Source organism: Labilibaculum sp. K2S (assembly GCF_030372765.1).
Taxonomy (GTDB): domain Bacteria; phylum Bacteroidota; class Bacteroidia; order Bacteroidales; family Marinifilaceae; genus Labilibaculum.
In genome coordinates, this window is sequence record NZ_JAUCMW010000018.1 from 57,672 (window position 1) to 110,466 (window position 52,795).

A 52,795-nucleotide genomic window follows, 5' to 3' on the forward strand; every position below is an offset into this window, starting at 1 on the left:
CATCGGTATACAATACACCTCCAGTGATTGGCTGTAAAATTGACATTTTCAATAAACCTCCTAAAGAACCTCCTCCTTCTAATTTTGTTCCTAAAAAGCTTGAGCTAAACGTAAGGTTAATTCCTTTTCTCAACTCGTGGTTGATTTTAGCCCTGATTCCATTTCGGCTATAACCTGATTTATCAACCAAACCATCCTGACTGGTATAATTATAACTCAACATATATTGGGTTTTTTCACCACTACCGCTAATGTTCAGGTTATGATTTGTCATTTTCGCTGTGCCACCAAAAACAACATCCTGCCAATTGATACCAGGGACAGAACCATATTGACCTTGAATGCGATCATAAGCACCGGTATAAAAGTTTCCATCGGAAGTATTGCCGCCATAAACATTAGCCCAGTTATTAATTTGTCCGTTTAAAGTTTGAAATTCATATTGATACTCAACGTATTCTTGTGTATTCAACAGATTTAACTCAGAACCCAGCTTTTCAAAACTAACGTAAGCATTGTAATTAACTTCTGTTTTTCCTTTTTTACCAGATTTAGTAGTAATAATAACTACACCATTCGAACCTCTTGCTCCATATATAGCAGTTGCAGAAGCATCTTTCATTACATCAATCGATTCAATATCATTAATATCGATATTTTTCAACCCATCATCCATTTGGAAACCATCCACAATATATAATGGAGAAGAGCCTTGAGTAATAGATGTGCCACCTCTTACAACAATATTAATATCTGCTCCGGGAGCACCACTTTGAGTAATCACACTCACCCCAGCTATTTTTCCTGTAATGGCTTGCGCGGCAGTAGTCACCGGAACCTGAACAAGCTCCTTCCCTCCCACAGAACTTACAGCGCCGGTTAAATCTTTTTTTCTAGCCGTACCGTAACCAATAACAACAACTTCATCCAATTCAGAAATCTCTTCTTTTAATTGAATATTAATAGTGGTGGCATCATTAACTACAATCGTTTGTGTAATTAAGCCAACAAATGAAAAAATTATTTTTGAATCTTTACCAGCAACCGTTATAGAATAATTACCATCAATATCAGAAAGAGTTCCATTTGACGTCCCCTCCTCAATAATAGTCACGCCCGGTATGGTAGTAACTCCGTCTGTAACGTTTCCGGAAACAGTAATTTGAGAGATGGCATTAAAACTAAATCCATACAAGATGATAATTAAAACCAACCACCGTTTCACAATACGTGTTTTGTTTGTGTGCTTTTTCATAGAAATGCTATTTTATAAACTTATTTTAAGTGGATAAAAAATTATCTTTTTATTTATATCCATCAAAACTACGATCAGGAGTATCTGTATCAAATACACTATTGTCCAAATCACTATAATATTGTGCATACCAAACAGTACATGCCAATACAACACACTATAGATGTGCAACTTAAATAATAGATGTATTACTTATTGTACATCAATGGTTCAAACAGAAAAACAGGGTGAATAGGATGAATTAATGGAAGTATATCCATCAAAATGATAATAAATAAATCTATTTTTATCATCAATAGATTAGCTTAAATCCAAAACATGACTATTTTTACAAGCCTAATAAATATCAATCAGTGAAAACTCATTCAATCCAATTATCTTTATAATCGTATAATTAGAATCTGTTTGTAAAAACAATATTTACATTCCGTTTGTTACGATAAAAACCTTTCACCTGAACTTTATAAACAAAATCCAACTCGTGTCAATAAACACGAATAAAAGATCATACGTTTATGGAAGCGCGTAAATTGAAGATTTAGCCAAAAATGAAAACCAATCAACAATGAACATTAAATATTTTTTTCTTAGTTGCTTTTTATTTACCATTCTAAATGTGAGTGCTGAAAAATCTTTCAGGATACAAAATCTAACCACTAAAGATGGTTTATCACAAAACACCATTAGTTGCATTCTTCAGGATAAACAAGGATTTTTATGGTTTGGATCATTAAATGGTTTAAATAAGTACGATGGAGATGAGTTTACTGCTCTTCAACCAAGCTATAAACAGACCACCACATTATCCGACAGCAGAATAAAAAATATACACGAAGACAAATTTGGGTATCTATGGATACAAACCAATATAGATCATATAAATTGCTATAATCCTCAATCAGAAAGCTTTATTAGTCTTCATTCTTCAAATAATCAATATTCAAATATTTACTTTGCTCAATCAGGAGATGTTTGGCTTTGGGGAAATAAAAACGATTATATCAAGCTTACTCACACCCCAAAAGGACTAGAATCCGAGTCCTTTGGAAATAATTCATTAGGCTCTGGTACGGTTAATTTTATTTCAGAAGTGAAATCCGGAGAAATATGGATTGGGACACACAACAAACTATTCTGCTTTAAAGACAAGCAATTGAAGCTACTCATTGAAAACTCTAATTTTCATTCTATTATTGAAAATGGTGCTTTTGTTTATATTTTTACCGATAACAACAAAATGTACAAAATAGATAAAGAATCGCATAAAATAACCAATGAGGTAAGCCTTCATTTTCCTATCCACAATTCGCTGCACAACACAGCACTTCTTTCCTTAAACAATATACTCATCACCACCCAAGAGGAAAGCTATGTTTTGAATACGCAAACGTTACAAATCCACTTGGCAAATTCACTTTTTCAAGGTCAATCGCTTAAAAATGCCTTTACCCAAATGGATAACAAAAATCATATCTGGGTTTATAACAAAAGCGGCGTTATTTGGCAATACAATTCTGAGCAACATCGCTTTAAGCCTTTTGAGTTAATTCCACCATCCATTATTTCCAATATCGACATGGAGCGTTATTCAATTTATCACGATTCAAAAGATATGATTTGGATATCAACCTATGGAAATGGTTTGTTCGCTATTCAACAAAAAAACAATGAAATATTTCATTTAAAACATCATAAAAATGAGTTTGATGGACTTCGAACAAATTTTTTACTATCCATTACTGAAGACCGCAGTGGAAATATCTGGTTAGGAACAGAATATGCCGGGATATCAAAAATAAATTTAATTGAAAACAAGTATCAATCATTTTATCCCGGACACAAATCATCAAGTGATGAGGATAATATAGTGAGGCTAATTTATGAAGATGAAAAAGAGAATGTTTGGTTGGGCACCAAAAGCGGACAATTATATATCTACGACAAATTTTTTTCGTTGATAGCCAAGCATCAGATTAAAGGCGGAATGCCTTATATCCTTGCAACAGATACGAAAGGAAATAAATGGATCGGAACAAAAGGAAAGGGATTATTAATATTTGATAATAACTGCTTTACAAGCTATAAGACTTACAAGAAAGAGCTTATTAATTTGGATTTGCAGGCGGATAAAATATATGCCATCTGCAAAGACTCTAAAGGAAGAATGTGGCTGGGAACATTTGGATTTGGCCTTCTTTTAGCCAAAGAGCACAATGGCACATTGGAACTAATCGATTTTCCGGAGTTAAGAAAGAAACAAACCAGAATCCGAACCATTATTCAGGATAAAAACGGTCAAATGTGGCTGGGTGGAAATAATGGCTTACTTACCTTTGATCCTGATTCCATACTACAGGATCAATCAAAATTTAGTCATTATCAGTTTAACAACAGAGATGATGCTTCACTAAGCAATAATGAAGTAAAAACAATATTTGAAGACAGCAAAGGTACTTTATGGATCGGCACATCAGGAGGTGGCTTAAATAAAATTATCAAAAGAGAAAATAAGCATTTACAATTTGAGCATTTTACAACAAAACAAGGACTCGTAAATGATATCATACAAGGCATTCAGGAAGATGAAAACCACAACCTGTGGATTAGTACCGAAAGTGGTATCTCGTTATTCTTTCCTGAAGAAAATCATTTCGAAAATTATTCATTGTCATCCAAATGGGAAGGAGATCTATTTTGTGAATCAGCCATTTGTAAAAACAAAAACGGAGCAATCTATTTAGGTAGTTATGATGGTTTTTATACCCTTCAGCCTGACAGTATCAAAAATCATTCAAACTCAGAACCAATTATTCTTACCGAACTTTTTATTAACGGGACTAAAATCTTGCCTGAAGGTAAAACATCTCCCTTATCCCAATCCATATCTTCAACCAAAGAAATCAATCTTAAGCACAATCAACATTCCTTCACCATTCAATTTGCGATATTAAATTATCAGAATACGAACAGATACACCTACATACTGGATGGCTTTGAAACGCAATGGAACCCATCAACTCAGCACAACCAGGCAACCTACCGAAACATACCGCCTGGTAAATATATATTTAGGGTAAAAGGAAGTAACCACATGGGGATGTGGGGTGAAAATGAAACAAAACTTTTGATTACCATCGAACAACCCATTTGGCGTTCAACTAAAGCCATCATATTCTATTTTATTTTGGTGATTGTTATTGGAGCAATTGCTCTCAAAATAAACAGAAAAATATACCATTTGAATGCAGCTATTCAATTCGAACATCAATTAAGCGAATACAAAATTCGGTTCATTACAAATATTTCGCATGAATTTCGTACGCCTTTAACCATTATTCGAAGCACAATTGAAAATTTAATGGTACAAAAAGATATGGCGGAAAGTATCAAAAAACACTTGCTCTTCCTCGATAAAAGCTCAAGAAGACTATTAAGACTGACCAACCAATTTCTTGAATACAGGAAGATCCAGAACGAGCAGGCTAAACTTGAATGCGAACCAACTGACGTTGTCGCTTTTTTTGAAGATATTTTTTCCACCTTTGAAGAACTGGCCGAAAGAAAAATGTTGTCTTTTGATTTTGTATCCAATCTTCCCTCATTTGTTATGCAATTGGATAAAGAGAAGATGGAAAAAGTAGCCTACAACTTATTATCCAATGCATTTAAATTCGTTAACAGGAAAGGGAAAATAAGTTTCCTTCTCAATATTAATCAAGAGTTAAATACCTTTAGCATTAGTGTTTCGGATAACGGCAAAGGAGTACCAAAAAAAGAGCAGGGATTGTTGTTTACACGATTTAAACAGATTTCACCATCCGAATCTGGCATTGGTATCGGTTTAAATTTATCCTACGAAATAATAAAACTACATGATGGCAACATTCAATACACCGAAACTCCAGGTGGAGGAGCAACTTTTATTGCATCTATACCAATTATAGGTAATACCGAAACAAAAGTAATCCACCATCAGCAACAGGTTTTGCAGCCAACCAATCCTGAAATAATAGAATTGGAAAGCAGTTCCTTAATTACTTTGTCAGAAAAAGAATTAGAGCGGTATAAGAATTTTAAAGTATTAGTGATTGAAGATGATCCTGATGTTTCCGATTATTTAAATGACTTTTTGCAACAATATTTTAAAGTGATTGTTGCTGTAAACGGTCTTGATGGAATAAACAAATGTAGTCTGGTGAATCCTCAATTAATTATTTGTGATGCGATGATGCCTAAAATGGATGGTTTTCAGGTTATTAAACGAATAAAATCCGATTTTCAAACCTGTCATATTCCCATTGTGATGTTAACAGCTTATGTTAGTTCTCCTTACCAACTTAAGGGAATTACAGCTGGAGCTGATGCCTATATCACGAAACCTTTTAACTCTCAGTATTTGATCATGCGTATGGTGAAATTATTAGAGCAAAGACATACCTTGCAGCAAAAATACGCCATGGAACCTGGCGTAAGCTCCTTACCAAATTTTGCTGTTAATAAGGACAATGAATTTATAAAAGAACTGAATTTGATCATAAAACAAAACATTTCTAATACAGATTTTTCAATTAATGAATTTCATGAGAAAATGTCGATGGGAAGAACCATATTTTACAAAAAAGTAAAAGGTCTAACCGGTTTCACTCCTAATGATTACATCAGAGTTATTCGAATGAAAGAAGCCGCAAAATTATTAACTACCACTAAGCTTAATGTGTCGGAAGTTGCCTATAAAGTAGGAAGTAGTAATCCTTTTTATTTTAGTAAATGTTTTAAACAACAATTTGGGGTATCTCCTTCTGTCTATATTAAAAATGGAAGTGCTAAAAGTTAGTTTTAGAATAATAACAGAGCATAAACACAATTAATATTGAGCCAACAGAATATGCTTGACAATGCTATTTTGATGCTCTGTTTATATTAAACGTTCCACGGCAGTACCGAAAATAATTAGTAATTTTAACAGCTTATAATTTAAGATCTTTTATAGTAAAAAAACAGGATCCAATTTAGTTAAAGTGTAATTTTTAATCACAACATAATTTCATATGAAACGTCCATGCCAAAGCAATTTTGACACACAAGGGGATGATTATTCCAGCATGGTAAGTTCCATATAGCAAATAAAAACAAATTATAATCATATGAAATCACCAATCTTATCCATTGTACTATTTACAATGATCAGCGGTTCTACAATAGGACAAAACCTAACTGATGCCAGCTTATTTCTTAGAAGCGACTCTGTTTACACCAATATGATTCAGGAAGAATCCGGTGACTTATACAAAAAAATAGGACATCATGGACCTGCTGTTGAAAATGAATGGATGGCACTTCGCTTGTATTTTAATAATAAAGCTACTTCGATTGATGTTTACAACAAACAAAAAAAAGGTCTTGAATTAAAAAATGCCAAATGGTATCCTTCCGAAAAAGAACAGAAAAAAGGTATGGGTGCCGATTATTATAAAGTTGGTTCTACTGTAGGCCTTGGAGGTGTTCGCCTTTGGGATGGAGAAAATGTAGTGCTTTTAGCTCCTGTTTCGAATCGTATTGCCACCGTTAAAAAGGAAGCCACTTATTCTCAAATGGAAATGTTATCAAAAGATGTTCCATACAAAGGAAAAAAAATAGATGTATTGGTTCGGGTAACCGCTTACACCGGTATTCGGGAAATGAGAGTGGAGGCTTTTGCTTTTACAGATGAGGATGTTCAGTTTGTTACCGGAATTAACTACCACAAAGGACAAAAAGTTGAAAAAGCCGATAATTATATGATTGCATGGGGATATCATCCTGAGGATGTGGCTGCAGAAAAAATTGAGGTAGGATCGGCAATAATGATTAATCCAGATGATTATCAGGACAGAAAAGATGATGGAAAACAACAACTTTACATCTCGAAACCAACAAAATATTTAAGCACTTGGGTAACCTCCACTATTGAAAAAGATAAAAAAATGGGAACCTTTGAAAAATTCAAAGCATACGTAGTTAAAACTGCAAAATAAATTCTACAAGTAAGGGGCCGTAAAGCCCCTTATTTTTTTCCTTTTACAACAAAAAGATTGTTATTCCTTTTCAAGTATCGATTTTATCGTATCCGCCCAAATTTGATATCCTTTCTCGGTCGGATGACAATAATCCCCAGCCATTTCTTTTGTCAGAATTCCATCCTGCGTTACTAATCTCGGACCAATATCCACTAGTTTAATATTGTTTTTCTGTGCAAACTGTTCCAGTTTAATATTGATTTTATTAATTAACTGTCGTCTCGGATGATCAGGTTTTTCTTCCCTTGGAAAAACAGACATTAAGATGATTTTAGCTCCTGGAACTTTAGATCGAACTCGTGAGTATACGGCAGCAATCCCCTCCACAATTTCGTCAGCCGTATTTACCCGGGCATTAGATGTCTGACTGGTATTATTTGTACCTATATGAATGATTACAGTCCGGGGATGCAAGCCATCCAATTCTCCATGATCCAAACGCCACAAAACATTCTGCGTGCGATCCCAGCCAAATCCCAAATTTAAAACCCGGTATTTGCTAAACAGATTGTTCCATGAAATAGGACCATTGGATTTTCGTGCTCTGCCATCAGCGTGTTTTAAATCAGGTTTGCCTCCCCAAAAATGAGTGATCGAATTACCAATTAAAACAATTTCAGGATTGATTGAGTCTTTAATTGCCAGCACATCATTGTGTCTGTCCCACCAATTGTAACTGTCTTGTTCTAATTTTGAAACCGGCACAACTGCCGTGTTACTGTTAATTTCAGTATCCAATACCTTGTCGTTCATCAATTGCGACAACAATGGTTCCATTGATTGAGCCCACAATTTGGCTCCCAGAGGCGTAGGATGCAACCAGTCAGACATCAACTCATGTTTGATTGAACCATCCAAATTTAGAAACAGATGGTTTACATCACAATAGAATACATGCTTCTGGTCACTTAACTTAGAAATTAGATCAGCCGATCTGTCGAGAATGGCACGATGAGAAGTTGGATTGGGACCATCATAACTGCCAGGAAATGGTCTCAAAAGCACAATCCTGGTTTCAGGCAAACGGGATCTAATTTCTTTTACAATTGCTTCAATACCTCCTGCCACTTGCGATGCGGTATGCCGGGTAGGATAATGCTTTTCATCCACGTTGTTTGTACCTACTTCGAGTATAATCGCCTTAGGAGATTGTCCTTTAAGTATTCCCTTTTGAATATTCCATAAAATATTTTCGGTTCGATACCCGCTAAAACCAAGATTAATGGCATTTCTTGGAGCAAAAAACTGATTCCATACCTCTTGGTATTGTGTCTTTTCAAAATTGTTAATGATCGAATTGCCCATCAATATCAAATCATATTTATTGTGTGCTATCAATTTCAGCTTTTCAGCCAAACGCCCCTTATTATAGCCCTCGGTTGGTATTGTTGCTGGATTAGCATCCGTTTTAACCAATATTTTACCGGTTTCAAGAGAATTTTGAATAAAATGCTTCAATTGAAATTCTTCGGCTGTTGGATTGATATTTTTTCCCGCCAGGTAAATACTGTCTTTTACAACCTTCAACACGGCATGCCCATCATAACCAATCCATGTTTTATAATAATCGACGCTCCTTGTTTTGTTTTCTACTTGATCGTTTTCATTTACCAGCAAAAACAAATCAGATTCTGGATTTGTGGGAGGCATAATTGTTGGATATACAGTGCCAGTCATGCATTCATCCATATCGACTGGTGAAATAAGAATTAACTTTTCGGGTTGCTCGCCCTTATTCAATCTCTCGACTGCCTTTGCTGCAAGATTAGCTCCGGCAGAAAAACCAATAAGAACCTTTGGAAAACTACTAAGACCTAAATTTCCAAAATTATTTTTTAAATATTGATAAGCATTTAACACATCATTCTCAGCAAGGTTTTGAATGTTGGGTTTTGTCCCGATATGATAATCAAGTACTACAACATCATATGCCTTTTTAGTAAGGAAACGAGCCACTTTGATGCCTTCCTGTTTGGTATGTATGATACTAAAATCACCTCCCGGCACTACTAAAACTGTTCCGTTAGATATTTTTGAACGCGTCCGAAAAAGTCGGAGCATCGGCTTGTTCAAATGATGAATAATTCCATCCTTCTCAATTCTATTTACTTGTAAAATTTTTTCGCCTGATATCAATAGAAATTTAGAATTTTCTCTATTCTGCCCAACTTCCTGAGCCATAATCCCCTCTCCTATAAATAGAAGAACAGTCATTAAAATAAGAATACAAAAGCATGGAACAGAGCTATTTCTATATTTTTTCATTGGTGAATTATTTAGTTGTATTTGAGCGTTTTACAAAAAAACTCTGATCGAAGATCATGCGGTAGAAATGAATGTACTCCTTTTTTTTGGTATTCAAAATGAACAAACCACCTCTTCAAACATTCTTTGTTAAAGTATATTTGTCGAAATTAATTAAGTTCTTTTGTAGCAAGGCATCCCCACAGGAATAATTAAAGCACCTTATTTTTCTTTCGTAAATTTCACATGAATACTATCCGCAAATACACATCCTTTATAAAGAACCTGCAACTGAACTTTAATCGGTTGATCTGCCGAATAATCTTTCGCCTTTAGAGTAAGCGACCTGTCTGAATTTATCTCAGCCCCGTTTACTGTCCAAGTATACTCATCGTAATCGTAGCCGGCATCCAAAGTGTAAGTTTCCTGCGAACACGTAATTGTATCAAGAATAATTCGCTGAGCTTCATGGTAGCGGACATTCATGCCATTGGCTTTTCCATCCTTGGCTTTACCCGATTTAGAATGTGCTCCACGTTGAAGCTGGTATTCATTGTTCCAAAATTTCCCTAAATCAGATCCCAAATAAAAACCTGGTTGTGTAGGTTGGTTGTAGCTTATGTTTTGATCAGCCACGCTAAGTCGGTAGATATGATCACTCAGCAAGGTGTGAAAACGATAAGGAGTGCTGTAATTGGTCATGTACAAACGAAGTTCTTTGTTATCTTTTGTTCGCACCAGAATTTCTTCACGCCAATCTCCCACAATGTCGGCTTGAAGACAAGGATTCCCTTTTGTCCAGTTATTGCCGGTTAAGTCTTCACTAAACGGGATTGGTAAATTTATTACACCATCCCCAGTCCATTTTGTGATGCCAACAAATTCGCGGCCAGTAACACTCGATCCATCCAGCAATTCACGGTTTAAATCACCATCCCACCAAATGCCCATATTAATGGATGGAGTGTTTGCGGTAATAAATTTTCCATTGGCTGTATAAACGCCTCCTGAATGAGTCGTCCATAATTCACAGCCTTTAAATCGAGGATCAATATCAGCGGCCATGGCTCTTCCCACATCTTCGAAGGAAGGAATCCCCCAAATATACTCCCCCGTACAGGCATCACGTAATTCTGATCCGGCCTTGGTTGGAACATGTTCATGGCAATCCCAGATTTCGAGTCCCGGACGTTCGATATCGATATCTGTTAAATGCAAAGCATCACCATGCCCCAACAAAGTATTGTAGCCTCCGGTACCATCTGCATTAATCAAACAAGCTCCATAGGTAATTTCATCTTTACCATCTCCATTTACATCCCCAATACTTAAATTGTGATTTCCTTGTCCTTCAAAACTTTTGTATTTACCCTGATTATCGGTTGTGCTAAAATGCCAACGCCGTGTTAATTTTCCATCCCGGTAATCCCATGCTTCCAATACAGCTTTTTCGTAATAGCCCCTGCAAATAAGTATGCTCGGCCTCAATCCATCAAAATACCCAACTCCCCCTAAAAAACGATCTACCCGATTACCGGTTATATCACCAAAATCATTTGGAGCTCCTCTGCAAATGTAGTCAGCTCGAGCCAGCTCTTTCCCTGTTGCCCCTTCTATTACTGAAAAAAATTCGGGTCCGGTAATTATTTTGCCATAGGTTCGCGAGCTGGAATCCCGATCCACATAATCACTTACTCCATCATTATTTACGTCACCAATAACCTGACCGTCTCCAAATTGAGTTCCTTCAGCTGTTTTAACTGCAATCTCAGCCTTTCCATCCCCATCAAAATCGTATGCCATCATTTGAGTATAATGAGCACCTTGCCGGATATTAATTCCCAGATTAACACGCCATAAAAAAGTCCCGTCAAGTTTGTAAGCTTCGAGCAACGGGCCTCCGTTACACACGCCGTTGTGCGAATTATCATGACCGCTATTTTCACGTTTTAGTACAATGTCCAATTCTCCGTCTCCATCCAAATCGGCCACAGTTGCATCGTTGGGACTGTATTGCCATAAACTGTCGCCGGGAAATGCTTGTATTGGAATTGATAAGTATGGATGATCGGCCATTTGCGGACTTAGCACAAAAGAAGCAAGCATTCGCTGTGTTTTAGCATCTTTTAAAACATAGGTTGTTGAAGTTTTTGTATTTACCAAACTATCTTTTACAAAGGTACTTGCAACTATTGGAGTTGCATTAAGCTTACGCCCTTTTTCATTCTTATTGATGCGATAAAGGTCAAACTGAGTTCCGGCTTTATCTTTTGGAAGAAATCTCCAGCTTACCGCTACAATTCCATTTCCCTGATGAATGGCAACTAATCCTCTCCCCAAATTTTCCTTTTGAATAGATGGAGCATAATTTGGTCCTTTTACTATTTGGGAAGGTGTTTTTGTGCAACAGGATTGCAGCACACCACAAAGAATCAGAATAAGAATTTTATCTGCAAACGAACCTAATGAATTAAACATGTTGTATCAAATTATATCGCAACTGCTTACTAAAGGGCTGCAATGGTGTTTACGATTACTGAAATATCATTTTTAGTGAGCTTCGAATGGATTTTCTACCAAGTTGCCATCTACTCTTACGCGATCAACATCGCAATTTTCCACATCATCCAACACAAATAGGGGACGACCATCCTTTTGCTCAAAATAAAATCTGATATTCTCGAAAAATATGTTTTTAGCATGCCTCACATAAAAACCTGAGGCTGGAATTGTTCCAAACATCCAAGGTTCCGGATATGTTTTCTCACTTTCAGGAGGTACAATTTTTCCATCTTCTGCAGTATAAGCACCTTTAAAATGAATGTTGATATTAGAGAATGAGATTTCTTCAACCTGATGTCCGGGTACGCCACTAATAATATTTGAGAATTGTGAATCGGCATTGAACACATTCACATTGCTGATTTGAACTCTTTGCAATTTTCCAACGGGAGTGCCTTTCGGACTGCGCTGACGTGCCCCCAAGCGAATGAAAAACGGAGAATTGCCCACATTTCGCATGGTAATATTCGAAACCACCACATCTTCGAGCCAGCCACCGTCAACAGCTTCAATGGCCAAACCTCTGCTTCGTTCGAAAATACAATTGGTGATGACAATATTTTTAAAACCTCCACTCGATTCGGTTCCTAATTTTATGCGTCCCGTATTTGAACCATGATCGGGTGCTACTGCCTCATCGGTTTCCCACTTAGCAGTTAATACAGATCCTTTGTCGTAACCAGAAACAAAACAACCATTGATGCTTACATTCTCCGTATCTTTAAAATATCCCAAAGCATAGCTCGATTTTAAAACAATGGCATCGTCCCATGGGCAATTTACACTGCAATCTGAAATACGTACGTTTTTACAGCAATCAATATCAAAACCATCACGATTGGTATCTACTTTAAGATTGAGTACGTGCAAATTATCTACTCCTGTTGCCAAAATGGCAAAATGACCGCAGTTCAGCATCGCCACATCCTTCACAGTAATGTTATGACACTCCTTAAACGACAATGCTTTATTTCCAACTCCTGCCAGCCGGCTTTCTTCTCGTGTTAAACCTTGTCCGTTAATTAATCCATTGCCGCAAATCGTTATATCGTGCTCACCTATTGCCCAAAACAGCGAGTTTTTCCAGTGGCTATGTCCAAAATCCTGAAAAGGATTATCGGGATTTGGTTCTGCTTCGTCGTAGCCTTCATTTTCTTTTGGAAAAGTAGCTAAAACTGTAGCACCCGATTCAATTTGAATGGTAATATTACTTTGCAATCGTATGGAATAGCAGGCATATGTACCTGCAGGAACATAAATGGTTCCTCCTCCATTTTGAGTCGCCTCTTCAATAGCGCTGTTAATAGCGGGAGAATCAATGGTAACACCATCTCCCTTAGCTCCAAAATCTTTAATATTATAAGTTTCGGCCTTTAAAGAGATACCATATAGTAATGCAATAAGCAGGAATAATTGTCGCATATTTTTTGTTTTTAATCTGGTGTCGATTTCATCCATTCTGTTTCTTTATTTACCCTGTAGCTTCCCTCTTCAAAAAGCTTGGGAAGCATAAAATAATTGTAATCGGCCATTGGATTCAAGAAATAGAAACAAAAATAGTAATCCTGTTCATCCACCATTTTAAGATCAGCAGTCAACACTTGCGCCACTGTTTTCTTTCCGGATTTCAGCAGTTGAATTGGATTCTCCTGTTTGTTAGCATCTGTCAATTTTAGAATCGATCCAGCAGGTGTTAATCCTTCCAAAATTTTAAGCTTACGGCTGTTTCCATAATAAAGAGTAAATGAATTCCCCTCAACACTAAAAACATTCTGGTAACAATCTACAGGTAAAATGGCAGGAGACCATTTTTCAATCTCAACGTCCTTATTCGAAGCTCCTCCATAAGTCCATATCAAGTGTAAATCTTCAGGGATATTTTCACCTGTTAACTTCATTACTGCACCTTTGCTGTCAGCCAAAGGACGAATTAAAAATTCAATAGTACCCTTAGCTAATATCTCGTCTTTCAGAATGTATTTTATTTCCTTTTCAGATGATTTCAACTTCACACCTGCAAATTCAGAAAACCACTTGCTATTCCCTTCTGTTGAAACACCAATTCGTAAAGTTCCTGCTAATTTAGGTGCCAACAAAGACCAATCAGGATTTTGGGCTTTTACAAAGCCCAGACATAAGAAAGCCAATATAAAGACAACTGTTTTTTTCGACATCATAAGTTGTTTAGTTTCCGTCTGGTTTTTGAATTTCAGCAAAAGGAGTTGGATACCATTTAAAATTCTTGAAATCGTCAGGTGCCGCGGGATTAAAATCTTTTACATCATCTCTTAAATACTGTACCAAAGGCAAATGAATTTGTTTCATTCCATACACAACACATTTTGCAATTTGATCAGCACCAAAAGGATTAAAGTGAGTATTATCTTTCAAAGGCGTCTCTTGATTTGGAAACGTATTGGCCGGATAATGAACAAATGCATTCACTGAATTTTCTACACCCATGGCTTCATAAAGAGTTCGAGTATAAGAGTGCAAATCAATCAAAGAAACATTTTCTTCGGCTGCCAGTTTTCTCATCGCATCCGGGTAATCTCCATGAGTGTCAACAATTTCCCCCTCCTCATTAAAGCTTCTGCGTTGCGTTGGGGTAACAAAAACAGGATTTGCTCCTTTTTCCCGGGCAACAACAATAAAATCTTTTAATCGATCCCTAAAATTCAGATATGCTCCTTTGCCCTCTCCTCTTTCCTTCTGATCATTATGACCAAACTCTACAAATATGTAATCACCAGGCTTAACCTGCGTTAACAATTTCTCTAATCTTCCTCTGGCAATAAAACCACTTGTAGTTTCTCCGGATTCGGCATAATTAGCAAAACAAACCTGATCATTAAAAAAACGAGGTATGATCTGTCCCCAGGAACACCAAGGTTCGTTTTCCTGATCTACCACAGTTGAATCTCCACATAAGAAAACTGTTAGCACAGAATCGGTTGGTGTTATTTCAATAGATACAACCTGAGGAGACTCGCCGTTAAATTCAAAAGTCAGATTGCTATCCCAATTTAATTTGGTCTTTTCTCTTTCTTTGATTTTAACATTCCTTCCCGCTGTGATAATCGTATCTCTTTTATTGATATAGAAATAAACATCTTTAATTTCTCCTTTTTCTGTAGATATTCCATCAAAAAACAGTCTTCTTGACTCCCCTCTAATCACTGTATGTCCGGCACTATCTTCAGATCCGACTCTCACATGTACTTTATAATTTCCATCCGGAACATTTGTAAAAGTAACAAAACCGTTATCAGCTTTACTTAAAGGATCTATGATCTTAAATCCGGTGTCTTTTTCAGTGCACGAAAAGAATACAATGATTAAAACTGCGGCAATCAAGCAACCGGAAACCTTCCTGTTTACATCTCTAAAACTCATCTTAAAAAAGTATTATTTGCACTCTTGTAATTTATATACTTCTACCCCACCTAACAAAAAACAACCGATACCATAATCTTCAAAATCAGGCATACTATCATATTTTACCGGCTGACCGTCTTTAGGCTCTTTTCCAGTTCCCTGCACATAACCTAAAAATCCATTTTCATGAATGGCATCTTTCACAATAGCATTCCAGGCTTTTGCAACAACAGGCATGTATTTTTCCTTTGATAAGAATCCGTTATTGATTCCCCATGCCATACCATATACAAATAAAGAAGTCCCGGTCACCTCTTTTCCGCCATAATTTTCAGGATCGTGTAAACTCGCATTCCAAAATCCATCTTTTCTCTGACATTTTACCAATGCCTTTGTCATGGACATAAAATCATTCACATAATCCTTATAGTGCTTTTCGTCTTTCGGTATTTCACTTAAAACTCTTACCAAAGCAGCATATACCCATCCGTTGCCTCTTGACCAATAACAATTTTCACCGTTTGGTTCTTTATAAGGAGGAACAAAATCAGCATCGCGCCACCATAAACCATCTTCCTTGTTATAAAGACCTCCTCCAATATCATTTCTGCTGCAGGCATACATATCCCACATTTTATCAAAATACTTTGCATCATTCATTGTAGCACCATACTTCGCAAAAACCGGCATCCCCATTTGAATGGCATCTATCCATGTCCAATCATCCTTTTGCGGCGTATTCACCAACATGTCTAAATTTGCTTTTACCTTCCTAATTTGTTTAGGCTCTTTAGACAGTCGATACAAATCGATATAAGTTTGACCCGCACAATAATTATCCGCATTTCTGGTAGTTGTACCACTTCTAAACCCCCATTTATGAAAATCAGACCATTGATAAGTATAATCGTATAACTTTTCCTCGGGTAATATTGAATACAAGGCCATTAATCCTTCGTAATACACACCTCTTGTCCAAATATTGCTTGGCCTTTCCCGCCCCACATTCGATGGTGCTTTATAATCATTGTATTTTTCCATGAAATAATCATTCACTTTAATTATTTCTTTCAAAGTTTGTTCATGATCAATCAATTTTTGTCCCCAAACCGGAGAAAAATTCATTGATGTCGTAACAATTAGTAGTATAAACTGCAATAAATACATTCTGCTCAATAATCCCATTTCATATAGTGTTTTAGAAATTTTTCCTCCAAATGTATTACATAGCACATCCGCAAAAAAGGAAAATTATACACAAACCTAGAATATCATCCACAACAACAAAGCATTAAAATAAATACATGTTTTAGTACAATTTTCCATTTTCTATCGTGTGCGCACACCCTATTTTTACAACCATTGAAAAAGCTAGTTGGTAACTCAAGTTTCAATCTATGTTTAATCTATTAAAAAGTTTTTATGAACCTATTAAATCTAGTGTAGTATGAATTTATTTAAATCAAGAAGAAAACAATTTAAAGTGTTTTTCATAACACTTCTTACAGGTTGTTTTTTTATGGCTGGAAACGTCAACGTTTGCGCCCAAACACAAACGATTTCCGTTACAGGTAATGTTAAAGATCAATCAGGCATGTCTATTATTGGAGCCACGATTATTGAAAAAGGATCGGTAACAAATGGTACCATAACGGATATTGATGGAAACTACCAAATTAAAGTATCGAAAGATGCTGCTTTGGTTGCAAGCTTTATTGGCTATAAAAGTCAGGAACTACCTGTTGCAGGAAAGTCAGTGATTAATTTTGTGATCAGTGAGGAAACTACAAATCTTGATGAATTAATTGTAGTTGGTTACGGTGTACAAAAGAAGAGCGATGTAACAGGTGCTGTAACCAGGGTTAGTGCTGAAGATATTGTAGCAATGCCTGTTAAAGATGCTGTGCAAGCTATGCAGGGAAAAACTGCCGGGGTTGACATTACCTCAAACCAGAGACCAGGAGAGACTGGAAGTATTACAATTAGAGGTATCCGTTCTTTAAATGCCAGTCAGAGTCCATTGTATGTAGTAGATGGAATGGTTGTTCAAAGTGGAGGAATAGACAATATTAATCCTAACGATATTGAAAGTATTGATATTCTAAAGGATGCCTCTGCCACAGCTGTTTATGGATCCAGAGGTGCAAATGGTGTAGTATTGGTAACTACTAAAAAAGGAAAAACAGGTGAAGTAAGTTTTAATTACTCTGGTTCGGTTACCATCGAAAAAATGTACGACGTAACTGAGATGATGGATGCTGCTGAATGGTTGGATTATGCCCGACTAGCCAAATACAATATGGGTAGTTATGCATCTGCTACACCTTCTTATGCTGCTGATTTAGCTACCTGGGGGTCTGTTGGAGCTTCGTTCGCAAATATTGAAAAAGGATGGGTAAACGGAGTTTGGGATCCTAATAAAGTTGGAAATTACAATTGGGGTGACCAAGGTAAAAGAACTGCTGTTTCAACGGAACACACCATTAGTGCATCAGGTGGTACAGAAAAGTTCAAAGGATATGGCTCATTCGGATATTTACGTCAGGAAGGAACTCAACCCGATCAACTTTATCAACGATATACTGCTAAAACGAATTTTGAGGTATCTCCTACAGACTGGTTCAAGTTCGGAACAACTATGAATCTTAGCTATGGAGAACAAGACTATGGTTATAGCTTTACAAAATCAAGTACAGGTCCAGGGGATTACTATTCTGCTCTAAAATCCATGTTGCCATGGACGGTTCCTTATGATGAAAATGGCGATTATATTAGAAATCCTGCAGCAGGAGATGTTAATATTATTAATCCGATTAAAGAGTTGGATTATAACACCAATAACCGTCAAACTTTACGTGCAACCGGAAGTTTCTATTCTCAATTGGATTTTGGAAATATGTGGAAACCTTTAGATGGTTTAAGTTACCGAATTCAATTTGGCCCGGAATTTAAGTACTATCGTTTGGGTGTATTTAATGCTGCTGAAGGTATTAATGGAGATGGCAACAACGCGGCTAAATATAATACCAATAATACACGAGCCTATACATTAGACAATTTATTGTATTATAATAAAACCTTTGCAAACCTTCATAAAGTTGGTTTAACCGCAATGCAATCTTTCTCAAAGTATCATTATGAAAATGGAGATATGAAAGCAACAGATGTTGCTTCAACTTCCGAATTATGGTACAACCTTGCTTCAGGAGGTGATGCATATAGTCTTGGAACAGGCTTGGCAGAGAAACAAATGGAGTCGTATATGCTTAGAGGTAATTACACTTTTAACGATAAATACATGTTGACTGCATCTATGCGTTGGGATGGAGCATCTCAATTGGCTGAAGGCAATAAATGGGCGAGTTTCCCATCTTTGGCATTAGGCTGGCGTATTGATCAGGAAGATTTTATGAACAACGCTTCATGGATTGATGGATTAAAGGCCCGTTTTGGTTTTGGTATAACAGGTAACGCTGCAATCGATGCATATGATACTAAAGGTGCAGTAGCTTCTTTATACTACAATTGGGGTACTACCTCCTCTGATTTAGGATATGTAGCATCAGATCCTTCGGTTAAATATCCTCCAAAAATGGCGAACACTAATCTTAGTTGGGAAAAAACTGCCCAGTATAATGTAGGTGTAGACTATGTATTTTTTAACGGCCGATTAAGTGGTAGTATTGATGCATACAAAACAAAAACTTCCGATCTATTAATGATCATGTCAATACCAAGTTTAACTGGCTATACTTCAACCTGGGCAAACATTGGTGAAACAAAAGGTTCCGGTATTGATCTACAAATCAACACAGTCAACATAAAATCAGATGATTTTAACTGGGAAACCAGTATCACTTGGTCCAAAGATCAGAGTGAAATCTCAAAATTAAATAATGGTTTAACAGAAGTACCTAATAATGCATGGTTTGTAGGCGAAGACATAGGTGTTTATTACGACTATGTATATGATGGTATCTGGAAAACTTCCGAAGCTGCTGAAGCTGCAGTATATGGACGTAAACCAGGTCAGATAAAAATTAAAGACTTAAACAACGACGGTACTATTGACGCTAATGAGGATAGACAAATTGTTGGAAAAAAACGCCCGGATTGGTCTGGAGGTATGACTAATACGTTTAAATACAAAAATTTTGATTTATCATTCTTTGTATACTCTCGTTGGGGGAATACTTTCAGAAGCGGAAAAGAAACACTGGATGGTCGCTTTACAATGCGTAAAATTGATTATTGGATAGAAGGAATAAATGAAGATGCAGAATATTATTCTCCGGGATCAAATGGAGAAGCTGCTGATACTTATGCCAGTTCTATGAATTATCAAGACGGATCTTTTGTGAAAATGCGTAACATCAGTTTAGGTTATAACTTTACTCCTAAACAGTTAAAAAAACTTGGAATCAGCAAACTTAAAGTGTATGCTCAATGTATGAATCCATTTACAATCTATTCTAAATGTGATTATTTAGATACTGACCTTTCGGGGTACAATAACAACACAACATCTACTGGTTCATCAACCACTCTTAAAAGTTTCGTATTTGGTTTGAATCTTGGATTCTAATTTTAAAAAAGTTAATTATGAAAAAAAATAAAATATTATTACTGTTTGGGTTGATAAGTATCTTAACTTTTTCTGTATCATCCTGCAAAGATGATTTCTTGGATGAAGAACTTACAACGACCTATAGTACTCAGACATTTGAAACACAGGAAGGACTGGATCAGCTGGTTACCGGAACCTACCAAAAGCTAAAATTTAAATTCAACTATACATGGGGGATTAAGATGTTTAACGTAGGTGTAGATGAATTTACGGATGCAAATAACGCAATTCCTGACTTCAACTGTTATAGTACCGATTTAAGCTCAGAAGAGGGAGGAAACAACAAGCCTATGTGGCAAAATATGTATGCCGGTATTGAATCAGCAAACACAATTATTAAAAATATGCCTCTTTATTACGATAAAAAAAATGCAAACTATAACACTCGATTGGGTGAAGGTTATTTTTTACGTGGCTATTTTTATTTAACGCTGGTAACTCAGTATGGAGGTGTGCCGTTAAAATTACAACCCTCAACAGCTGTTGAAACTTATTTTACACGAGCTACAGAAGAAGAGTGTTTTGCACAAATCACTGCTGATTTTAAGTCTGCATATGATTTATTACCTGCAAGCCCAGAAGCAACCGGTCGTATCACACAATCCGCAGCAGCTCATTTTCTGGCAAAATCAAAATTAACACGAGCAAGCGAATTATATAGTTCATGGAACTCAAGCTACATAAGCGATGATCTAGATGATGTTATTAAATACGGAACAGAAGTTTATAATGCTCATCCTTTATGCACAAACTATGTGCAATTATGGGATTATCAAGCGGCTAACGGTGCCAACGAGAGTGTTTCTGAAGTCGTTTTGGCGGCTCAATTCTCTGACGATCAATCTACCTGGGGTAGATATGGAAATCAGATGCATCTTTATTATCCATCTGTTTATCAAGACATTTCAGGCACAAAAAGAGATATTTCAGGAGATAGAGAATTCTGTTATGCCCGAGCAACTAATTATACCATGGATGTGTTTGACCGTGTTAACGACTCACGCTTCTGGAAATCATTTATTACTACTTACGGATGCAACTCTACAGCAAATGCTCCTGTTTGGACTTCAGATAATGCCACTTTAGGACCTGTTGGAACTGTGAATGGAACAAAACGATTTGAAGGCGGAGATCTGGCCATTAAATACATTGTTAATAATGCTGGTGATACGAGATATAATCCTGTAACCAATGATGTAACCGGTGTTTTAAAAGATGGTGTTATGCAAAACACTCACACCTTTGTACGTTATTTCGATGGAGAAAATCAGGAATGGGTTGGACAACACGGTAATGAAGGATATTATGGCGTTCAGAAACGTTCTGTAGCCTTATCTAAATTTCGAGATGGTTACAGAGTCGCAATTGCATCTCAATTTGGAACCCGAGATGTCATTCTTGCCCGTTCTGCAGATGATGTTTTAATGGTTGCCGAAGCCTATATACGAAAAGGCGAATCGGAATATGCTAATGCCATTACCTGGATTAATAAATTAAGAGACCGGGCTGCATTTTTAGCTGGAGAAGACCGTTCTGTTCACGTTGATGGAGGACAAGCCTATAAGAACAATAGCTATTGTAACGGTAAAGGCGGAGGATATTCTTCTGATGGTGCTATTTATTACGATAAAAACACTTATTATGAATCAAATGGAGATTTGACAGAAACAACTGCTGCTACAATCAATGAAATGCATATCACTTCAGTAAGCGACATCTACAATTCTTCAGTAGATGCACCAATTTATACAAAGCTTGAATGTTCAAGCAACGCAGAAAAAATGATGTGTTTCTTATTGAATGAGAGAACTCGTGAACTTTGCGGAGAAACAGTACGTTGGGAAGATTTAGCCCGTACCAAAAGGCTTGAAGCCCGCTTTAAGGCATTTAATGATGGTTGGGTTAGAGGTAACTCTACGTTTAGTGCAAACAAACATTATTACCGACCAATTCCTCAATCTTTTCTTGATGCCATTACCAATGAAAATGGACAAGCATTAAGTTCAGAAGAAAAACAAGCTATGCAAAATCCAGGATACTAATAGATCCTAAACTATAAAATCACTAAACTGGTTCAAATCTGTTCCGGTTTAGTGATTTTTTTTTATTCTGATTATCCCAACAAAAATAAACTACCAGGCTCTTCCGAATAGTAATGTCCACTATATTAGGTACTGTATTGATGAATACATCTCCAAATATGGATGATTTGACATGAATACGGAAAAATATACATCTGTTACAATTTATTCATATCTACTTTTGATGTAAATAATAAAAGATAACAGCTTATAAAATATTCGCAATGAAACTCTCATTTAGTAGTACACAACATCAGATTTTTTTAGCACGATTTTTAATTGTCATTTTTATAATTTCGTTGAATTCTCTTTCCTATGCTCAGGAGACGAAATCTAACTCTGGAAAAAACAGTAAATCCGACGTTACAAATAAAACGGAATTTAATGATGCAAACACCCCTCTTCATCTTTTACAACCTGATTACGCAATAAACTATCAGGCTCCTGACAAAGATCAAATTGAAAATCAACTTAAAACAATTGTAAATTATCTGGAGCAGGTTACTCCGGCTGGTATAATTGATTCAAAAAGTCAAAAAGTTATTACTAAGTATGAAAACATCGACAGATACAGTCAGTTGAAAAAAGGAGATTTTAGATTAACCTCATACGAATGGGGAGTTACTTATGCTGCTATGTTGCGCTTGACCCAGGTGACTGATAATGACAAGTATTTGCATTATGTATGTGACCGATTTGCATTTTTAGCAGAAACAGCTCCTTATTTCAAAAAACAATTGGATGAAGTTGGAACAATTGATCCTTTGATGACAAAGGTTTTACAACCCAAAGCCTTAGATGATGCCGGTGCCATCTGTGCCGCAATGATCAAAACATCAATTTTTGATCAGCCATCAGCTGCTGTCGATACCTTAATCGGCAACTACATCGATTACATCATGTACCACCAATATCGATTAAAAGATGGAACATTTGCACGCAAACGCCCGCTGTACAATACCGTTTGGTTAGATGATCTATTCATGAGTATTCCCGCTTTACTGCAAATGGGAAAATACAAGCATGAGGATAAATACACTCAGGAAGCCGTTAAACAAATCAAACTGTTTAAAGACAAACTATTTGTTGAAAACAAAGGCCTTTTTCGTCACGGATGGGCTGAAGGTTTAGAACCTGAACCAACATTTTTCTGGGCAAGGGCCAATGGCTGGGCTTTGCTAACTCTTTGCGAAGCTTTAGATGTTTTGCCTAAAGATAATGAAGATAGAAAATGGATCATGGATCTTTATCAACAACAAATTGGTTCATTGGTTCAATATCAATCCGGACAAGGTTTATGGCACCAACTAATAAATAAAAACGATTCTTATCTGGAAACTTCAGCAAGTGCAATATATGTATTTGCAATTGCTCACGGTATCAATCAGGGATGGTTAGATGCAAGAGTTTACGGTCCTGTAGTTACTTTAGGATGGAATGCTCTTTCTCAAAAAATAAATTCGAAAGGACAAGTTGAAGGTACTTGTGTAGGAACAGGAATGGGATTTGATCCGGCATTCTATTATCATCGTCCAACCAGTGCTTTTGCAGCTCATGGATATGGCCCCATGTTGCTGGCCGGTGCTGAAATGATTGAATTAAGCAATCACTGGTTTCCTAAAATGAACGATAGTGCAATTCATTTTTACGGACAAACACTACCCTATTCGGAACCTATTTTTGAAGTTGGTGATCCAAGACATCCGCCATATAAAAAAGCAGGTAGCAGTCGCAAAGGGAAAAAACCTGTTGTGTTTGTAATTGGTGATTCAACAGTAAAAAATGGTCGCGACAAAGGTGATTTAGGTCAATGGGGCTGGGCCAGCTTTTTCGATCGCTTTTTTGATACAAATAAAATTACAGTAGAAAACCACGCTTTAGGTGGTCGCAGCAGCAGAACATTCCTAACCGAAGGATTGTGGCAAAATGTATTGGAAGGCTTACAGGAAGGAGATTACCTGTTTATTCAGTTCGGTCACAATGATGGTGGTCCCTTTGATACCGGACGCGCCCGGGCTTCTATCAAAGGAGCTGGCGAAGAATCAAAAACTTATACCATGGAAGCTACCGGCGGACCGGAAACTGTATATACTTTTGGTCATTACATACGTCATTATATTGAACAAGCCAAAGCTCATGGCGTAAAAGTAATTGCCTTAGCCCATACTCCGCGCAACAACTGGGAAGATGGTAAAATGGTGCGTGTAACGGATACCTACGCTAAATGGACAAAACAAGCAGCAGAAGATGAAGGTGTTTATTATATCGATGCCAACGATCTTTGTGCAAAAGAATACGAAAAAATAGGTCAGGAGGCCACTAAACCCTACTATAAAGATAATGTACACACTTCATACATTGGAGCAATAACGAACGGAAATACAATTGCCAAGGCCACATATAACCTGGAAAATTGCGATTTAAAAAAGTATATGAAAAAGGAAGCCATCGACAACCCGACTAAAGTGGCTCCAAAACCTTTGTACCGCGATCCTAAATTTGACGGAACTGCAGATCCGGTTGTAATATGGAACAAAAAAGAACAAAAATGGTTCATGTTCTATACCAACCGAAGAGCCAATCTGGAAAATACAAATGGAGTTGACTGGGTACACGGAACACCTATTGGCATTGCGGAATCAGAAGATGGAGGACTAAACTGGAAATACCGCGCCGATGCAAACATTAATTATGGCGGTGACAGCACGACTTACTGGGCTCCTGATGTAATAGAACAAGATGGAACTTATCACATGTACCTGACTGTTGTACCGGGAATTTTCAGCGATTGGAATCATCCCCGTCACATCATTCATTTGACCAGTAGTAACCTGATTGACTGGAAATTTGAATCTCAGCTAAATTTGGCTTCCGATAAAGTAATCGATGCTGAAGTTGTAAAAGCTCCCAATGGAAAATGGAGAATGTATTACAACAATGAGAAAAATAATAAATCCATTTACTATGCCGAAAGCAACGACCTGTACAATTGGGAAGACAAAGGATTGGCTGTAGGAAATAAACGCGGCGAAGGCCCTGTTGTCTTCTTCTGGAAAAACCAATATTTCATGATTATTGATTCTTGGGATGGATTATCTGTTTTCAGTTCCAGAAACATGGAAAACTGGCATCTTCAAAAGGAAAACATATTGGATAAACCCGGATGTTATAAAGATGATCAGGTAAAAGGTGGTCATGCTGATGTCGTAATCAATAACGACAGAGCATATATTTTTTATTTTACTCATCCTGGAAGACTTCAAGGCGTAAATGATGACAATTATGAAACCAGAAGATCATCCATACAGCTTGGAGAATTAAAATTTGTAAATAATCAAATATCCTGTAATCGTAATTTACCTGTAGATATTAAATTAGTAAGTCCTTAAGTAGCAAATACATTCAGATCAATCAAATAATTTACCAAGCTTTTATTGAGCACATTAAAATCAAGATCTAAAATCAATAAAACCATGAAAATTAAAACAATTTCAATACTCGCTATAAGCACCGTCCTTTTCATTTGTTGTACACAACAACCAAAAGACGTTCGTATATTTATATCAGGCGATTCTACAGCTCAAAGCTACGACACAACAAAAACAGTAATGAGAGGATGGGCACAGATGTTACCCGATTTTTTCGATGAACATGTAACTGTTGTTAACAAGGCAAAAGCAGGCCGAAGTACCAAAAGCTATTTGGCAGAAGAACGATGGAAAGAAGTAGTTGATTCTCTTCAACCAAATGATTATGTGATCATACAATTTGGTCACAACGATGCCTCTTCAAAACCGGAAAGACATGCCTCCTACCCTGATTACAAAAGAAATCTGATTACTATGGTGAAGGAAGCACAGGCAAAACAAGCCCGGCCAATTTTAGCCACATCAATTGTAATGAGAACGTTTAAAGACAATGGTTTACTTGATGATCGGTTAAAAGGATATCCGGCCATTACCCGTCAATTGGCCGATTCCTTAAACATTCCTTTGATCGATACCTGGCTAAAATCAAGGGATTTGATTATCATGATGGGTGATGAACCATCAAAAAAATTGTACATGTGGATAGAAGCTGGTGTTGATTCTATTCGACCAGATGGTTCTCAGGATGATACACATCTGCAGGCTCCAGGAGCTGCAGCAATTGCAAAAATAGTAGCAGCAGAAATCAAAAAACAAAACCTTAAAGACATAGCAAACCATGTTCTTATCCCTTAAAGACACAGCTAAATTAGCAACACTGCTTTTAATTCCTTTTCTACTTGTACGTTGCCAGTCGGATGTTCAATGGCCCGAAGAATCTGTGAACACGAAACCCGGAACCCGATGGTGGTGGATGGGCAGTGCTGTTGATGAAGCCAACCTGTCCCGAAATCTGGAATTGTATGCTGATGCCGGACTCGGTTCTCTGGAGATCACACCAATTTATGGTGTTCAGGGAAATGATTCCAATGAAGTTGATTTCTTATCGAACAGATGGATGGAATTATATTCTCACACCCAAAAGGAGGCTAAAAAACTGGGGATAAATATCGATATGAATACCGGAACCGGTTGGCCTTTTGGCGGACCTGATGTTGGGCTAAAAGATGCTGCCGGTAGATTGTTAATCAAGGAATTTAAATTATCGACAGGACAACAATTCAATCAATTGATTGTTCCTGATGAGAAAAAGCAAGCAGAAACTGCAAGGCTGGCAAGCTTAATGGCTTTTTCAGAAAAAGGTGAAAAATTAGACCTGACAGATAAGGTGATCAACCAAAAGCTAGATTGGAAAGCACCTGTTGGTAAATGGACATTAATTGCTCTTTTCGAGGGAAACACATTCCAACAGGTTAAAAGAGCTGCTCCTGGTGGCAAAGGTTTGGTTTTGAATCATTTTTCGAAAGAAAGTGTAGAGAAATACCTGAGTAAATTTACGAAAGCCTTTAACGAAAGCGGCGCGCCTGTTCCCAATTACTTTTTTAATGATAGTTACGAAGTATATAATGCAGACTGGACTCCAGGCTTTCTAGCTGAATTTGAACAAATGCAAGGCTATAAATTACAGGATTATCTTCCTCAATTTTTAGATACTGCAAGAAACGAAACTACAGCAAGAATCGTTTCGGATTACAGGGAAACACTTTCGAAATTATTATTGGAAAATTTCACCAAGCCCTGGACTGAGTGGGCACACAAACTGAATAGTAAAACCCGAAATCAGGCACACGGTTCGCCGGCTAACTTAATTGATATTTATGCTGCTGTTGATGTGCCCGAATGCGAAGGATTTGGATTGTCGGACTTTCACATTAAAGGGCTTCGCAAAGATTCTTTAACACGTCATAACGATTCCGATTTTTCCATGTTAAAATACGCATCATCAGCGGCTCATATTTCAGGAAAAAAGTACACTTCATCAGAAACATTTACATGGCTTACCGAACATTTTCGTACCTCATTCTCTCAGTGTAAACCCGATTTGGATCTGATGTTTGTTTCAGGCGTTAATCACGTTTACTTTCACGGCACTACCTATAGTCCGGCTGAGGCTGCATGGCCGGGATGGAAATTTTATGCTTCGGTGGACATGAGTCCAACCAACCCATTGTGGCGCGATGCAAAACCGTTTTTTAAGTATATATCACGCGTACAATCGTTTTTACAAATGGGTAAACCCGATAATGATTTTCTGGTTTATTTACCTGTTTACGATATGTGGCACAAAGTGGATGGCAAATTATTACAATTCGACATCCATAAAATGAAACAACGTGCTCCGGAGTTTATTCATGTGGTCAACCAAATTAGTGACGCCGGCTATGATATGGACTATATTTCGGATTCATTTATCACAAGCACTGAATTTAAAGACGGACATCTCATTACATCAGGAGGAACTTCGTACAAAGCTTTAATTATACCTTCTGTAGATAAAATGCCGGCGGAGGTTATTAAAAAACTGATTGATCTGGCTAAACAAGGTGCACAAATTGTGTTCATGGGGAATTATCCTAAAGATGTTCCCGGATATGGAAATCTGGAAAACCGAAGAAAACAATTTCTTAATGTAAGTGATCAGCTGCCTGATGTTGACTTTAACGAAACCACAGTAAGCTCATTTTCGAAAGGAAAAATAATTACCGGTACCGATTATAAAAACACACTTGCTGCTACCGGAGTTATTGCTGAAGAATTTAAAACAAAAGCGGATCTTAAATACATTCGCAGGAAAAACAGCAAGGGGTATCATTATTTTGTTTCTGCACTTAAAGCTGAGGATACAGATACCTGGATTACTTTACCAAAGCAAGCTGAATCAGTCGTGTTTTTCAATCCGATCAATGGACAAAAAGGAAAAGCACAAATAAAACAAGCCGATGATAAAACAAAAGTAAGGCTGCAGATAAAATCCGGAGAATCATTAATCCTCCAAACATTTTCGACAAGCGTTGCGGGTGAAAAATGGCCGTACGTTATGGAAACAGGGAATCCATTTGTTCTGAACAACAACTGGAAAATATTCTTTAAAGAGAGTATCCCTGCTATCACCGACACCTTTGCTATTCCTAACTTAATTCCCTGGACTGATCTAAAGATTCCTGAGTCCAAAGAAAATATGGGTACAGCGGTGTATTCAACAACATTTACAGTAAATAAAAAAACGGCTGAAGACTGGATTCTTGATTTGGGTGATGTAAGAGAAACCGCCAGAGTAAAGCTGAATAATGTTGATATTCAAACACTATGGTCGGTACCTTACGAGCTTTCTGTTGGCAAATACCTTAAAAACGGTCTTAATGCAATAGAAATAGAGGTAACAGGTTTACCAGCCAATCACATCGCAAGTTTAGATCAAAAAGGAGTTCGATGGCGTATTTTCAAGGAAATTAATTTGGTTGACCTGAATTATAAAAAAACAGGTTACGCGAATTGGAAAACAATGCCTGCGGGCTTAAACAGTGAAGTAAAATTAATCCCCGTTAACTTTTCGAATTAAAAGTTCAGATACCTATGAAGTCATTACAATTTATCATACTCCTATTTTGCGGATTTGGCGCATTGGGGCAGAATAATTCTTCAATCCCTAAATTTACCTGGATGGAAAATGCGGGCAGCCATACTTTTCCGGATCAGAAAACAGTGTTTCGTGTAGAAGATTACGGGGCTGTTGGAGATGCACTTGTTTTAAACACCAAAGCCATTCAAAAAGCAATTGATGAGGCTGAAGCGGCCGGAGGAGGAACAGTAACGTTTAAACCCGGTGTTTATTTAACGGGATCGCTTTTTATCGGCAACAACGTTAATTTCAACATTCCTAAAGGAACCATGCTGACCGGGAGTCAGAATCTGGAAGATTACAGACAAATTGATACCCGCGTTGCAGGCATTGAGATGAAATGGCCGGCAGCACTTGTCAATATTATTGACAAAAAGAATGCTGCCATTACAGGAAATGGAACAATTCACGGCAAAGGGAAAGTGTTTTGGGATAAATACTGGAACATGCGTAAGGAATATGAACCCAAAGGACTTCGCTGGATTGTAGATTACGATTGTGAAAGACCCAGAGGAATACTAATATCTGATTCTGAAAACATCACCATTGATGGAATTGTACTGTATCAGCCGGGCTTTTGGAGTCTTCACATTCTATACTCGAAATACGTTACCGTTAATGATGTTACTATTAGTAACAATATTGAGGGGCACGGCCCCAGCACAGATGGTGTCGATATTGACTCCTCTTCTTTTGTTTTGGTTCAAAACAGCAATATCAATTGCAATGATGATAACTTTTGTTTAAAAGCAGGACGCGACAGCGATGGTCTTCGGGTAAACCGACCTTGTGAATACATTGTGATACGAGATTGTTATGCAGGTATGGGAGCCGGACTTTTTACCATCGGCAGTGAAACATCAGGCAGCATCAGACATGTTGTTGCCTACAATTTAACAGCAGAAGGCACATCCTTTGGTTTACGGTTTAAGAGTACGATTCAACGGGGGGGCAGCATCGAAGATATTCATTTGGCAAATATCACCATGAATAAGGTTAAATATCCTCTGTCTGTTGATTTGGACTGGAATCCAGCTTACAGCACTTCATTACTTCCTGAAGAATACAAGAATAAAACACTGCCTGAGCATTGGAAAAAAATGCTGGCCTATGTTGATCCTAAAGATGGGACTCCAAAGTTCCAAAACATATCCTTCTCCAATATTAAAGCCACCGGAGCTAAACGCTGTATCAATGTTGTTGGAATTAAAAGCAGTACTGTTGAAGACTTTAATTTCTGTGATGTAACAATCGAAGGTGAAAATGCCGGAGTAATCAAATATGCCAAAAACTGGAAATGTGAACATTTTCAGATAAAGTCAAACGATACTTTATCTCTGGAAAATAACAAGAATATAGATTTGGAAAACAATTAGATTTATAAAGACAGCCAAAAGCAAAAAATATAAGCATATGAAACATCCATGCCAAAGTGATTTTGACACACAGGGGGATGATTATCCCAGCAAGGTAAGTTCCATATGGCAACTTAAAAACAAATTATAGACCTATGAAACATCAACTCATTACCTATTTACTTCTAATAACCTGTTTCTGCGCAACGGGGCAGCAAACTGAACGGCAATATTTATCAGGAACTGGATTGGGAAATACTGTTACCTGGGATTTTTACTGCTCTGCTGGTCAAAACAGCCAAAAATGGAGTCAGATAGAAGTTCCGTCGCAATGGGAACTGCAGGGCTTTGGAGAATATACCTATGGCAGATGGTACAAGAAAAAGGGAGTTGAACCGTCGAAAGAAACCGGCACCTACAAGTACTCATTCAAGGTGCCAAAAAAATGGAGCGGACAACAAATCTCAATTGTTTTTGAAGGCGCCATGACGGATACCGAAGTATTCATCAACGGAGAAAAAGCCGGAGATATGCACCAAGGCGGGTTTTATCGTTTTTCATACGATATTACCAATAAAATCACTACCGAAAAAAAGAATGATCTTAAGGTGATTGTTCACAAGCACTCGGCAAACAACAGCATCAACAACGCCGAAAGAAAAGCCGATTGGTGGACTTTCGGTGGTATTTACCGTCCGGTTTATTTAGAGGCAAAACCTCAAATTGCAATGAACCATGTGGCATTGGATGCAAAAGCCGACGGGAGTTTGAATGCTGATATTGATTTGTCTGAGGAAATAAAATCAGGTAAAATTATTGCCAGCATAGAACCACTAACAGGAAAAGGTAAGTTTAGCACCAAAACCATTCCATTGACTCAGAATGGCAAAAGACAACACATCAGCACCAAATGGAAGGATGTAATCAACTGGAATCCTGAAAATCCTCAACTTTACAAACTACACCTAAAATTAACCGACCAAAACAATAAAACTTTGCACGAATGGTCGTCAAGAATTGGTTTTAGAACGGTTGAATTCAGGGCAAAAGATGGTATTTATGTGAATGATACCAAAATTGTAATGAAAGGGATCAACCGTCACTCATTTTATCCGGAAGGAGGACGAACCACCAATCGTGAAATCAGCAAAAGCGATGCTCTTTTATTAAAAGAAATGAACATTAACGCCGTTCGTTTTCACTACCCTCCCGATCAGCACTTTTTAGATATGTGTGATTCAATCGGTTTGTTTGTGGTAGATGAATTGGCCGGATGGCAAAACTGCTACGACACCGAAGTGGGATCAAAACTACAGAAAGAAATGTTGACCCGCGATGTAAATCACCCATGTATCGTATTGTGGAGCAATGGTAATGAAGGAGGCTGGAACTACGATCTCGATCAGCATTTTGCCGATTACGATCCTCAGAACCGACATGTGATTCATCCTTGGGCTGACTTTAATGGAATTGATGCCCACCACTACCCTGCCTACTTAACCGGTGTTGCACGATTGACCAACGGCTATAAAGTATTTATGCCAACCGAATTCATGCATGGAATGTATGATCAGGGACTTGGTGCAGGTTTAGAGGATTTTTGGGAGAACTGGACCTCTCACCCATTATTTGCAGGTGCTTTTATGTGGTCGTTTGCTGATAATGCAGTGAAACGTACTGATAAAAATGGCATTCTGGACTCAGACGACTTTAGAGCTCCTGATGGTATTGTTGGACCTTACCGGGAAAAAGAAGGCAGTGTATTTACCGTTCGTGAGGTTTGGGCTCCTATTCAGTTCAAAAAGCTATACATCACCCCTTCATTTAAAGGTAAATTTACCCTATCAAACAGATTCCTTTATACCAATTTAAAGGACTGTAAAATGACTTATCAACTGTATAAAATTAATTCTCCTTTAAAAGGAGCTAAAAAAGAGATTTTAGGCAAGGGGATTGTTTCTCTTCCTGAAATAAATCCTGGTGAAACAGGTTTTGCAAAAATGGAATTACCCGCTAATTTCTTTGATGCAACGGTTTTAGAGATTGAAGCATTCGATCCGGCAGGACATAAAATTTGCAACTGGAGCTGGCCTGTAAAATACGCCGGTGACTACTTCAAATTACAACATGCCGGTAATACCGCAGATGGAGATGTAAAACTTATTGAAACGGACAGTATTACTACATTGCAAGCAAATGGAGTATCTGTATCATTTAATCAGCAAAATGGTCAGATTTTACAAGTGAAAAACAAAAAAGGAATTGTTCCTTTTACCAATGGACCTGTTGCTGTAGGCATGAAAATTCAATTCGACAAATGCTATGCAAAACAAAATCAGCACAGCGCTCAGTTTGTTGCAAAATATCTGGGTGGTATCGATTCTATTGTTTGGACAATGGATGCAAAAGGACTTTTAAATATGAATGCTGTAATGCTGAACAGAGCTGGCGGAGGCAAAGGTTTTGACGATGCATTTACCGACAACGAAATAAATAATTTTGGTTTAACCTTCTCGTACCCCGAAAAAATAGTTAAAGGAATGGAATGGTTTGGCCGTGGTCCTTACCGGGTTTGGAAAAACAGAGTAAAAGGAACCAACTATGATCTTTGGCAAAAAGATTACAACAACACGATAACCGGAGAAAGTGAATACGGATTAACTTATCCTGAATTCAAAGGGTATCATGCCAATTTATATTGGGCTGCCATACAGTCCGATCAGGCTCCATTTACGGTATATTCGGAAAGCGACGGTGTATTCTTACGAATGCTGACACCAGAAGAACCCAAAGGAAGAATGGAAGGAAGACACACAATGCCGGCCTTCCCGTCTGGTGATATCTCATTTTTATACGATATTCCAGCGATTCAATCTTTCAAACCAATATCCATGCAGGGACCACACAGTCAGCCGGGCAATATTCGAATAAAAGTAGGCGACGAAGGAATTAGAATGATATTGGATTTTGATTTTAAAGAATAGTAGTCAATCCATTTTGTAATGTTATGAGGCTGTCTTATTAAAAGGCAGCCTCTTTTTTTTATAGTTTTCTTTCGACAGTCATTGGTACAGTACCACGACTGTTGCGGTCGTGATTAACACTACTGTATACACAAATACCGGCTTTTACACAAAAAATAATGAACAGATGCGCACCTACCTGCCAATTGTTGGTACACACCGAATACCGCAGCCACATTTCTTTTGTGCTACGCTAAATTTCCATTATTTTGCAAGACAATGTTTACTATTTACTGAAAATTTAAAATCAATGTATAAGATAACACTCACATTCATCACAATGGTACTTCTGTGTCTTGATGCATTTTCAATTACAGGAATTGAAAATGCGGATATTGTTGTAGGAAAAGATGGAAGCGGCAATTTTTCAACTATTCAGGAAGCACTTTATTCGATACCTCCCATGCGAAAAAAACGCACAACAATCTTTATTAAAAATGGAGTATACACCGAAAAACTAATCATATCAAAAGGTTATGGAGCCATTTCATTAATTGGCGAAAGTGCTGAAAATACTGTTATTACATACAACGATTTTGCTCAACGCAAAAATAGCTTCGGCGAAGAAATGGGCACCACAGCTTCATCGAGCGTATTCATTTTTGCCGACGATTTTATTGCTGAGAATATTACATTTGAAAATTCAGCCGGTGAAGTAGGCCAAGCGGTTGCCGTACGTGTAAGCAGCGACAGGGCTGCCTTTAAGAACTGTCGTTTTTTAGGTAATCAGGATACATTATATCCCAACGAACCCGGTGCCCGGCAATATTACTACAAATGCTATATCGAAGGCACTGTTGATTTTATTTTTGGCTGGTCGACAGCAGTCTTCGACAATTGCCACATACATAGTTTACGGAAAGATTCCGGATATATCACTGCGGCCTCAACAGATAAAAAGAATGCATTTGGATTCGTTTTCCTGAACTGCAAAATAACAGGCAATGGAGATAACTGTATTTATCTGGGGCGACCTTGGCGCGATTATGCCAAAACCGTTTTTATTAACTGCAACATGGACAAATCGATAATTGCCAAAGGTTGGCACAACTGGAGTAAGCCGGCAGCCGAAAAAACTGCATTTTATGCAGAATATAAATCGAACGGGCCGGGAGCAAACCCTAAAGAAAGAGTGGAATGGTCGCACCAATTAACCGATACCGAAGCAAGCAATTTCACGCTTGAAAATATATTTGGTGGCTGGATTCCAAATCGCTAACCTGTTCGTAGAGATAGCCGGATAGACAAATTAACCGGAACATTTAATACCAAATTAACATGTGAGAACAAAGTACATTTTCACACAAAAATAAAAATCGGGCAAATTTCATTAACTGAAATTTGCCCGATTATATTTTTATAGATGCCCATACAAAACAAAATTATCTCCTACCTCAACAAGGAATCATCTCATTTAATCAGGTATTTCATAATACGGTGCATAACCTGCAGGATTTAAAGCTATCTGATCGATTACAATGCCCGTTTGATTTACAAATAACTTTAATTGATGCCTGCCTGTATTTGTTATATCAAGCTTACTCTTAACCGATACAAAGTTCCGCAATACATTTGTTTTCCATTCATTGCTGCGGCCTTTGGTGTTTAATGGGAATACTTCGGTTGCGTTATCATCTACCTGAACACTTAATTCATTGTTAAAGTTGTTTGAATGAGTTGGCAAACATCTTATTTCAATTTCATACACTCCCGGCTGATCAAGCTCAAACTCATACTCAACAAAAGGCAACTCTTCTTCAAAAGTATGAATTGATAACGGATAAAGAGTAATTGCAGCATCGCTGTAGCCTAAACCGTCAATACTTTGCCAGTTATAATCATTCTTACCTCTGCAACGGGTATAATTCTTTGCCTGAATAAAAACAGGTTTTGCATTTACCAGATCAGGCATTGTCTCCTTCATTTCAGCTTCTTTGCTAAAATCAGGCATTGCAAAAACAGGTAAATTTCGTGGGGCTGCATTCATCATTCCGTCCCATTTCCCCGAAAGCATGCCTTTGTTATAATAGTTTGTTAATTCTTCAATTTTGTGATAAGCATCCTGCGACCTGCTCTTATATGTTGCTTTATCATCTTCATCAGCAACACAATCGGCCAATCGTGCATATAAAAACTTGTGATTGATTAAAGCAGCACCTTTAACAGGATATTCAACCAATTGAAAAAAGGCATCCAGTAAATTTGTATTGACGGACTGTTTTACACGCTCTACCTTATCAACCAATTGCTGATAATCATCAATTCGCCGCTGCAACTCATTATCATTGGCATCGATACTGAAGGCTGACAAATGAGTTTTGGTAGTTGGTTCCGTTTGACTCCAGCCCATGAATTCGGGTTTACGCAAAAATGCCAAACGGTAATATTCCTGCATTACATCAGCAATACTGTCCGCATTTTCAACGCCAAAATCGCGTGCACAACAAGCCCTTAAATGATCCTTAACGCCTGATGAATTGATACTGTTGATATCCCAGGCCAAATCAAGAAAAAATTCGGTGTTGTACTCTGCCGGTTTAATGTCACCTACATTTGCAATCCATATGTTTTTGGCTCCGTTTTGATAGGCCCGGGTCATTTCGTACCAAATAAGACCAGGTTGTGTTGTGCTCAACCACAAATAATCATGAGGTCGTCCCCAGTAACTAAGGTGATAATATACACCTGCTCCGCCGGAACGTTTTTGTTCCTCCTCGCTGCTCAACCTGCGGATGTAACCATAATTATCATCGCACCACATCAAACTAATATCGTCAGGCACCTGAAATCCGGCGTTATACAAATCCAACACTTCTTTGTAAGGCACTAAAACCTGAGGAATCTCTTCCACTGATTTCTCTAAGGCAGCCACTAACATTTCTCTCTGATCCTTAATTATGGTATGCATCATATCAATCATTTCTTCCTGACTCGATGCGCCTTCCATTTTAGAATCATGAATTCCCCGCATGCCCATTGAATACAGACATTCATTGCCCGCATTCTTTGTCTCTTTTACCCGACCCTGCCAATATTGCAGCACATTTTTACTATTGCTGAAATAATTAAATGCCCCATTCTTTTGTTGATCCCATTCCCGGACATTATTCCGAAGCATTGGTTCCGCATGGCTCGAACCCAGCACAATATGGTACTTCTCAGCCATTTCTTTATTGCCTTCGGCTGCAAAGAATGGTTTTGTGCAATGATGCATTGCCGGCCAAATGGTATTTGCCTTTAAACGCAGCAGCAACTGAAAAATCTTTTCATAAGTTTTAGGCCCTATATCACCTGTTTCCGGTTCAAATGTTTTTGTCGCCCAAGGCTGAAGTCCCCAGTCTTCATCGTTTAAAAAAATGCCCCTGAATTTCACCGATGGAGATTGCAAAATTCCTTCCGGAGGTAAAGTAAGATTTACAACATCCCGTGGCAACGGTTTTACATCAGCCCACCAATTCCATGGCGAAATACCTATCCGTTCAGCCATATCAAAAATTCCATAAACCGTTCCACGGATATCGCTTCCAACAATAAATAATTTTCCACGGTCTTGCTTGATCAGAAACTGTTCCCAGACACCTTTCCAGTCTTTATCTTCAATAAACTTTTCATTTTTTAGCAATTCATCAGTATACAGGCCTACTATTATCGAATTCCCCCCTATTTCTGTTTCGGGAAGTTCATTCGCCTCCTTAACAATTAACTTTGTTCCTGTAATACTTTCAATGGATTGAGCAACATCAGCAATAGCCCAGCGAAGTAAGGAATCGCATTGCCCGCTCACGTAGATAGTTGTTGTGGAGGAAGATCCTGCAATTGTGTAAAAGTCCTTCTTTTTTTGTTGACAGGACAGGAATGAAATCAGTAAAACTACCGCACATAAAATTTTATTCATAAGGCATAGATTCTAGTATCAAAAGATCTTCCGAAGATAATTCTCACCTTATGGATTTACCAGTAAAATTGTACTCTAAGCATGTAATTTTAGCTATAATCTTTACTTTCCATATTTTGAAGGGGAGCAACCAAACTGAGCCTTAAAACACTTACTAAAATAGAATGGATCTTCAATTCCTACCTGCCAGGAAACCTCAGAAACATTGTACTTATCTTCAATGATTAGCTCGGCAGCTCTCTTCATTCTTTTTATTTTAATCAATTCATTAGGCGAATACCCTGTAAGACCTTTCACTTTTTTATAAAATATAGTTCGGGTTTGTCCTGCCAGTTCTGTAAACTCAGTTACGGTAAAGCTTGCTTCGGCAAGATGCTTATCTATAATTTCATTAATTAAATCGTAGAATGCCTGATCTTTATTCCCCTGACTTAACAATCCTTTCTTAACATCAATGTCAACAGAAAAACGTTTTTTAAGCCTCTCCCGCTGATCGATTAAAGAATACACTCTGGATAATAAATATTTAAAACTAAAAGGTTTCATAATATACTCATCGGCTCCACATTCACTTCCCTGCAGCTTAATGGTATCTGAGGACATGGCAGTCAATAAAATAATCGGGATGTGACTTGTTTCAAAATTGTCTTTTAGCCTGCGGGTTACTTCCAAACCATCCATCTGCGGCATTTTCACATCACAAATTATCAGTGTTGGGTTCGATTCAATTGCTTTATCCAATCCATCTTTCCCATCTGCAGCCAGCTCAATATCAAAATGATGCTGCAATTCGTCTTTCAAATACTCCCTAATATCATAATTGTCATCGATGACCAATATTTTCCAATGATGCGGATTAACAGGCCTTTGAATAACGTGATCCTCATTATGTTCCGCCTGAACCACTTCTTTATCACCAGCATCTACTACATCTAAAAATTTAACATCGCTGTACACTTCTTTTTTAGAAGGTAATTCGACTGAAAAAATAGAACCTCCCTCTGGATTTGGGCTGTATTTCACTTTTCCCTTGTGAGTTTCAGTGAATTCTTTAACCAACTCTAAACCAATTCCGGTTCCTTCTGCCGAAGTATTCAACTTCATAAAACGGCCAAAAAGAAACTCCCTTTTTTCCTTGGGAATACCAACTCCTGTATCAATCACACTTATTATGCAATTCCCGCTATGAGCATCCCTTACCACTCTGCAGGTAATCTTTCCTTTTGCAGGAGTAAACTTAAAGGCGTTGGAAAGCAGGTTAAACAATATTTTCTCAACTTTATTTCTATCGATATAAAAATCCCATTTCCCATTGATCCCTTCGAACTGGTATTCTATATTTTTTTGAAACGCTATTTCTTTAAAAGCATAGTAAGCATTACGGGTAAAATCTGAGATATCCGTCATCTCCAGATTTAGAGTCAATACATTGTTCTGCAGTTTGCGGAATTCCAATAGCTGATCAATCAGTCGCGACATTTGTATTGTATTGCGATTAAGCAGGTTTACATTTTTTGAGACTTCAGCAGGAAGCTCTTTCATATCATTCATTCTTTCAACAGCTCCTTTAATTAAAGTAAGCGGCGTTCTGAATTCGTGTGATATATTCGTGAAAAAGCGTAGTTTATAGTCCGTTAACTGCTTTTCCATTTTAACAGCATTATTAAGCGAACTGATTCTTACTAAAAAACGAATAATTACAAATGCTATTCCCAGAATTATAAGAATGTACAAAGCTATTGCATAATTCGTTCTCCATACAGGAGGTAAAACAGTAATTTGAAAAGTTCTTATCTCATTATTCCATTCGCCGTCAGCATTCGCTCCTTTTACCTTAAACGTATAATTGCCATCAGGCATATTTTTATAGGTAGCCCAATTGTTACTGTTTGGAGAACTCCAATATTGATCGTAAGGCTCCAGATGGTATGTATATTTATTTCTTGAAGGGTCTGTAATATCTAAACAGGCGAAATTAAGTGTAAACGTATTTTGATCATGTTCCAGCACAATCTCATCTGTAATACTTATTGACTCTTTTAAAGGCGAATTAGCCAGACCTGCTTCCATGCGCTGACCATTCACAAAAAAATCGGTTAATTGTACCAACGGAACTGTTTGATTGACAACAATACTGGCAGGATTCAGTACTAACATGCCATCTAAAGTTCCCCACAGCATTTCACCATTGTCTTTCAACAAACATGCATTCTCATTATAGAAATCCCCATACGTACTATTCGAAAACTGATAAGTTAAAAAGGTATTCTTCCCTTTTTCTATATGTGTTAAACCACTTTCTGTACTTACCCAAAGAACACTATCCTTACTTTCCAGAATGGAGGTAATAATATCTGACGGAAGTCCCTCTTTTTTTGTGTATTTTATGAAAGAACCCTGTTTATCAGGACTGTCAGCATCAAATAAATTCAATCCTCCACCAGCTGTCCCAATCCACAACTCGCCTCTGCTATCTTCAAAAATCGCTTTTACATCATTACAGTTTAAACCTTCCGGATGTCCTGGATTATATGTATAAATTGTATATACATTCTGATCCTTAATGAATTCATCCGGCTGGAAACAGATCAACCCTTCGTAACTACCTACCCAAATAAGTCCCTTTTTATCCTCCAGTAAACATCTAACAAAACTGATATTCCCTTTATTATTTAAATAATGATTAAACCGAAAACGGTTCCCCGACTCCTCTACCAAATCAATTCCTCCTCCAAAGGATGCGATCCAAATTCTTTTCTCCGAGTCTTGTATGATATCAAATATGGAATTACTGCACAAGCTATTGGCTTTTCCTTCTGCACTAACAAAATGTTGATATTGTTGATACGACTTTTTATCATATATATACACGCCATTCCCTTTGGTACCTACCCAAATCCGTCCTTTGTCATCTTCAGCTATGGTATAGGGATTGATGTTTTTTCCAATCCTTTTCTTATTTTTTAGTTGATCATCATATATATACAGACTGCCATTTTTTGTACCCAACCATATCTTACCGTCTGAGTCTTTAAAAATAACCTTCACATTGTTACTTGCAACAATAGATTCATCCTTTTCGGGCTTGACATATTTCACATCGAATTTTTCTCTGGTGACCTTAATAACACCTGCATATTCACTGCCAATCCACAAATTTCCAAAATGATCTTCATCAATAGATAATAAATAATCCGAAGCCGGGCTGTTTTCTACTTTATCATACAAATAATTGGTTAATACATCATTTTCCACATTGTACTGATACAATCCGTTTCCGTAGGTGGTTATCCAGTAAATTCCTTCCGAATCAATTAAAATATTATACCTGCTATCATCTATAACACTGGCTACTTCGGGTGATATCAGCTGCATTTCTTTCGCCTTGTTGGTTTCTGGATCGTAAAAAACCATTCTCCCGGTATTATCATACACCCAAATGCCTTTTCTGGCATCAACAATTATACGCGGGGCGGCAATAATGGGCTTTGAACTGCCTAACGGATTTTTAGAAAACACACCCGTATTTAGGTCAACTTTATACAATCCTTTTTCCAATGATGAAACAATCAAATAATCTTTGTTCAGCTGTGCTATATCCCGAAGAGAACATTGTTCCGAAGATTTAAATGCCTCTAAAAACAGATGTTTCTTCAAATCATAACGGCCAATCGCATCATCGGACACAAAATAAACAATTGAATTTAACTGCATCGCCTTTCGAAAAATGCCAAGATTCTCCTGATTGTAAAACTCGTCTGTATTGCCGGATGAATCCATTCTTTTTAATCCCAGATCACTGCCAATCCATACATTGTTTAAAGAATCTGCAAACACAAAATTCACTTTATTTTCTGATAATTTGTTTGAATTTGATGTAGAATGAAAAGCTATTACAGGTACTCCTTCCGTATTTTTTTCGATTTTAACACAACCACCATCACCCCATAACCAAACCTCCCCTTTCCGGGTTTCCAAATAATTAGTAAACAAAAGCGGTACTGTATTTCCTTCGTAACTAAACTCGATAAAACGTTCTAATTTGGGATTGTAACAATTAAATGAATTATCATAAGTTTTAATCCACAATAAACCTTCCTTGTCTTCATGAATACTTCGGATTCTTTGATCGGTAATATTTTTTGGTCTTCCGGGTTCTGGTTTATAGGTTATAAACCGGGTTCCGTCATACCGCACCAAACCATCCAGAGTACCAACCCATAAAAAACCCATATTATCAACAACAATGCTTCGGGCAGTGTTTTGAGGCAATCCGTCTTTGGTACTAATCTGACTAAATAGTATGGATTCCTGGGCACATAGCATGGAAGAAAAGAACAGAGAAATTGTAAATATTCCAATGAAAATATTTTGCCTTTTATTCATTTTATCATCCCTTAAGAACATACCATTTTCTTTGATTTAGCAGCAACTGTATTACAAAAAATAAAAATAGACAATTAAATAAAAATACCATCTAAAACGGCATTTTTTACAGGAGTTTGTATGATAATCCATGATTATAATTATCCTTACATTTATCTTGTGATAAATTTTTTATAACTATATTTTTCATGTTCAATTATCATTTCTTCAAACTAATCATCTGTCTTTTAATCCTTTTGCCGGGATGCTCTGCAAATCACAAAGACGTTTACTTATTTTCCTATTTTACAGACAATGGCAATGATGGGCTTCATCTGGCCTATAGTTACGATGGCCATCAATGGGAAGTCGTAAAGGATGGTAAATCATTATTAAAACCGGTTATAGGTAAAGATCATTTAATGCGCGACCCAAGCATCACTCAAGGGAAGGATGGAATCTTTCATATGGTTTGGACAACAGGATGGTGGGATCAAGGAATTGGATACGCTTCCTCAAAAGATTTAATTCACTGGTCGGAACAAAAAAACATCCCTGTAATGGAGCATTTAAAAGGAACCAGAAACACCTGGGCTCCCGAAGTATTTTTTGATGATGCATCTCATTTATTTTATATTGTTTGGGCATCGACAATTCCCGGACAATTCCCGGAAATTGAAACCACAAGCAATGAAAAAGGGCTAAATCACCGACTATATTATACAACTACAACCGATTTCAAATCGTTTACACCAACATCACTTTTTTATGATCCGGGGTTTAGTGTCATCGACGGAGCCATTCTTAAAACCGATTCAGCCTACATGATGGTTATTAAAAATGAAATGTCGGTTCCTAAAGAGAAAAATTTACGCATTGTTTTCACAAAAAATCTGGCCGATGGATTCCCAACAAAGGTTTCTGATAATATTTCGGGAGACTCCTGGGTAGAAGGACCAACTCCATTAAAAATTGGGAAATACATTTACATCTACTTCGATAAATACAGAGACAAAAAATATGGTGCCATACGTTCACTTGATGAAAAAAATTGGGAAGATATTTCAGAATCAATTAATTTACCAAGAGGCATTCGACACGGCACTGCATTTAAAGTATCTGAAAAAACACTGAATAATCTTCTGGACAATACTTCCAGTAAATGATTACTTCCTTTTGAATAAATTAATTTCTGAATACAAACTAATACTCCATAAAAATGAAACGATTAGCCTTTAAAATGCACCTCAATGAAGGTCAGAAAGAAGAATATAAAAAACGCCATAGTGAATTATGGCCTGAACTTAAACAATTACTAAAAGAGGCTGGAGTAAATGAATACTCCATTTTTATAGATGAAGAAACAAATACTTTATTTGCATTTCAAAAGCTAAGCAGCAACGGAGGCTCGCAAGATTTAGGGCAAACTGAAATTGTTAAAAAATGGTGGAAATTTATGGCAGATATAATGAAAACCAATACAGACAACTCCCCTGTTTCAATTCCTTTAGAGGAAGTATTTTATCTGGAGTAAAATACACGAATCTTAATGTGCTAAATTTTAAAATAGTAAAAGGAAAAAGAACGGATCAGATTTAAAATTTACTACCTGTTGAATTTCATCTTTCAATATTGAAATCCTAAAAAGATAAATTATCTTTAGTCTCCAAAGTTACCCCTTGCAGAAAATTTGCACAGACAAACCTTTTATGACCAATCAAACCATTATTTCTTTTGAAAATGTAAGAGTACAGTATCTTAATCAGATTCTTCTTGAAAATATTAATCTTTCGGTGAAAACAGGACAGCACTGGGCGATAGTTGGAGCAAGTGGTTCGGGAAAAAGTGCTCTTCTAAAAACAATTGCAGGTAAATTCCATATCTCGCAAGGAGAATTCAGACATCCATTGCTGGATGAAAAAACAAAAAAACGAAATGGAAATCAAATTCTTTTTACCTGGAAGAGTTTAATCAGTCAGGTCTCAACAAAGCATAATTTTACAAATTTATCCAACACCACCAGTTTTTACTATCAGCAACGCTTTAACTCCGCTGATTCGGAGGACATTCAAACCGTTGACCAGTATCTTTCAAAAATTGAACCATCTGCATCGCCCGAAACGTGGACACTCAATAAGGTACTGGATCGCTTACATCTTCGAAATTTAAAAAATAAACACCTTATCAAGCTATCAAATGGGGAAACAAAAAGACTACTTATAGCTAAGGCGCTGCTGAAAAATCCCACGTTGCTCCTATTGGACAATCCGCTTACAGGGCTCGATATTGCAATGAGAACAGACATTAATAATCTGATAACTGAAATATCTGATTCAGGTATTAGTATTGTTATGACTACTTCACCCAACGAAATTCCGGAAGCAATTACTCATATTGCTGTTCTGAGCGAAGGAAGAATTACAAGCAGTCTCACCCGATCGGAATTTAAGCCTGAAAAAGTTAGTTTTTCAGCCATTTCTGAAATTGACTCCCAGGAACTTAAAAAGCTGCTGGCAACAAGCAAACAGGAGAATTTCGAAAACATCGTTGAAATGAAAGATGTAGTGATTAAATATGGTGAACACACCATTCTTGATCATGTGAACTGGACTATAAAACAAGGTGAGCGTTGGGCATTACTTGGTCAAAATGGTGCCGGGAAATCAACTTTATTAAGCTTAATTAACGCAGACAATCCACAGGCATATGCTAACAACATATCTCTTTTTGGTGTGAAGAGAGGAAGCGGAGAAAGCATTTGGGATATTAAAAAGAAAATTGGTTTTGTCTCTCCTGAATTCTTTCAATATTTCCCAAATGGAAATTCATGCCTTCAGGTAATTGAATCGGGATTTCACAACACTTTAGGTCTTTTCCGAAAATCAAATCCTGCTAAAGCTGAAATTGCAAAACGTTGGATGCAGCTTCTTGAAATTGAGAGTTCTGCCACTCAAGGATTCAAAAATGTATCAGCAAGCACTCAACGCTTGTGCCTCCTTGCCAGGGCACTGGTAAAAAATCCACCATTACTGATATTTGATGAACCCACTCAAGGATTAGACTGTCACCAAAAAGATAATTTCAAACGCATTATTGAAAAAATATGCAGACACAGCAATGTAAGTCTTATATATGTAAGTCATTACAAGCATGAAATACCGGAAAGTGTTCAACACACATTGAAATTAGAAAAAGGAAAACAAATTGAAGATGCAGAAGAAGCCGACTCTCAATTGCAAAATTAAATGAAGCAGAATCATTGTACTTTTTCCAATAAAAACCACATATACAGCTATTTCCAAAAAGCAATTGATGACCTGTAAAATTCGATTGACTGCTCTAAATCATTTTTCGCATAATATCTTTTGTAATCCGCTATTTTGTTTTACTTTTGTCCCTCACAATTATCCTAACAGATATTGCTTGGAGGGATGACAGAGTGGCCGATTGTGCGTGCTTGGAAAGCACGTGTACCGCAAGGTACCGGGGGTTCGAATCCCTCTCTCTCCGCATTTTAGGAATCATCCTAATCCAAAAGGCTGTAAATCCACTGATTTACAGCCTTTTCTGTTTTCACCCATTTCATTCTATTACATATAAAGTCAATAGGAAGGTGTACTCTACGGTGAACAAATTTCAGAATCCACTCTGTTCACCAATCTCATCATAACAAACTGAATCAAAACAGCTTAAATAAAATTAGGATTGAAAATATATTTTCAAAACTGCTGAATTTTCATTAGATTTACTAAACATCACCACTTTAATTCTACAAATCCTACTAAAAACTGCCCTGAATGATCTAATAATATCATAGTATGAATACATTTTCAACACTAAACATCAGTTTTCTAATTAGAAAAAACAGATCTAATAAGCTCGGAGAAGCTCCTATTTACATCCGTTTCTCTATAGATAATGAACGTGTTGAAATCTCGACGGGCAGGCATATTAAGCCTATAGATTGGAATAGTAAGCTGAATAAAGCGATCACTAAAAAGAAAGGTGCTGGACAACTCAATAAATTTTTAGATGTCTTAAAAAATAGCATTTATGACCACCATACTGAGATGGTGAAAAATGGTGAACTAGTATCTGCCAAGAAATTAAAAGCTCGATTTTTGGGTATAGAACAAGAAAAAAGAACCTTAATCCAAATTTTTGAGTATCACAATAAACAAATGGAAGAATTGCAAGGCATAACGTATGCTCCTGCAACTATAAAAAGATACATCACAACACTTGATCATGTTAAAAGGTTTTTAAAGCATCAATACAGTTTAAATGATATTCCTTTATCCCGTCTTAAATACGCATTTATTATTGACTTTGAACACTACTTTAAAACTGTTCGAAAATGCAACAATAACAGCACCTATAAATATTTGAAAAATATGCGCAAAGTAATCAACTTGGCTATCAGAAATGAATGGTTGGATAAAGATCCTTTTGCAAAATATCAAACCAAATTAATAGAGGTAAAAAGAGAATGCCTTAACAAAGAAGAAATTCATAGCCTTGAAAACCTAAAATTATCCTTTCCTCGCTTAGATGTTGTCAGAGACATTTTTGTTTTCTCGTGTTATACTGGACTTGCTTATATAGATGTTTCAAATCTTACTAGAGAAAATATACGAATTGGAATCGATGGCAATTTATGGATTTTACTGGAACGTGAAAAAACTAAAACACCATCAAACATTCCTATACTTCCTCAAGCTCACGACTTAATAAAAAAATACGTTGATCATCCAGCCAAGAAAACAGAGAACCATATTTTCCCAAGCTTTAGCAATCAAAAACTAAATGCTTATTTAAAAGAGTTAGCAGACTTGGCATCTATTGATAAAAATTTAACCTTTCATATAGCAAGGCACACTTTTGCGACGACAATTACTCTTGCTAATGGTGTCCCAATTGAATCCATCAGTTCAATGCTTGGACATAAGAATATTCGAACAACTCAAATCTATTCAAAAGTGGTTAATGAAAAGGTTAGTAAAGACATGAATAAGCTTAAGATGAAACTTCGATAAGATTAAAATTAGAGTTTTTGAACTCAATCGGTTTATTTTTTATCCTATTTCCGTAGTTAGACTACCTAAATTCATATATTATTAAGACCCCTTATTAGGACTCTCCAAATATAATTCTTAAATTTGTGTAAATATTAGCAGTATGTCTACGGATAATGATACGAAATTAAGAAAACTATTTAAAGTACTAAGGCAAGGTAATGTAGTTACCATTCCTTTATTGGAAAGTCTTGGCATATCTGATAACCTACGAAAGTATTATTTGGAAAGTGGCTGGTTAGAATCATTAGGACGGGGAGCATACAAAAAACCAGAAGACTCAATTGGGTGGCAAGGAGCATTAAACGCTTTACAAAAACAAGTTGGTTTCAAAGTGCATGTTGGTGGACTATCAGCTCTGGAACTACATGGCTATAGTCATTATTTCAGATTAAGTAAAGAAAATCTACATTTGTTTTCACCACAAAGAAGCACTTTACCAAAGTGGTTTAGCAACTTTGATTGGGGCGTTGAATTATTTCATAAACCCACCTCTTTTTTACCAGATGAAATAGGTATTAAGGACATGGATACAAAAGGAATAAGTGTGTCTATTTCATTTCCGGAAAGAGCTATCATGGAATGCTTATATTTGGCTCCACAAAAAACCGACCTTGTTGAATGCTATCAGGTATTCGAAGGATTGGTTAATCTCAAACCAAGACTTGTTACTGAACTTTTGACAAACTGCACATCAATAAAAGTAAAACGTTTGTTTTTATACATGGCTGAAAAAGCCAATCACCAATGGTTTCAATTTATAAAAACCGATAAGGTTAATTTAGGAAACGGTAAGCGAATGATTACAGAGAAAGGTGTGTACAATGCCAAATATCTAATATCCATACCTAAAGAACTAATTGAATTATGATTTTACCAGTATATAGGGCACAAGTTGATTTATTACTTCAAGTATTGCCATATGTGGCTAAAGAAGAAATATTTGCATTAAAAGGTGGTACTGCAATTAATCTTTTTATCAGGGCAATGCCACGTTTATCTGTCGATATTGACTTAACCTATTTGCCCCTTGATCCAAGAGCCGATGCACTGCAAAATATTCAAAATGGTTTAAGAAAGATAAAGGCTGACCTTGAAAAAAAATTACCTGAAGTAAAAATCAACACCGTACCATTAAATGGAGGAACTGATGTAAAATTGAACTGCCAAGGACAAGGTGCACAAATCAAAATAGAAGTCAACACAATTACCAGAGGAAATGTATTCCCAACCAAATTGATGCAGGTGGTTGACTCAGTTCAGGATGAGTTCGATAAGTTTGCTGCTATTAACGTCGTTTCTATGGCTGAATTGTATGGAGGTAAAATATGTGCTGGCATTGACAGACAGCATCCTCGCGATGTTTTTGATGTTAAATTATTACTCAAAAACGAAGGATTCACCAATGAAATATGGGAAGGCTTCAAAATTGGATTAATCAGCCATTACAAACCTATTAGTGAATTACTTTCTCCTGTATTGAAAGATCAGAAATTGGCTTTCGACAACCAGTTTGCTGGTATGACAAGTGTTGAGTTTACTTATGAAGATTACGAAGAAACAAGGGCTGTTCTGATTAATACAATTGGAAAACGTCTTACAGATCAGGATAAAAAGTTTATTATAAGTTTTGAATTAGGAGAACCGGATTGGGAGCTTTTTCCAATCCCTGTTTTAAAGAATTTACCTGCCATTCAGTGGAAGTTGATTAATATTAATAAGCTCAAGAAAGCGAATGCAAAAAAGCATGAGCAAATGATAGAAAATTTGAGAGCTATTTTAAATTAGATTTTTATACATCAGATACTAAGCTGTTTATTAAAATCTGTAGAATACTACAGCTATAAAAAACTACCCGTAACGCACACTACTTCTAGAAAATATGATCTTAGATTTTACGAATTATTTAACTGAAACAGGTACTTATGGTATGAATACCCCAACCTAATAACAGAGATTTATTTTTCCATATCTGGAATAAATGTAAATATTGTCATAGCGAACTGGAAAGTATTCATAATAAAGGCCTTTTGATATTAAGACATTAGAAAGAGTAAACTGGCACAAATCAGAGGGTGTTATCAAATGTAAGAGGTGTGAATGGTGGCAGTACATTTCATAGTTACATGGAAGGTGAATCTTGGGGATTTAAAGACTGGCAACTAGATATAAACAGTGCCATTTTAAGAAGTTTTGAAATTAGTTCAAATGAAGTCCCCATCTTATCATTAAGAACCTACCTTACTCAACAGAACGAAAAAATTTTTGAGATCCACCATAGGAAGATGGAAGAACTGGTGGCATCTGTTTTTAGGGAATATTTTGCATGCGAAGTGAAAATTGTTGGTAAATCATGTGATGGAGGCATCGACCTGATTTTAATAATGTCTGATAATCCTATCCTTGTTCAGGTAAAAAGAAGGAAAACAAAACTGAACCAGTTAAAGAAATTCGGGATTTATTGGGGGCGACTTTGCTGGAAGGAGCTAAAAATTGTGCGTTCGTCACAACTGCAGGTCATTTTTCCCCACAAGCTATTAAGACTGCAAGAAAAGCAATATCAAATAACTTAGTTGACACATTTGAACTTTTCGATTGTAATAGATTTCTTGATGCCCTTAATTCACTTGGCACTCCCAAAAGTTTCGAATTCAATTAAAGGATTAATGTAACGATTCTATAGAAATTAATACTCTTATAAGAAATATGTTCAAGTATGATTACAATTAAAATGTTTCCTACCCTTTATATTTCAGAAACTGCCAAATCATCTCTTTCAGAATTAGTTTATTTTTAATTTCCTCTATTTTGTTGGGATTCACTCCTACTCTAGACATTGTTAGGGAATTATGCTTATTGCCAGCTATACAGGACTCCTATGCAAACATTCCAAATTAAGTGAAAAGCATATCCCAAAAAGGAATAATGGTAATTTATGGATTTTACTAGAACGTGAAAAGACAAAAACACCATCAAATATCCCTATACTTCCACAAGCTCACAATTTGATAAAAAAATATGTTGATCATCCAGGAAAGAAAACGGAGTATCATATTTTCCTCAGCTTTAGCAACCAGAAACTAAATGCTTATTTAAAAGAGTTAGCAGATCTGGCATCAATAGATAAAAATTTAACCTTCCATACCACAAGGCATACCTTCGCAACAACAATCACTCTTGCCAATGGAGTACCTATTGAATCTATTAGTTCAATGCTTGGTCATAAGAATATTCGTACGACTCAGATTTATTCAAAAGTAGTTAATGAAAAAATTACTAAACCAAAACTCTTTGCCCGCAAATTACAAATCTACGGGAGCTGAAAGGATCTCAGTTTTTACAAACCCACAGGTGCATGATACATTTTACTGGCTGATTCCAACTTTAAAGCTAACTCATCCCGCACAAGTACCGGTGAAAGAATTTCAATCGAATTTCCAAAGCTTTGTATTATTGAATAGAATTCATAATTAGGAATCAATGTTAAAGCTATCACTATGCCTTTATCATCTTCATTCAATTTTACCTGAGAATGATGAATTTTTTTTGTTTCAATATATGGAGCTAATTCTTTCGAGATCCAAACTTCAATCTGCTGCAATACATGATCGACAATTTTGGTAACTCCTATGATATTTTCAAATCTTTTTTTCAAAGCTTTATATTCTACCTCACGAAAATTAACATCAAATATTTCTGTGATATTTATGAAACGGTCTAATGCATAGGTGGCAATCATTTCATGTGATTCACAATAGCATACCAAGTACCAACGATGCTTGTATTGTTTTAGATAGTAAGGGTGGACAATATATTCGTGTGGTTCGGATGATCGAAAAGATTGGTATTCAATTTTGATCACTTTCTTTTCCTTTATTAAAGGATATAAACTCGAAAGGAATTCCATTCCTTTTACCTCTTGCTGCTCAAACTCAATAAGGTGTTCTACTTCATCTATATTGGACTTATATCCTAGTATTTTTTCTTTAACAGATGACAGTTCAGTATGAATCCCTATCTGCTTGAATTGAGAAAGAACCTCTATGGCTTTATTTATCGATTCAATATCTTCATCACTTAAATTATCTTTCTGAATCGTAAAATCGGATTCAGTATAAATATATGCTCCATTCATACATTCTATAGGAGCATCATATCCTCTGGGAGGCTCTGATTTCATATTCCTGATATCGTTATAGAAAGTTTTTTCACAAATTCCATCGATACCATGGCAGTCCATCAGCTTTTCATTTATTTTTTCAATTAGTCTATCCTTTGTCCAATTTTTAAAAGGATTACATAAACAAGTGTCTATCACTTCGTGACGAAAACCCGGAATTGTTTTTTTTCTCATAAAAATAACAAATTAAAATACGACTGTAAGCAGTTTGCAGTGACCTTACTGATATTTGTATAAAGTTAAATGAATAATTAAGCAAATGAAAGAAAGTTACTCCAAAGTTATAAACTTAATAATTGCAATTGTGTTAGGTTCAGCTTCACAATTTGTTGCAAATACAGCAACACAGAACTTACTCTTAGGAGGAGCTTTTGCTGCAGGCATAACAGCCTTTACCAACTGGTTTTGCTGGGGATTAGAAAACAGAGGTGTTCTAAGAACTTTAGTGCAAGCATTCTTTGTCCGAAGATTAAGACTATCCTGCAGTTACCTGTATAAGATCGAAGTGGAAGATCATTATCTGCTTGTAAAAAGCAGAAAACACAAAAAATACCAACCAGTGGGTGGCAATTTTAAAAGAGTTACAACCTCCAATTCCTTTTTGAATAAATTGGAGGTTGAGCCTGATGATAAGTTTACAAACGGAGGTCGTTCGAAAGATGATTTAAGACTTTATATCAAAGGATATCGATTAGCAAGATATTTAAAATGGTATAATCAGGCTAACAAAGAAAGAGAAGTCAGCTACGACAGAGAATTCTACGAGGAATTAGTCGAAACCAATATACTACCAAACCATTTATTTCCTTTTCCAAGAATAAATTTCAGAAAACAGATCATTACAAAAGTTAAAATTTCAGATAAACTAAAATGTAAGGAAGTGCATATCTACGATATCGTGGAATTAGTGCCTACAGAAGAACAACTGAAATTTTTAAAGGGAATGCTAAACTTGCCTGAGAGCAACAAATATAAATGGGTTAATGCTGATATCATCAGAAGTGAAGGATATCGATCTGATTTAAAAGTCACCCCTTACCCTATAACAGATCATAGTGCCGAAATATTAATTTAAAAAACATATAAGATGAAAAAACTAGTTACTGAAGACAGGAAAGCCTACTTGGATGATATCCTGAAACGAATTACAGAAACACTACAATTAAACGGTTCGAGAAGACAACTCGTTGAAGAACGCTACAAGGCGGTTAGTTCCTTCATCGAAGAATCACCAGGTTTATTTTATGATGCCAAGATTTATGCACAGGGGTCATACCGACTGGGAACAACTGTAAAACCGAGACAAGGAGAAGAATATGATTTGGATTTTGTTGTTCAGATCAATAAAGATTGGCGAAAAATACCATTCCAAAAAATTCATACGGATTTTAAAGATCTTATGGAATCAAATGGAAATTGGGGCAAGCTCGTAAAAGAAAAATCAAGGTGTATCCGCTTAGATTATGCTGATGAATTTCATATGGATATCATTCCCACTTGTACTGAAAATTACCTCCGAGATGAAAATCGGATCATGGCACCAGATAAAAAAGAACACAGTTGGGTTATTAGTAATCCTGAAGGTTATGCACAATGGTTGTGTATTTCGGTGTATATGTGCCACCCATTTCGGTGATGTTGTGCCACTAAAA

General features: G+C 36.7%; 30 protein-coding genes, 1 tRNA gene and 1 pseudogene (1 of these 32 running past the window's edge). 22 read left to right on the forward strand and 10 right to left on the reverse strand.

The features are described 5' to 3' along the window. Window positions 1-1,255: the beginning of a SusC/RagA family TonB-linked outer membrane protein gene (locus QUH73_RS16640; protein ID WP_289531566.1), read on the reverse strand. 1,985 nt of this gene lie to the left of the window's left edge; the window shows 1,255 of its 3,240 coding nt (coding positions 1-1,255); it begins with the start codon at window positions 1,253-1,255; its stop codon lies off the left edge, out of view. Window positions 1,256-1,820: 565 nt separating this feature from the next. Between QUH73_RS16640 and QUH73_RS16645 the strand changes: the two genes are divergently transcribed. Both QUH73_RS16645 and QUH73_RS16650 read left to right on the forward strand, forming a co-directional pair. Further along, window positions 1,821-6,089, forward strand: a complete 4,269-nt coding sequence (locus QUH73_RS16645; RefSeq protein ID WP_289531567.1) for a hybrid sensor histidine kinase/response regulator — start codon at window positions 1,821-1,823, stop codon at window positions 6,087-6,089. Between the two features lie 310 nt (window positions 6,090-6,399). Further along, a complete protein-coding gene (locus QUH73_RS16650) occupies window positions 6,400-7,269 on the forward strand; it encodes a DUF4861 family protein (protein ID WP_289531568.1) in 870 nt (289 codons plus the stop codon). A 60-nt stretch (window positions 7,270-7,329) separates the two neighbouring features. On the opposite strand, the gene QUH73_RS16655 is transcribed toward QUH73_RS16650, so the two are convergent. From QUH73_RS16655 to QUH73_RS16680, 6 genes are all read right to left on the reverse strand, one after another. After that, complete coding sequence (locus QUH73_RS16655; RefSeq protein WP_289531569.1) at window positions 7,330-9,576, reverse strand: GDSL-type esterase/lipase family protein; 2,247 nt, start codon at window positions 9,574-9,576, stop codon at window positions 7,330-7,332. A gap of 201 nt (window positions 9,577-9,777) precedes the next feature. Beyond that, window positions 9,778-12,033, reverse strand: a complete 2,256-nt coding sequence (locus QUH73_RS16660) for a rhamnogalacturonan lyase (RefSeq protein ID WP_289531570.1) — start codon at window positions 12,031-12,033, stop codon at window positions 9,778-9,780. Window positions 12,034-12,105: 72 nt separating this feature from the next. Next, window positions 12,106-13,539 carry a rhamnogalacturonidase gene (locus QUH73_RS16665; RefSeq protein ID WP_289531571.1) on the reverse strand — a complete coding sequence of 478 codons (1,434 nt, stop codon included), beginning with the start codon at window positions 13,537-13,539 and terminating at the stop codon, window positions 12,106-12,108. Between the two features lie 11 nt (window positions 13,540-13,550). Further along, complete coding sequence (locus tag QUH73_RS16670) at window positions 13,551-14,291, reverse strand: DUF4450 domain-containing protein (RefSeq protein WP_289531572.1); 741 nt, start codon at window positions 14,289-14,291, stop codon at window positions 13,551-13,553. Window positions 14,292-14,301: 10 nt separating this feature from the next. After that, window positions 14,302-15,513 carry a rhamnogalacturonan acetylesterase gene (locus QUH73_RS16675; RefSeq protein ID WP_289531573.1) on the reverse strand — a complete coding sequence of 404 codons (1,212 nt, stop codon included), beginning with the start codon at window positions 15,511-15,513 and terminating at the stop codon, window positions 14,302-14,304. A gap of 12 nt (window positions 15,514-15,525) precedes the next feature. After that, complete coding sequence (locus tag QUH73_RS16680) at window positions 15,526-16,680, reverse strand: glycoside hydrolase family 88/105 protein (RefSeq protein ID WP_289531574.1); 1,155 nt, start codon at window positions 16,678-16,680, stop codon at window positions 15,526-15,528. Window positions 16,681-16,942: 262 nt separating this feature from the next. Between QUH73_RS16680 and QUH73_RS16685 the strand changes: the two genes are divergently transcribed. From QUH73_RS16685 to QUH73_RS16720, 8 genes are all read left to right on the forward strand, one after another. Further along, window positions 16,943-20,080: a SusC/RagA family TonB-linked outer membrane protein gene (locus tag QUH73_RS16685; protein WP_289531575.1), complete on the forward strand. Its 3,138-nt coding sequence runs from the start codon at window positions 16,943-16,945 to the stop codon at window positions 20,078-20,080. Window positions 20,081-20,097: 17 nt separating this feature from the next. Further along, window positions 20,098-22,164 carry a RagB/SusD family nutrient uptake outer membrane protein gene (locus QUH73_RS16690; RefSeq protein ID WP_289531576.1) on the forward strand — a complete coding sequence of 689 codons (2,067 nt, stop codon included), beginning with the start codon at window positions 20,098-20,100 and terminating at the stop codon, window positions 22,162-22,164. Window positions 22,165-22,427: 263 nt separating this feature from the next. Continuing rightward, window positions 22,428-25,592: a glycoside hydrolase family 88 protein gene (locus tag QUH73_RS16695; RefSeq protein WP_289531577.1), complete on the forward strand. Its 3,165-nt coding sequence runs from the start codon at window positions 22,428-22,430 to the stop codon at window positions 25,590-25,592. Between the two features lie 84 nt (window positions 25,593-25,676). Then, window positions 25,677-26,426, forward strand: a complete 750-nt coding sequence (locus QUH73_RS16700; RefSeq protein WP_289531578.1) for a rhamnogalacturonan acetylesterase — start codon at window positions 25,677-25,679, stop codon at window positions 26,424-26,426. Beyond that, on the forward strand, window positions 26,410-29,190 hold the full coding sequence (locus QUH73_RS16705) for an alpha-L-rhamnosidase (RefSeq protein WP_289531579.1): 2,781 nt from the start codon (window positions 26,410-26,412) through the stop codon (window positions 29,188-29,190). Before QUH73_RS16700 ends, QUH73_RS16705 begins: the two co-directional genes overlap by 17 nt. A gap of 14 nt (window positions 29,191-29,204) precedes the next feature. Continuing rightward, window positions 29,205-30,626 carry a glycoside hydrolase family 28 protein gene (locus tag QUH73_RS16710; protein WP_289531580.1) on the forward strand — a complete coding sequence of 474 codons (1,422 nt, stop codon included), beginning with the start codon at window positions 29,205-29,207 and terminating at the stop codon, window positions 30,624-30,626. 134 nt (window positions 30,627-30,760) lie between these two features. Further along, window positions 30,761-33,589: a glycoside hydrolase family 2 protein gene (locus QUH73_RS16715; protein WP_289531581.1), complete on the forward strand. Its 2,829-nt coding sequence runs from the start codon at window positions 30,761-30,763 to the stop codon at window positions 33,587-33,589. Window positions 33,590-33,878: 289 nt separating this feature from the next. Continuing rightward, the gene (locus QUH73_RS16720; protein WP_289531582.1) at window positions 33,879-34,847 is read left to right on the forward strand and encodes a pectinesterase family protein; all 969 of its coding nucleotides are present in this window, start codon (window positions 33,879-33,881) and stop codon (window positions 34,845-34,847) included. A 195-nt stretch (window positions 34,848-35,042) separates the two neighbouring features. Here the strand turns inward: QUH73_RS16720 and QUH73_RS16725 are convergent, their stop codons facing one another. Together QUH73_RS16725 and QUH73_RS16730 are read right to left on the reverse strand one after the other, a co-directional pair. Then, window positions 35,043-37,523 (reverse strand): glycosyl hydrolase 115 family protein, encoded by a 2,481-nt coding sequence (locus tag QUH73_RS16725; RefSeq protein ID WP_289531583.1) that lies wholly within the window; start codon window positions 37,521-37,523, stop codon window positions 35,043-35,045. Window positions 37,524-37,625: 102 nt separating this feature from the next. After that, window positions 37,626-41,909 carry a hybrid sensor histidine kinase/response regulator gene (locus QUH73_RS16730; RefSeq protein WP_289531584.1) on the reverse strand — a complete coding sequence of 1,428 codons (4,284 nt, stop codon included), beginning with the start codon at window positions 41,907-41,909 and terminating at the stop codon, window positions 37,626-37,628. 188 nt (window positions 41,910-42,097) lie between these two features. Between QUH73_RS16730 and QUH73_RS16735 the strand changes: the two genes are divergently transcribed. From QUH73_RS16735 to QUH73_RS16775, 10 genes and pseudogenes are all read left to right on the forward strand, one after another. Next, window positions 42,098-43,054 (forward strand): glycoside hydrolase family 43 protein, encoded by a 957-nt coding sequence (locus tag QUH73_RS16735; RefSeq protein WP_289531585.1) that lies wholly within the window; start codon window positions 42,098-42,100, stop codon window positions 43,052-43,054. Between the two features lie 53 nt (window positions 43,055-43,107). Then, window positions 43,108-43,422, forward strand: a complete 315-nt coding sequence (rhaM, locus tag QUH73_RS16740) for an L-rhamnose mutarotase (protein WP_289531586.1) — start codon at window positions 43,108-43,110, stop codon at window positions 43,420-43,422. A gap of 175 nt (window positions 43,423-43,597) precedes the next feature. After that, window positions 43,598-45,133, forward strand: coding sequence for an ATP-binding cassette domain-containing protein (locus QUH73_RS16745; RefSeq protein WP_289531587.1), 1,536 nt, complete (start codon window positions 43,598-43,600; stop codon window positions 45,131-45,133). A gap of 180 nt (window positions 45,134-45,313) precedes the next feature. Next, window positions 45,314-45,398 (forward strand) — tRNA-Ser (locus QUH73_RS16750). 308 nt (window positions 45,399-45,706) lie between these two features. Next, complete coding sequence (locus QUH73_RS16755; RefSeq protein ID WP_289531588.1) at window positions 45,707-46,924, forward strand: site-specific integrase; 1,218 nt, start codon at window positions 45,707-45,709, stop codon at window positions 46,922-46,924. Between the two features lie 142 nt (window positions 46,925-47,066). Beyond that, window positions 47,067-47,834, forward strand: a complete 768-nt coding sequence (locus tag QUH73_RS16760) for a type IV toxin-antitoxin system AbiEi family antitoxin (protein WP_289531589.1) — start codon at window positions 47,067-47,069, stop codon at window positions 47,832-47,834. Beyond that, window positions 47,831-48,751 carry a nucleotidyl transferase AbiEii/AbiGii toxin family protein gene (locus tag QUH73_RS16765; protein ID WP_289531590.1) on the forward strand — a complete coding sequence of 307 codons (921 nt, stop codon included), beginning with the start codon at window positions 47,831-47,833 and terminating at the stop codon, window positions 48,749-48,751. Before QUH73_RS16760 ends, QUH73_RS16765 begins: the two co-directional genes overlap by 4 nt. Before the next feature lie 338 nt (window positions 48,752-49,089). Next, window positions 49,090-49,365 (forward strand): annotated as a pseudogene (locus QUH73_RS20940) (hypothetical protein); the annotation flags it as partial. Between the two features lie 71 nt (window positions 49,366-49,436). Then, window positions 49,437-49,622 carry a hypothetical protein gene (locus tag QUH73_RS20945; protein WP_442913423.1) on the forward strand — a complete coding sequence of 62 codons (186 nt, stop codon included), beginning with the start codon at window positions 49,437-49,439 and terminating at the stop codon, window positions 49,620-49,622. Window positions 49,623-49,812: 190 nt separating this feature from the next. Beyond that, entirely contained in the window at window positions 49,813-50,286 is a 474-nt protein-coding gene (locus QUH73_RS16775; protein WP_289531592.1) for a site-specific integrase, read from the forward strand. A gap of 14 nt (window positions 50,287-50,300) precedes the next feature. On the opposite strand, the gene QUH73_RS16780 is transcribed toward QUH73_RS16775, so the two are convergent. Continuing rightward, a complete protein-coding gene (locus QUH73_RS16780; RefSeq protein ID WP_289531593.1) occupies window positions 50,301-51,317 on the reverse strand; it encodes a helix-turn-helix transcriptional regulator in 1,017 nt (338 codons plus the stop codon). A gap of 85 nt (window positions 51,318-51,402) precedes the next feature. On the opposite strand from QUH73_RS16780, the gene QUH73_RS16785 reads away from it, so the two are divergent. Together QUH73_RS16785 and QUH73_RS16790 are read left to right on the forward strand one after the other, a co-directional pair. Further along, window positions 51,403-52,218, forward strand: coding sequence for an SMODS-associated NUDIX domain-containing protein (locus QUH73_RS16785; protein WP_289531594.1), 816 nt, complete (start codon window positions 51,403-51,405; stop codon window positions 52,216-52,218). 12 nt (window positions 52,219-52,230) lie between these two features. After that, complete coding sequence (locus tag QUH73_RS16790) at window positions 52,231-52,779, forward strand: nucleotidyltransferase domain-containing protein (RefSeq protein WP_289531595.1); 549 nt, start codon at window positions 52,231-52,233, stop codon at window positions 52,777-52,779. Window positions 52,780-52,795 lie beyond the last annotated feature (16 nt).

Bases quoted from the DNA above. Each gene is read 5' to 3' on its own strand.
- QUH73_RS16645 (WP_289531567.1), top strand. From the start codon at position 1,821: ATGAACATTAAATATTTTTTTCTTAGTTGCTTTTTATTTACCATTCTA.
- QUH73_RS16650 (WP_289531568.1), top strand. From the start codon at position 6,400: ATGAAATCACCAATCTTATCCATTGTACTATTTACAATGATCAGCGGT.
- QUH73_RS16655 (WP_289531569.1), bottom strand. From the start codon at position 9,576: ATGAAAAAATATAGAAATAGCTCTGTTCCATGCTTTTGTATTCTTATT.
- QUH73_RS16660 (WP_289531570.1), bottom strand. From the start codon at position 12,033: ATGTTTAATTCATTAGGTTCGTTTGCAGATAAAATTCTTATTCTGATT.
- QUH73_RS16665 (WP_289531571.1), bottom strand. From the start codon at position 13,539: ATGCGACAATTATTCCTGCTTATTGCATTACTATATGGTATCTCTTTA.
- QUH73_RS16670 (WP_289531572.1), bottom strand. From the start codon at position 14,291: ATGTCGAAAAAAACAGTTGTCTTTATATTGGCTTTCTTATGTCTGGGC.
- QUH73_RS16675 (WP_289531573.1), bottom strand. From the start codon at position 15,513: ATGAGTTTTAGAGATGTAAACAGGAAGGTTTCCGGTTGCTTGATTGCC.
- QUH73_RS16680 (WP_289531574.1), bottom strand. From the start codon at position 16,680: ATGGGATTATTGAGCAGAATGTATTTATTGCAGTTTATACTACTAATT.
- QUH73_RS16685 (WP_289531575.1), top strand. From the start codon at position 16,943: ATGAATTTATTTAAATCAAGAAGAAAACAATTTAAAGTGTTTTTCATA.
- QUH73_RS16690 (WP_289531576.1), top strand. From the start codon at position 20,098: ATGAAAAAAAATAAAATATTATTACTGTTTGGGTTGATAAGTATCTTA.
- QUH73_RS16695 (WP_289531577.1), top strand. From the start codon at position 22,428: ATGAAACTCTCATTTAGTAGTACACAACATCAGATTTTTTTAGCACGA.
- QUH73_RS16700 (WP_289531578.1), top strand. From the start codon at position 25,677: ATGAAAATTAAAACAATTTCAATACTCGCTATAAGCACCGTCCTTTTC.
- QUH73_RS16705 (WP_289531579.1), top strand. From the start codon at position 26,410: ATGTTCTTATCCCTTAAAGACACAGCTAAATTAGCAACACTGCTTTTA.
- QUH73_RS16710 (WP_289531580.1), top strand. From the start codon at position 29,205: ATGAAGTCATTACAATTTATCATACTCCTATTTTGCGGATTTGGCGCA.
- QUH73_RS16715 (WP_289531581.1), top strand. From the start codon at position 30,761: ATGAAACATCAACTCATTACCTATTTACTTCTAATAACCTGTTTCTGC.
- QUH73_RS16720 (WP_289531582.1), top strand. From the start codon at position 33,879: ATGTATAAGATAACACTCACATTCATCACAATGGTACTTCTGTGTCTT.
- QUH73_RS16725 (WP_289531583.1), bottom strand. From the start codon at position 37,523: ATGAATAAAATTTTATGTGCGGTAGTTTTACTGATTTCATTCCTGTCC.
- QUH73_RS16730 (WP_289531584.1), bottom strand. From the start codon at position 41,909: ATGAATAAAAGGCAAAATATTTTCATTGGAATATTTACAATTTCTCTG.
- QUH73_RS16735 (WP_289531585.1), top strand. From the start codon at position 42,098: ATGTTCAATTATCATTTCTTCAAACTAATCATCTGTCTTTTAATCCTT.
- rhaM (WP_289531586.1), top strand. From the start codon at position 43,108: ATGAAACGATTAGCCTTTAAAATGCACCTCAATGAAGGTCAGAAAGAA.
- QUH73_RS16745 (WP_289531587.1), top strand. From the start codon at position 43,598: ATGACCAATCAAACCATTATTTCTTTTGAAAATGTAAGAGTACAGTAT.
- QUH73_RS16755 (WP_289531588.1), top strand. From the start codon at position 45,707: ATGAATACATTTTCAACACTAAACATCAGTTTTCTAATTAGAAAAAAC.
- QUH73_RS16760 (WP_289531589.1), top strand. From the start codon at position 47,067: ATGTCTACGGATAATGATACGAAATTAAGAAAACTATTTAAAGTACTA.
- QUH73_RS16765 (WP_289531590.1), top strand. From the start codon at position 47,831: ATGATTTTACCAGTATATAGGGCACAAGTTGATTTATTACTTCAAGTA.
- QUH73_RS16775 (WP_289531592.1), top strand. From the start codon at position 49,813: ATGCTTATTGCCAGCTATACAGGACTCCTATGCAAACATTCCAAATTA.
- QUH73_RS16780 (WP_289531593.1), bottom strand. From the start codon at position 51,317: ATGAGAAAAAAAACAATTCCGGGTTTTCGTCACGAAGTGATAGACACT.
- QUH73_RS16785 (WP_289531594.1), top strand. From the start codon at position 51,403: ATGAAAGAAAGTTACTCCAAAGTTATAAACTTAATAATTGCAATTGTG.
- QUH73_RS16790 (WP_289531595.1), top strand. From the start codon at position 52,231: ATGAAAAAACTAGTTACTGAAGACAGGAAAGCCTACTTGGATGATATC.